This is a genomic window from Candidatus Accumulibacter contiguus (assembly GCF_012940005.1).
GTDB lineage: Bacteria > Pseudomonadota > Gammaproteobacteria > Burkholderiales > Rhodocyclaceae > Accumulibacter > Accumulibacter contiguus.
In genome coordinates, this window is record NZ_SPMX01000002.1 from 55,874 (window position 1) to 99,803 (window position 43,930).

The 43,930-nt window shown below is 62.0% G+C and carries 41 protein-coding genes and 4 pseudogenes (1 of these 45 only partly in view); 8 read left to right on the forward strand and 37 right to left on the reverse strand.

What is annotated here, in order from left to right; translation table 11 throughout:
- The 5 genes and pseudogenes from E4Q08_RS00590 to E4Q08_RS00610 all read right to left on the reverse strand — a co-directional run.
- Positions 1–1,331, reverse strand: partial view of a mechanosensitive ion channel family protein gene (locus E4Q08_RS00590; RefSeq protein WP_169068980.1) — the 5' portion only. It extends 73 nt beyond the left edge of the window; only the first 1,331 of its 1,404 coding nucleotides appear in the window; the start codon lies at positions 1,329–1,331; its stop codon lies off the left edge, out of view.
- Complete coding sequence (locus E4Q08_RS00595) at positions 1,328–2,599, reverse strand: RsmB/NOP family class I SAM-dependent RNA methyltransferase (protein WP_169068981.1); 1,272 nt, start codon at positions 2,597–2,599, stop codon at positions 1,328–1,330. The genes E4Q08_RS00590 and E4Q08_RS00595 overlap by 4 nt, the downstream gene beginning before the upstream one ends.
- Positions 2,596–3,633 (reverse strand): DUF3108 domain-containing protein, encoded by a 1,038-nt coding sequence (locus E4Q08_RS00600; protein WP_169068982.1) that lies wholly within the window; start codon positions 3,631–3,633, stop codon positions 2,596–2,598. Before E4Q08_RS00600 ends, E4Q08_RS00595 begins: the two co-directional genes overlap by 4 nt.
- 12 nt (positions 3,634–3,645) lie before the next feature.
- A pseudogene (gene purN / locus E4Q08_RS00605) lies at positions 3,646–4,300 on the reverse strand (phosphoribosylglycinamide formyltransferase).
- A complete protein-coding gene (locus E4Q08_RS00610) occupies positions 4,297–4,938 on the reverse strand; it encodes a DedA family protein (protein WP_034913519.1) in 642 nt (213 codons plus the stop codon). The pseudogene purN and the gene E4Q08_RS00610 overlap by 4 nt, the downstream one beginning before the upstream one ends.
- A 64-nt stretch (positions 4,939–5,002) precedes the next feature.
- Between E4Q08_RS00610 and mutL the strand changes: the two genes are divergently transcribed.
- The gene (gene mutL, locus E4Q08_RS00615; protein WP_169068983.1) at positions 5,003–6,817 is read left to right on the forward strand and encodes a DNA mismatch repair endonuclease MutL; all 1,815 of its coding nucleotides are present in this window, start codon (positions 5,003–5,005) and stop codon (positions 6,815–6,817) included.
- Entirely contained in the window at positions 6,814–7,770 is a 957-nt protein-coding gene (gene miaA, locus E4Q08_RS00620; RefSeq protein WP_169068984.1) for a tRNA (adenosine(37)-N6)-dimethylallyltransferase MiaA, read from the forward strand. The genes mutL and miaA overlap by 4 nt, the downstream gene beginning before the upstream one ends.
- Before the next feature lie 45 nt (positions 7,771–7,815).
- Here the strand turns inward: miaA and E4Q08_RS00625 are convergent, their stop codons facing one another.
- The 14 genes from E4Q08_RS00625 to E4Q08_RS00690 all read right to left on the reverse strand — a co-directional run bounded on the left by E4Q08_RS00625 (position 7,816) and on the right by E4Q08_RS00690 (position 18,751).
- Entirely contained in the window at positions 7,816–9,033 is a 1,218-nt protein-coding gene (locus E4Q08_RS00625; protein WP_169068985.1) for a glycosyltransferase, read from the reverse strand.
- A 190-nt stretch (positions 9,034–9,223) separates the two neighbouring features.
- Positions 9,224–10,126 carry a PEP-CTERM sorting domain-containing protein gene (locus E4Q08_RS00630; protein WP_034908857.1) on the reverse strand — a complete coding sequence of 301 codons (903 nt, stop codon included), beginning with the start codon at positions 10,124–10,126 and terminating at the stop codon, positions 9,224–9,226.
- A 285-nt stretch (positions 10,127–10,411) separates the two neighbouring features.
- On the reverse strand, positions 10,412–11,092 hold the full coding sequence (locus E4Q08_RS00635; RefSeq protein ID WP_034908859.1) for an SOS response-associated peptidase: 681 nt from the start codon (positions 11,090–11,092) through the stop codon (positions 10,412–10,414).
- 79 nt (positions 11,093–11,171) lie between these two features.
- On the reverse strand, positions 11,172–12,551 hold the full coding sequence (locus E4Q08_RS00640) for an ATP-binding protein (RefSeq protein WP_169068986.1): 1,380 nt from the start codon (positions 12,549–12,551) through the stop codon (positions 11,172–11,174).
- Entirely contained in the window at positions 12,551–13,213 is a 663-nt protein-coding gene (locus E4Q08_RS00645) for a response regulator transcription factor (RefSeq protein ID WP_034908860.1), read from the reverse strand. Before E4Q08_RS00645 ends, E4Q08_RS00640 begins: the two co-directional genes overlap by 1 nt.
- Positions 13,194–13,661 (reverse strand): hypothetical protein, encoded by a 468-nt coding sequence (locus E4Q08_RS00650; RefSeq protein WP_169068987.1) that lies wholly within the window; start codon positions 13,659–13,661, stop codon positions 13,194–13,196. Before E4Q08_RS00650 ends, E4Q08_RS00645 begins: the two co-directional genes overlap by 20 nt.
- A gap of 29 nt (positions 13,662–13,690) precedes the next feature.
- Entirely contained in the window at positions 13,691–14,314 is a 624-nt protein-coding gene (locus E4Q08_RS00655) for a Maf family protein (protein WP_169068988.1), read from the reverse strand.
- Positions 14,314–14,784, reverse strand: coding sequence for a 23S rRNA (pseudouridine(1915)-N(3))-methyltransferase RlmH (rlmH, locus tag E4Q08_RS00660; RefSeq protein ID WP_169068989.1), 471 nt, complete (start codon positions 14,782–14,784; stop codon positions 14,314–14,316). Before rlmH ends, E4Q08_RS00655 begins: the two co-directional genes overlap by 1 nt.
- A complete protein-coding gene (rsfS, locus tag E4Q08_RS00665; protein ID WP_169069003.1) occupies positions 14,781–15,158 on the reverse strand; it encodes a ribosome silencing factor in 378 nt (125 codons plus the stop codon). The genes rlmH and rsfS overlap by 4 nt, the downstream gene beginning before the upstream one ends.
- Positions 15,159–15,165: 7 nt before the next feature.
- Complete coding sequence (gene nadD, locus E4Q08_RS00670) at positions 15,166–15,840, reverse strand: nicotinate-nucleotide adenylyltransferase (protein WP_169068990.1); 675 nt, start codon at positions 15,838–15,840, stop codon at positions 15,166–15,168.
- Positions 15,833–16,609 carry a BPSS1780 family membrane protein gene (locus tag E4Q08_RS00675; RefSeq protein ID WP_169068991.1) on the reverse strand — a complete coding sequence of 259 codons (777 nt, stop codon included), beginning with the start codon at positions 16,607–16,609 and terminating at the stop codon, positions 15,833–15,835. Before E4Q08_RS00675 ends, nadD begins: the two co-directional genes overlap by 8 nt.
- A gap of 14 nt (positions 16,610–16,623) precedes the next feature.
- Complete coding sequence (locus E4Q08_RS00680) at positions 16,624–17,364, reverse strand: BPSS1780 family membrane protein (protein ID WP_034920254.1); 741 nt, start codon at positions 17,362–17,364, stop codon at positions 16,624–16,626.
- 12 nt (positions 17,365–17,376) lie between these two features.
- Entirely contained in the window at positions 17,377–18,357 is a 981-nt protein-coding gene (locus E4Q08_RS00685; RefSeq protein ID WP_169068992.1) for a homoserine kinase, read from the reverse strand.
- Between the two features lie 52 nt (positions 18,358–18,409).
- Positions 18,410–18,751 carry a DUF2782 domain-containing protein gene (locus E4Q08_RS00690; protein WP_034920250.1) on the reverse strand — a complete coding sequence of 114 codons (342 nt, stop codon included), beginning with the start codon at positions 18,749–18,751 and terminating at the stop codon, positions 18,410–18,412.
- Between the two features lie 224 nt (positions 18,752–18,975).
- Between E4Q08_RS00690 and polA the strand changes: the two genes are divergently transcribed.
- The 5 genes and pseudogenes from polA to E4Q08_RS00710 all read left to right on the forward strand — a co-directional run bounded on the left by polA (position 18,976) and on the right by E4Q08_RS00710 (position 25,737).
- Positions 18,976–21,735 (forward strand): DNA polymerase I, encoded by a 2,760-nt coding sequence (gene polA / locus E4Q08_RS00695; RefSeq protein WP_169068993.1) that lies wholly within the window; start codon positions 18,976–18,978, stop codon positions 21,733–21,735.
- A complete protein-coding gene (locus E4Q08_RS00700; RefSeq protein WP_248594607.1) occupies positions 21,732–22,271 on the forward strand; it encodes a DUF2242 domain-containing protein in 540 nt (179 codons plus the stop codon). Before polA ends, E4Q08_RS00700 begins: the two co-directional genes overlap by 4 nt.
- Before the next feature lie 26 nt (positions 22,272–22,297).
- Positions 22,298–22,624, forward strand: a pseudogene (locus E4Q08_RS25940) (PAS domain S-box protein); the annotation flags it as partial.
- Entirely contained in the window at positions 22,604–23,278 is a 675-nt protein-coding gene (locus tag E4Q08_RS25945; RefSeq protein WP_353739868.1) for a sensor histidine kinase, read from the forward strand. The pseudogene E4Q08_RS25940 and the gene E4Q08_RS25945, both read left to right, overlap by 21 nt.
- The gene (locus E4Q08_RS00710) at positions 23,275–25,737 is read left to right on the forward strand and encodes a two-component system response regulator (protein WP_248594608.1); all 2,463 of its coding nucleotides are present in this window, start codon (positions 23,275–23,277) and stop codon (positions 25,735–25,737) included. Before E4Q08_RS25945 ends, E4Q08_RS00710 begins: the two co-directional genes overlap by 4 nt.
- A 17-nt stretch (positions 25,738–25,754) precedes the next feature.
- On the opposite strand, the gene E4Q08_RS00715 is transcribed toward E4Q08_RS00710, so the two are convergent.
- The 18 genes and pseudogenes from E4Q08_RS00715 to E4Q08_RS00800 form a co-directional block, all read right to left on the reverse strand.
- Positions 25,755–27,383: a tetratricopeptide repeat protein gene (locus E4Q08_RS00715; protein ID WP_034914096.1), complete on the reverse strand. Its 1,629-nt coding sequence runs from the start codon at positions 27,381–27,383 to the stop codon at positions 25,755–25,757.
- Positions 27,384–27,603: 220 nt separating this feature from the next.
- Positions 27,604–28,230 (reverse strand): HAD-IB family hydrolase, encoded by a 627-nt coding sequence (locus tag E4Q08_RS00720; RefSeq protein WP_034914099.1) that lies wholly within the window; start codon positions 28,228–28,230, stop codon positions 27,604–27,606.
- A pseudogene (locus E4Q08_RS00725) lies at positions 28,227–29,754 on the reverse strand (helix-hairpin-helix domain-containing protein). Before E4Q08_RS00725 ends, E4Q08_RS00720 begins: the two are co-directional and overlap by 4 nt.
- A 9-nt stretch (positions 29,755–29,763) precedes the next feature.
- The gene (locus tag E4Q08_RS00730) at positions 29,764–31,290 is read right to left on the reverse strand and encodes a PP2C family serine/threonine-protein phosphatase (RefSeq protein ID WP_034914105.1); all 1,527 of its coding nucleotides are present in this window, start codon (positions 31,288–31,290) and stop codon (positions 29,764–29,766) included.
- Between the two features lie 5 nt (positions 31,291–31,295).
- A pseudogene (locus E4Q08_RS00735) lies at positions 31,296–32,349 on the reverse strand (TerY-C metal binding domain-containing protein).
- Positions 32,350–32,422: 73 nt separating this feature from the next.
- Positions 32,423–33,064, reverse strand: a complete 642-nt coding sequence (locus E4Q08_RS00740; protein ID WP_169068995.1) for a vWA domain-containing protein — start codon at positions 33,062–33,064, stop codon at positions 32,423–32,425.
- A gap of 7 nt (positions 33,065–33,071) precedes the next feature.
- Positions 33,072–33,713, reverse strand: a complete 642-nt coding sequence (locus tag E4Q08_RS00745; protein WP_034914113.1) for a TerD family protein — start codon at positions 33,711–33,713, stop codon at positions 33,072–33,074.
- A 10-nt stretch (positions 33,714–33,723) separates the two neighbouring features.
- On the reverse strand, positions 33,724–34,362 hold the full coding sequence (locus tag E4Q08_RS00750) for a vWA domain-containing protein (protein ID WP_034914114.1): 639 nt from the start codon (positions 34,360–34,362) through the stop codon (positions 33,724–33,726).
- Positions 34,363–34,390: 28 nt separating this feature from the next.
- On the reverse strand, positions 34,391–34,969 hold the full coding sequence (locus tag E4Q08_RS00755) for a TerD family protein (protein ID WP_034914117.1): 579 nt from the start codon (positions 34,967–34,969) through the stop codon (positions 34,391–34,393).
- A gap of 48 nt (positions 34,970–35,017) precedes the next feature.
- Positions 35,018–36,070: a DUF475 domain-containing protein gene (locus E4Q08_RS00760; protein ID WP_034914120.1), complete on the reverse strand. Its 1,053-nt coding sequence runs from the start codon at positions 36,068–36,070 to the stop codon at positions 35,018–35,020.
- Positions 36,071–36,116: 46 nt separating this feature from the next.
- Positions 36,117–36,872, reverse strand: coding sequence for a cell division protein ZapD (gene zapD, locus E4Q08_RS00765; RefSeq protein WP_034914123.1), 756 nt, complete (start codon positions 36,870–36,872; stop codon positions 36,117–36,119).
- A 60-nt stretch (positions 36,873–36,932) separates the two neighbouring features.
- Positions 36,933–37,556, reverse strand: a complete 624-nt coding sequence (gene coaE, locus E4Q08_RS00770) for a dephospho-CoA kinase (RefSeq protein WP_034914127.1) — start codon at positions 37,554–37,556, stop codon at positions 36,933–36,935.
- On the reverse strand, positions 37,553–38,245 hold the full coding sequence (locus E4Q08_RS00775) for an SPOR domain-containing protein (RefSeq protein ID WP_169068996.1): 693 nt from the start codon (positions 38,243–38,245) through the stop codon (positions 37,553–37,555). Before E4Q08_RS00775 ends, coaE begins: the two co-directional genes overlap by 4 nt.
- Complete coding sequence (locus tag E4Q08_RS00780; protein WP_034914145.1) at positions 38,242–39,606, reverse strand: TrpB-like pyridoxal phosphate-dependent enzyme; 1,365 nt, start codon at positions 39,604–39,606, stop codon at positions 38,242–38,244. The genes E4Q08_RS00775 and E4Q08_RS00780 overlap by 4 nt, the downstream gene beginning before the upstream one ends.
- A 57-nt stretch (positions 39,607–39,663) precedes the next feature.
- The gene (gene speD / locus E4Q08_RS00785) at positions 39,664–40,074 is read right to left on the reverse strand and encodes an adenosylmethionine decarboxylase (protein WP_034914130.1); all 411 of its coding nucleotides are present in this window, start codon (positions 40,072–40,074) and stop codon (positions 39,664–39,666) included.
- 82 nt (positions 40,075–40,156) lie between these two features.
- Positions 40,157–41,380 carry a multidrug effflux MFS transporter gene (locus E4Q08_RS00790; protein WP_034914132.1) on the reverse strand — a complete coding sequence of 408 codons (1,224 nt, stop codon included), beginning with the start codon at positions 41,378–41,380 and terminating at the stop codon, positions 40,157–40,159.
- A 3-nt stretch (positions 41,381–41,383) separates the two neighbouring features.
- Positions 41,384–42,883 (reverse strand): YifB family Mg chelatase-like AAA ATPase, encoded by a 1,500-nt coding sequence (locus E4Q08_RS00795; protein ID WP_169068997.1) that lies wholly within the window; start codon positions 42,881–42,883, stop codon positions 41,384–41,386.
- A 57-nt stretch (positions 42,884–42,940) separates the two neighbouring features.
- Complete coding sequence (locus E4Q08_RS00800; RefSeq protein WP_034909209.1) at positions 42,941–43,186, reverse strand: accessory factor UbiK family protein; 246 nt, start codon at positions 43,184–43,186, stop codon at positions 42,941–42,943.
- Positions 43,187–43,465: 279 nt separating this feature from the next.
- Between E4Q08_RS00800 and glnK the strand changes: the two genes are divergently transcribed.
- Entirely contained in the window at positions 43,466–43,804 is a 339-nt protein-coding gene (gene glnK, locus E4Q08_RS00805; RefSeq protein WP_034909210.1) for a P-II family nitrogen regulator, read from the forward strand.
- The last annotated feature ends 126 nt before the right edge of the window (positions 43,805–43,930 follow it).

Genomic DNA, 43,930 nt, shown 5'->3' on the forward strand with positions numbered 1-43,930 from the left:
GATTTTTTTTCGTCACGAGAAGCGCCAGGCACGCTCGCTGACGGCATACCACCAAGCAGGCGTACCTCGCGCTGCGGGAAGGGAATCTCGATGCCGTGCTCGCGGAACGAGTTCCAGATCATCAGGTTGATCGCCGAACGGACGCCACCGGTCCCCTCCTGCGGGTCGGCAATCCAGAAACCAAGCTCGAGATTGATGCCACTATCGGCAAACAGTGTCAGCAGCGCTTGCGGCGCAGGTTCGGCCAAGACGCGCGGCTGTGCCTGCGCTGCCTCGGTCAACAGGCGCATCGCCTGCTCGAGATCGGTGCCATAGGCCACCTGTACCGGTACCATCATCCGCAGTCGTGAATCGGTGAAGGACTCATTGCGCACGATGTTCGACACCAGGTACTCGTTGGGAATGATCACCTCGGTACCGGCCAGTGTGCGCAGGACCGTATAGCGGGAAGTGATCTGGGTGACGACTCCGGAGGTCGTCGCATCGAGACTGACCAGGTTACCGATGCGAATCGATCGGTCGAGCAGAATGATGAAGCCACTGACGTAATTGCTGGCGATTCTCTGCAGGCCGAGTCCGAGACCGACGGCAAATGCGCCACTGAACACCGACAGAGCAGTGATGTCGATGCCGACGATCGACAGGCTCAGCAACAAGGCCACCACCGACAGCACTGCCTTGACCAGGCGGCCCAGCACCACGCGCAGATTCGAGTCCAGCGTCTCGCTGGCGAGCAGGCGAGCCTCGATCTCGCCCGAGAGCCAGAGTGCGACCAGGACTGTGACGACGACGGTCAGCAGGCCGGTCAACAGGGTCCACAGGTCCAGCTTCTGCTTGCCGACGTGGAAACTCACCTGTTCGAGGATCTCGATCAGAGGTTCCGCTAGCCCGGTCAGATAGAGCGCCAGGCATAACCAGATGGCTGTGGCGATGAAGCGCTCGGAACTGGCCAGCCAGCCACTCGGCGAGAAAGCGTGGCGCAGAACATAGATCGCCGCCCGTACCAGCGCCATCGAGAGCAGCAATGGCACGGCCAGATCGAGCAGGCTGACCGGCCCGAGCTGCCAGTGCCTGAAACTCTGGCGGACAATCAACACCGACAGCAGCGCCAGCAGGGGAAACGCGACGCGCTTCAGGCTACCGGTACCGAAGGCGCGCAAGGCACCGTGCGCCGTACTCACGCGCGCGAACTCGTGCCGTCGGCCGTAGCGCGCGCCCCCCCAGGCGAGCAGCAAACTCGCACCCAACGCCAGCACCTGCCAGAGAAAAGCCGGATCCTGAAAATCCCGCCAGAGGTCGAACAGCAGGGCAAACATCTGCTTTTCGGTCATCGCCGCTCCATTACTGCAGCATAAAAGGCGTCGGTCCCGTGATGATGGGGAAACAAGCGCAGGCGCTCGCCGACGTCGATCGCGATCCCCTGCCTGGTCAGGACATCCTGTGCAGAACACAGAACAAAGTCCGGGTGCGCCGCCAGGAAGGCCTGGACCACCGCCTCGTTCTCGACTTCGAGCAGACTGCAGGTCGCGTAGACGAGGCGTCCACCCGCTTTGACCAGACTCCCGGCGGCCGCCAGAATCGCCGTCTGTTTGACCCCCAGCTCGGCAACACTTGCCGGCGTCTGCCGCCACTTCAAGTCCGGGTTGCGACGCAGGGTACCGAGGCCGGAGCATGGCGCGTCGACCAGCACCCGATCGAGTTTGCCGGCAAGGCGCCGGATCCTGATGTCACGTTCGGATTCGATCCGCAGCGGATGCACATTCGACAGGCCGGAACGTGCCAGGCGTGGTTTCAGCCTGGCCAAGCGCCGCTCGGCGACGTCGAAGGCGTAGAGCCGGCCCTGCGAACGCATCAGCGCTCCAAGCAACAAGGTCTTGCCACCCGCACCAGCACAGAAGTCGGCAACCATTTCGCCGCGCTTGGGCTGCAACAGGAAACCGAGCAGCTGGCTGCCCTCGTCCTGCACTTCGATGCTGCCATCGATAAATAACGGATGCTTCGACAGGGCTGGCTTGCCGAGCAGACGAATTCCCAGCGGCGAATAGCGACAGGCCTCGGCCGCCAGCCCGTCGGCCAGCAAGCTCGCCAGCACCTCCGACCGACCAGCCTTCAGGGGATTGACGCGCAGATCCAGCGGCGCCGGCTGATTGAGAGCGTTTGCCAGGCGATCGACTTCATCGGCTGCGTACTGCGCCATGAACTCGGCGTACAGCCAGTCGGGCAGATCGAGGCGAACCGCCGGCGGCAGTTCGTCGATCTTCACCGCCTTGGCCTGTGCCAGCCATTTGCTCTCGGATTCGCTCAGCACGCCCTCCAGCTGGCGCCGGTTCATTCCCTGCAGGCAGGCCAGGGCGGCGAGCAGCAGCCGCCGCGAGCTCAGTTCACCGGCACAACGCGCCGACAGCGAGCGCTTGCGACGCAGCACGGCGAACACCGATTCGGCGACGAAACCGCGGTCGGCATGGCCGAGTTCGCGATGCTGGCGAAAATAGTGGGAAACGATCAGGTCGGCTGGAAAAGCCGAGCGCAACAGTTCCGACAGCAGTGCTTCGGCGTGGCGAAAGAGGGCGGGAGTAAAACGCGCGGTGCTTGCGGTCATTGCGGTTCCTGGCTGATTTCAATGGCGGTCGCGACCTGCACGTAAAGATCGCCCTTGCGGTCAACATGCTGGATTTTCACCGGCAGCAGCGCACGCTGGTAGGCCAGCCAGAGTTCGGTCGTGGCCACGCCCGGCACGCGCAGGTGCAGGCAGCGAAAGGTTCCTGCCGGAACCACGACGTCCTCGTCGCCGACGACTTCGACTCGATAGTCTGCATATTTTTTCCCGGTCACGATCGGCAAGCTGCGGCTCGCGCCGAGGTCAGGCAACAAGCCCAACTGGTAGGGAAAGCTCAACAGGTCCTGCGTACCGGGGCGCAAGGCCTGCACCGGCCGATCGCCGATCCGCAACTGCAGCGCATCCCAGTCGAACTCGGCTCGCTGGTCGCTTGCGCGCCCCTTCTGGTGGGTCATCACCCGCTCGGGAAGCAATCCGGCAGCGGTCCACCGGCCGCGACTTTCGACTTCGAAATGCAGCGGCCGGAAAAACCCTACCAGTCCGTTGGTTTCGGTCACCGCCGTGATCCGGTATCTGCCGTCGACGACTTCCCAATCGTGGATCGAGAAACCGATCTGAAAACCCTGATCGCCGCGATCGACGCGGTAACGAATCCTGCCATGCGCCGGCAATTGCGACGCGACCGGCGCCGAATGGGCAAGCGGTGACGGGATTGCCGGCAACAGGTCCGGCATGGCCTCGAGTTCTTGACTTCCTTGTAGCACAGGCGCCGGGTCGGGCTCTTGCGCAGAGACGGGCGCCGGGGTCGCCGCTGGCGAATCACGAGCGCTCAGCACCGACCGGGGCGCGGCTGACGCCGTCGGCTTGCGCCGCGCCGGATGCCGATTCGCTGCCACAGGCTTCACTTCAGCCTTCGCCTCCGGCTGGAGGGACGGCAGAGGCGCTGGCGGCGTCTTCAGTTCAGCAATCAGCGTCGGCGGCTCGCTACCGGCCGACCAGTCGATCTCCGGAGCAAAGAGCAGCAGCGAGTGGACACCGAGCGAGGCAAGGAAGGCGATGATCAGAACGACAGGCATCGGCTCACCGAATTACCCCGCGACGAGCTGCGGAGCGATCAGCACCACGCCGCCAGCCTGCGGCGCATCCAGCGATACGCGTCCGTCACGCAGTCGCAGGCGGCCTTCGGCAAACCAGCGCACCGCCAGTGGGTAGACCTGATGTTCCTGCGCCAGGACGCGCGCGGCAAGCGTCGCCTCGTCGTCGTCGTCGAGTACCGGTACGGCTGCCTGCACGATGACCGGTCCATGATCCAGGTCGGGGGTCACGAAGTGTACGGTGCAGCCGTGAATCCGGACGCCTTCGGCCAGCGCGCGGCGGTGCGTGTGCAGGCCGGGAAATGCCGGCAACAGCGAAGGGTGAATGTTGATCAGGCGATTCTCGTAGCGACGCACGAAAGCCTTGCCGAGAATCCGCATGAACTCCTGCCAGCACCACGAGGTCTGGTGCGAAGCCGTCAATTGCCGCGGCGACCGCGACATCGAATTGTTCGCGCTCGGCAAACCCTCGATGGTCGATGACGCACGTTGGCACGCCGTGTGCTTCGGCGGTCTGCAGGCCCAGGGCATCGGGCCGGTTGGAGATGACGCCGACGATACGCGCCGGCATCGCTCCGGAAGCCGCAGCGTTCAGCAGCGAAGTGAGGTTGCTGCCACGCCCGGAGATCAGGATCACCAGGGTAATCATGCGCTAGCCTTGTGGTGTTGCAGCCAGCTGACGAACACCGGCAGCAGCGAAATCACGATGATCGCAACGATCACCAGCGTCAGATTCTGCTGAATCCACGGCAGGTTGCCGAAGAAGTAGCCCGCCAGAGTCAGCGAGCCGACCCAGCCGATCCCACCGATCAGATTGAAGAAAGTGAATTTTCCGTAGCTCATCGCGCCGATGCCCGCCACGAACGGTGCAAAGGTGCGAAACAGTGGCAGGAAACGCGAAATGACCAGGGTCTTGCCGCCGTGCTTCTCGTAAAAGGCGTGCGTCTTTTCGAGCGCCGATCGGTTGAAAAAACGCGATTGCTCCCAGTGGAAGACCTTTGGCCCGAGATAGCGGCCGATCTGGTAGTTGAGCATATTGCCAAGCAGCGCTGCGGCAATCAGCACCGCGAGCAGGACGCCGATCTGCATGCCACCCAGCGCTGCCAGCGCACCGGCGACGAAGAGCAGCGAATCACCGGGCAGGAAAGGCGTCACCACGAAGCCGGTCTCGCTGAAGATGATCACGAAAAGGATCGCATAGATCCACGACCCGTATTGCTGCACCAGTATCGCCAGGTGCTTGTCGAGGTGCAGGATGATATCGATAAAGCTGGTCAGGTATTCCATCGTCAGAAAGGAGGCTGGAGGCAAGGAGCGATTCTACCGGAAGCCGGGCCGGTATAATGAGCCGATGCCCGAAACCACCCGCATCCATCTCCTGCCCGATCTCTTGATCAGCCAGATCGCTGCCGGCGAGGTCGTCGATCGGCCGGCCTCGGTACTCAAGGAACTGCTGGAGAATGCCCTCGACGCCGGCAGCTCGACGATCCAGATCCAGCTCGAAGAAGGCGGCGTCAAACTGATCCGCGTCATTGACGACGGTGACGGCATTGCACGCGACGAACTGGCGCTGGCACTGGTCCGCCACGCGACCTCGAAGATCAGCTCGCTCGATGACCTCGAACGCGTCGGCACGCTCGGTTTCCGTGGCGAAGCGCTGGCCTCGGTGGCCGCCGTCGCGCGGGTCACCATCGCCAGTCGGCAGCAGGTCGGCAGCACCGCCGGACAGCATGCCTGGCGGCTCAGTGCGGAAGCGGGGGCAACGCCCGAACCAGCCTCCCTGCCCTTCGGAACCGTGGTCGAAATGCGCGATCTTTATTACAACACGCCGGCACGCCGAAAATTCCTCAAGTCCGACAACACCGAATTCGCCCATTGCGCCGAAGCCGTCAAGCGCATCGCGCTGGCCCATCCAGAAGTGGGGTTCACGCTCACGCACAATGGTCGTGTCAGTCTGCACCTGCCCAGGAGCGATGTGCGAACGCGTGCCGGCGCGATTCTTGGCGAGGATTTTCTCGCCGAGTCGCAGCGCCTTGACGCCGCTGCCGGGCCACTGCGCGTTCTTGGCTTCTGCGCGCTGCCGGCCTACTCGCGCGCCCGCGGCGACGCCCAGTACGTCTATGTCAATGGCCGTTTCGTTCGCGACAGGCTATTGAGCCATGCCCTGCGCGAGGCTTACCAGGACCTGCTGCACGGCAGCCGCTACCCGGCTTACTGTCTGTTTCTGGAAGTCGATCCGGCGACTGTCGATGTCAATGTCCACCCGCAGAAGACCGAGGTCCGCTTCCGCGACGCGCACTCGGTGCACCAGTTTGTCTTCCATGCCGTGCAGCGGCTGTTGTCGAGTCCGCTGGCAACCCCGCCAGCGCCGACTGCGCAGATGCCGGCAGCAGACGAGTCGTCATCGCGCTGGCCCGATCATCCGGCGAGCGCGACCCAGGCCGAGCGCCCGACCTTCACCGGCCAGACAGCGTACCAGGGTTCTCTCGGCGTTGGCGAACCTGCCAGCAACAGTACTTACCTGGCGTTCGCGCAGGCCGCGCAAGTCCCGGATTCACTGCCGCCAGCCGCCGAAGCCGAAGCAGCGCCGCTTGGTTATGCCCTCGCGCAACTGCACGGCATCTACATCCTGGCGGAGAACCGCCAGGGTCTGGTGGTCGTAGACATGCATGCGGCGCACGAACGCATCCTGTACGAGAAGCTCAAACACGCACTCGACGAGCAAGGACTGGCGACGCAGGCGCTGCTGATTCCCGCGGTGTTCAATGCCGAAGCGATCGACGTCGCCACCGCCGAAGAGCATGCCGCAGCACTGCGACAACTCGGTTTCGATCTCGCGCCGATGGGTCCCCGGCAGCTCGCGGTGCGTGGCGTTCCATTCCTGCTGCAGGCCGCCGACCCGGCCGCGCTGGCGCGTTCGCTCTTGAACGAACTGCGCGAGCATGGCGTCACGCAACTGCTGACCACAGCGCGCAACGAGTTTCTCGCCAGCATGGCCTGCCAGGGCGCAGTGCGCGCCCGGCGGTTGCTGTCGCTGGCGGAAATGAATGCTCTGCTGCGGCAGATGGAGGAAACCGAACGTTCCGGCCACTGCAACCATGGCCGTCCAACCTGGACGCAGTTGAGCATGACCGATCTCGACCGCCACTTCCTGCGCGGCCGATGAGCGAGGTCGCCGCACCTCCGGGAGTTCTGCCGCCGGCAATCCTGCTGATGGGACCGACCGCCAGCGGCAAGACCGCGGTGGCGCTCGAACTTTCGCGGCGCTTCCCCGTCGAGCTGATCAGCGTCGATTCAGCGCAGGTCTTTCGCAACATGGACATTGGCACCGCCAAACCCGACGCGGCAACCCTGGCCGAATTCCCACATCAACTGATCGACCTGATCAGCCCGCAGGAAGCCTACTCGGCGGCCCGCTTCCGTGCTGACGCACTGCGCGCAATGGCAGCGGTCACGGCGCGCGGCCGCGTGCCCTTGCTCGTCGGCGGCAGCATGCTCTACTTCAAGGCACTCGTCGACGGCCTGGTCGACTTGCCGGCAGCCGACCCGGCAACACGTGCGGCGATCGACCGGGATGCCGCTGCCCGGGGGTGGCCGGCGCTGCACGCCGAACTCGCCGAGGTCGATCCGGCAACGGCGGCGCGCCTGCAGCGCAGCGATGCACAACGCATCCAGCGCGCGCTCGAAGTCTTTCGCCTTTCCGGCCGCCCGCTGTCGGCGCTGATCATGAGCGAGGAGAAAGCGGCGCCGCCCTACCGCTTCGTTTCGGTCGGCCTGCTGCCCTCGGATCGTAGCGTCCTGCACCAGCGCATCGCCGACCGCTTCGCAGCGATGCTTGCCGCCGGGCTGGAGGCCGAAGTCGAGTGCTTGCGCAAAACATACCACTTACATCCTCATCTGCCGTCGATGCGCTGCGTCGGTTACCGGCAGGTGTGGGAAGTCCAGGACGGCCTCGCGCCCCGTCGCGAACTGCGCGAGCGTGGCATCTACGCCACCCGCCAGCTCGCCAAGCGACAGATCACCTGGATCGGCAACACGCTGCGGCCGCAGACCGTCGATTGCCTGAGCCCCGATCTGGCCGGTCAGGTCAGCCGGATCATCGGCAGCATCTTCGCCTGACCGCAAATATTCGGCCAGGCACTGCCTGCAGCGCTCAGTGCGGGATCAGGTCTCCGCTGCAAGATCTGCGTGCTTCAACAGCATTTCACAGCGATCGACTACCCGAGCTACAGCAGGCGTCTGATCGGTACTGGGCCACTGCCGAGAATAGGCTTCGGCACGCGCGGCGAGATGGCCATCCTCCAGCAAGCGTTTGATCAGCCGAGGCAACACCGCCGGGTTACCTTCAATGGGCAGCAAAACGCCGGCACCGAGGACTTCCACACGGTGACTGGTCATCGTCTGTTCCATCTGCATCGGTAGCAGCAGCAGCGGTTTGCCGTGATCGAGGGCGATGTCGGTCATCCCGCCAGCGTGGCAGATGATCGCCGTGCACTGCTTGACCACCTCACGCATCCGCAGAGGTATTGCACTGAACGTGACATGCTCGGATTCGTGGCGTTTGCGGACTTGCTCAGGCAGTCCCGCCGCGTAGATCAGATAGCGCGCCCGGCTCTTGGCGATGGCATTGAGCAGGGGTTCGAGATGCTTGTAGTCCGACTTCAGGTAGGCAAAGACGCGTGCTCCGTCGCCCAACGGCCAGAGCGGGTCGGCACCCATGTTCAGGCTGTTGATCGGGCCGAGATACTCGCCATCCTGGCGAACACCATAAACATCGAGCGGCGGCCGCGCACAGATGTAGGTCGCCTCCGCTTCGAACAGATCGGCCACCTGACGGATCAGCGGGGCGCCCAGTCTTTGCAGAACGGTGTTGCAGTTGCGCGTGCTCCGCTCGTCGGTTTCCGCGAGGCGCGCCTGCTCACCAGCGCCACTGGTCCACCAGCGGTAACGCGGCAAGGGACGCACGCGCGGCGGAACGGCAAAACTGTTGCCGAGAAGCAGGCGTGGGATGCCGAGACCGCGAGCGGCGAGCAAGGCGGTCGGCGCCATATCGAAAACCAGCAACTGCGGCTGCAGCAGTTCCCACAAGCCACGCCAGGCCATCGCCATCGCCAGCAGACCTTCGGGATGGAGAAAGCCGAATCGGTAGAGTGTCTCGGTGAAGTTGAGGTCTGGTGGCAAACCGAACACCGGGGTGAGCCACACCGGAGCCTGCAGGAACTCGATCCGATGCGGACCGAGCACCGCCTCGGCGCGCGAAATATCTCGCAGGACCAGCACCGGCCGATGCCCTCGCTCCCTGAGCTGCAGCGCAATCGGCAGGTAGCGCGCAACATGTCCAAGAGCTGCCCCCAGTTCCCAGTTCAGTACAATCGTGGCCATCCAGCAAGCGCTCTCCCCGGAAAACGCAACGGGCGCCAAGACGCCCGTCAGGTGCGACCAGACGCCACCAAGGCGCCGAGCAGAGACGCGGACTCGCGTCGGTCGGGTTAGCGTAGCCTAAGCCGACATTCTGAACCACGAATGCCGGCTTAGGCCATGTGCAGGCTAGCCGGACCTACGGGCTTGCCTCCTAAGCTCGCTGCCGGCGCCGCCTGAAACCGAGTGCCGCCAGACCCATGCCCAGCAAGCCGAGCGTGGCCGGTTCGGGCACCGCCGTCGCAGTAATGCCAATGCCGGGGATCGGCGTGTTATTCGATTGGTCGGGATCACCAAGGGACCCATGGGATGAGCCCGTACACTGGGTTTCGCCGACGCTGGCGGCGAAGGTGGCAACTTCGCCATAGCCACCATAGCCGCAATCGGTAGTTGTTCCATAATCGCCATGCGCGTAGCCAACCAGATCATAGACGATACTGGTTGACTGCCCCGAATTCAGGATGCCAAGATCGACGTTAACGTAAGTGCCGTTCCAGAAATAGCTGGAGCCGGATTGCGTGGCCCCATCCAGGATGGTTCCGCTCGTCGTCAGGGTACCATCACTTTTGATCTCGGCTTCGCTCTTGAACAAGGAGGTTGTACCGTCACGGGTAATGCTTGCTTTGTATCCTGCGGAACCCGTGCCACCGGCACCATTGTCGCTTGCCGACAAGCTCCCATAATAGATGAAGAAGCTGAAGGCGTAGTGCTGTGCGACACCGCTGTCATTGGTAATACCCCAGGAGCGAATGAAATGCCCGCTGCTGTCAAACTTGCCGCTGCCGTCACCGCTGGCGCGGTAAGGACCCACCGCGTTGCCAAAAGACGAACCGTTAGCAAAAAAGATGCCGCTGCTACTGTTAGCGTTAGCAGACGTGAAGCTTGAACTGGTATTCGGACCGTCTGTGCCGGGTGTGCCGCCGACAGCCATAGCCTGCGCGTCGGCACTCAGCCCGTCGACAACCGTCGCCCCGGCGGGCAGTGCGAGCAGCATACCTACGCTCGCCAGGAGAACCGCCAGCTGCTTTGGCGAAGCGAGACTAACATCCTTTTTCATGGTGACTCCTTCAGATGATCACTTTTTGACGAACCGTAAAGAGCAGCCGCCAATCCTCGCCCCAAACACGAAGCTGCATACCACTCTCTGCCGTCAACAAAAGCAATAATTGCGCCAATTTTTGGAACCGTAAAGATACTCCTTTAAATTCAAATAATTGGTTTAATTTCTTTTGGAAGCACGCGAGACTATTCGGCAGTGTCCAAGCCGGCGCTGTAAAAAAATCCGACAGTGGTAGCGCGCAGCAGGTCCGAGAGCTGCCCCCAGTTCTGAAAACCAGGTCCACTATACTTTTACGATCAAGGACTGCTTGCGAGACCCAGGCACCTCTGCCTTGAGGGCATCTGCGGGATATGGGTTCAGGAATTCCGAGCTGCACTGCGCATCGGCTCGCAGCCAGTCGTCGTAGCGATCCTCGTGCAGGATGACCACCATCCGCTTTTCATCCGTGGGCTTGTGGAACTGGCGCATCAGCGGATGGGATTCCGCATTGATGGTCAGCATCGTGAAACTGTGCATGGCCTTGCCCTGAGGTGATTGCCAACAGGACCACAGGCCGGCGACCCCCATGGGTTGGTCATCGGCACGGGCAATGCGCGTGGCTACTGCTTTGCCGGAACGCCAGTCTGGTTCATAGATGGCGTCGGCTGGCACGATGCAGTGATGCGACTTTTTCCACGCATCACGAAAACTGGGCTTCATTGCGACAGTCTCAGATCGGGCGTTGTAGGTTTGCCGGGCGATCCTGGTGTCGGTGGCCCAATGCGGGATCAGTCCAAAGGAACCCAGCAGTACTTCACGTTCGGGGAGCACTTCGTCGCCAAGGTCAACGAATTCTTGCCGACGAATGAACGGGCCCAGGTAGCCGGGCCACATATCCCACTTGCCACCTTCCGGGACGTCGTCCAGTCGAAAGTGGCTTTTCAATATTTGTCGGTCTTTGACGGATTCGAAATGGCTGCACATCGCGCCATAATATCAACACGACCGGGCATGAGGAAGTCGGCGGATGGACCGCCTACACAAGGCGCCATGGCGGATGAAACTACGGAACCCCAGCCGATCCGACCCAGCGCAGGCGCGCTTCGAAACCACCGCCGCTGAGGTTCTCGACCTCCAAGCACGCCGCGTGCAATTCGGCGATGCGCTGGACGATGGCCAACCCCAGTCCACTGCCTTCGGCATGGGCATCGCGACCGCGATAAAAGCGTTCGGCAAGCCGCGACAACTCCTCCGGCGCGACGCCCGGCCCGTCATCGGCGACGCCGAGCAGGATGTCGCCGTTCCGCCGCTGTACGAAAAGTGTGACCTGCGTTCCCGGCGGCGTGTAACGCAGGGCGTTATCGAGCAGATTGCGCAGCACGATTTCCAGCAGCTCTCCGTCACCCCGGACCAGCAAGGGCGTCGCACTGGCCTGCAGGTGAACCGACCCGGCGTCGGCGGTCACTGCTGTTTCGACCAGCAGCCTGCGCGCCAGCTCGCCGAGATCGACCTTGCCTGCACTGGGCAGTTCCGCGAGGGGATCGAGACGAGCCAGGCGCAGCAGTTGCTCGAGTACCCGCGCGGCACGGTCGGCTCCGCACACGATCTGCTGCAAGGCGTGCTGGCGATCGTCGGGATTCCTGCTCAACTGCGCCACCTGCGCCTGGACCTTGACCACCGCCAGCGGCGTACGCAACTCGTGCGCGGCATCGGCAGTGAAGCGCCTTTCCTTGTCCAGTGCGTCAGCAAGCCTGGCCAGGAGCCGGTTGAGGGCGGCAAGCAGCGGCTGCACTTCGCGTGGTGCAGTGCGCCTGGCCAGCGGTTTGAGGTTTTCCGGCGAACGTGCAGCCACATCGGCGGCCAGGTCGTCGAGCGGCTTCAGTCCACGCCGCACCGAAAAGTAGATCAGCAGCAGCAGTAGCGGTGAAATCAGGGCGATCGGCAGGACGGTCTTGCTGGCCACTTCAAGTGCCGCACGGTCGCGCAGATCGATCGACTGCGCGACCTGCACCCGATAGTCGTCAGAAGGCGCGGCAATGGTCAGCACCCGCCAGGGGTGGCCGTGATGGGCGATATTCTCGTAACCCGGCGCGGCTGCCAGAGAGCTTGCCGGTGCGTACTCCGAGCGCAGCAACAGCGACCCATCGGCACGCCCGATCTGGAACTCTAGAGGCGACTCGTAGGGACGGTCTTCACTGCTGCGCGCCAGTGCCAGACGTGTCGCCAGATCTGCCAGGTGGCTCTCGTTGTCGCGGATCAGCGCCAGCAACAAGCGGGCCGATTGCGCCAGATGTCCATCCATCAGTTCTTCGGCTTCGTGCCGGGCCTGACCGTAACTGAGGATGGCGATCAGACCCCAGACCAGGAAGGCGGTAGCAAAAACGGCGCGCAGCAGGCGCCAGCGCAGTGACTGGCCGGACATGCCGGGGGCAGTGCCCGGCATCAGCGAGTGTCGTCCAGACGGTAGCCGAGGCCGCGAACGGTGCGAATGAAGTCGGCACCAAGCTTCTTGCGCAGTTGGTGAATATATACTTCGACGGTGTTGCTGCCGGTTTCTTCGCCCCAGGCGTACAGACTTTCTTCGAGCTGGCTGCGCGAGCGAATGTGCTGCTTGTGGCTGAGCAGGTCATGCAGCAGTGCGTACTCGCGAGCCGACAGGGGGACTGGCTGGCCGTCGCGGGTCACACGTTTGCTGGCCGGATCGAGCATCACGCCGGCATGCTCCAGGATCGGCGTCGAAGTGCCGCCAGCACGGCGAATCAGCGCCCGCAGACGCGCCTGCAGTTCCAGAAGATCGAAGGGCTTGGTGAGGTAGTCATCGGCGCCGGCATCGAGCCCGGCGATCTTGTCGGCACTGCTGTCGCGGGCGGTGAGGATCAGTATCGGCAGGGGATTGCCACGCTGCCGCAGTTCCTTCAGTACCGACAGCCCGTCGCGCTTCGGCAGACCGAGATCGAGAACGCAGGCCTGATAGGCATGGTCGAGCAGCGCCAGGCGTGCAGCCTCTCCGTCATGCACCCAGTCGACCGCATAATCGGCCAGCTTGAGACCGGCACGGATGCCGTCTCCAAGCATGACATCATCTTCAACCAGCAGAATGCGCAATGACTCGTCTCTCTTTCCGAAGCCGTGGATCGTTTCGCATTCTCACGCCGGGCAAGCGCATGGAAATGCTTGCGTGCTGGACAAGCGTGGGAGCACACCGGTTCCTCAAAGCCAGCGCGCCAGAACCGAATACAGTTCGGCCTATCAGTCCTGCCGCGCTGGTGCCGATGACGAATCGCCGGGCCCGGAGCGGTGCTGCTGCTGGTACCGGCCTGGCTCGCCGATAGCTTCGGATCAGCAGATAGCGGAGCAGGGTCACCAGATGGTGCAGCACATACCAGCTCAGCAGCAGCGCAGGCGGCGCCAGCGACCAAAGGGCAAACAGGATCAGCGTCGAACCGATCATCGACATCGCCAGGGTATGTGGCGTCAGCTGGTAGACCATGGCGATCTGCTCGGCGAATATCCGCGTATCGATGTCGTCATGTTCACTGACGGGGTGAGCCATGGGCGGTGTTCCTGAGCGTTGTATCAACTTTACAGTCTATAGCCGAAACGCTTCAGCAATTGTGCCGTTTCACACAGCGGCAGACCCATCACGCCGCTGTAGCTGCCGGCAAGATACTCGATGAACATGCCGGCACGCCCCTGGATGCCGTAAGCGCCAGCCTTGTCCATTGGTTCACCGCTGGCGACATAGCGACGAATCTCGCCATCATCGAGTGGGCGAAAACGCACTTCGCTGATCGACAGGGCCAGTTCGATGCGATCTTCGAAGCCGATGGCTACTGCCGTCAGGACTCGATGCGTGTTGCCGGAAAGACGCTTCAGAATACGTTTGGCATCCTCTGCGTCATGCGGTTTGCCGATCAGTTCGCCGGCCAGTTCGACCGTGGTGTCCGCGGCCAGGACCGGTTGCGAAAAGAGCTTTCGCCAACGGACAACACTACAGCCGTGTTCCGCCTTGCTGCGAGCGATACGCTCGACGTAACTCGTCGGGTTCTCGCCAGGCAGCGGCGTTTCGTCCAGGGCGGGGTCGTCACGGGGTGAATTGCGCGGCACAAGGGTATCGAAACCGAGGCCGATTTGCGCCAGCAACTCGCGCCGACGTGGGCTGCGTGACGCCAGATGCACGCGCAAATACGGCATATCGACGGACATCAACCTTCCCTATGATAAGGATGCTTGCGGACGATGCTGATTGCGCGATACAGCTGCTCGCAGAGAATCAAGCGCGCCAGGGCATGCGGCAGGGTCAGACTCGACAGGCGGATTGCTTCGTCGGCCTGTCGTTTCAAGGCCTCGTCAATGCCATCGGCACCGCCGATGACGAAGGCTGTCGCCCCCCCGGAACGCATCCAGCGGGCGAGGCGATCGGCAAGCTGCAGCGTCGGCAGATCGACACCGCGCTCGTCAAGTACGACCATTCGCTGATAACCCTGCAGTGCCGTCAGCAGGCGGACTTTCTCGGCGGCGAGCAATTGTTCGCGACTTTTCGATCCCCGCGGTTCCGGTTTGACTTCGACGATCGACAAAGGCAATTCGCGCGGCATGCGTTTGACGTACTCGGCGCAACCCTGGGCCACCCATGCAGGCGGCTTGTGGCCGACCGCGAGGATGGCGAGTTTCATTCTTCGCCTGTAGCCGTGGCCTCTGCGGGAAGCCGCTGCACGCGTAGCGGCCCCTTGCCGCCCCACAGTTCTTCCAGCTTGTAATAGCTGCGAACCGCCGGCTGCATGACATGCACGATGATGTCTCCGAGGTCAACCAGCACCCACTCGCCAATTGCCTCGCCTTCGCAGGAAAGGACTTGCCCGCCGGCGGAACGGACCTTGTCCTGAACGTTTTGGGCCAGCGATTTGACCTGACGGTTGGAGTCGCCACAGGCGATGACCATGCGGTCAAAAAGTGCGGTCAGGCGACTGGTATCGATCACCTCGATATCACGGCCCTTGATGTCTTCGAGCGCGTCGACCACGAGTTTTTCCAGTTGGGGCAATGGTATGGGCAAATCAGTACTCCGGGTAAAGGTGTTTGGTAAGAATATAAGCGATCACTTTGTCAGGCAGCAAATAGCGGGGACTGCTGCCTTTCGCCAGCAGGCCGCGAATCCCGGTTGCCGAGATCGCCAACTGAGTCATCGTAAAAGTGACGATACGTCCGGCAGGTGACTCGGCCAGTGTCGCCGGGCTGGCCGAGAAGCGATCGCGATAGCAACTCGCCAGTTCCGCCGGCAGACAGGCGCTATCGATCGAAAAACCGGGACGCTGCGCAACAGCGAGGTGTGCCAGATCGAACAGTGACCGCCAGCGATGCCAGCCGGGCAAGCCGGCAAAGGCGTCGGCACCGATCAGCAGCACCAGCGGCTGTTGCCGACCACACTGATCGACCTGGCGCAGACGTTCGAGGGTCGGCACGGTGTAACTTGGCCGATCTGCTTCGACCTCGGCGGCATCGATCGTAAAGAGCGGGTTGTCGGCAATCGCCAGGCGCACCATTGCCAGCCGCTGCCGTGCAGTCACTTGCGGCGATGCGCGCAGAGCCGGCCGGCCGGCCGGAATCCAGCGCACGCCAGCGAGCTCGAGACTGTCGGCGGCCTCTTCGGCAAGACGCAGGTGGCCGAAATGAACCGGGTCGAAGGTGCCGCCGAAAATTCCCAGCGGCCGCTTGCCGGGGCGATCAGGCATCGTCTTCAAAGGTAACGAAAACGTCGCGGTAACTGATGTAAAAGCTGGCAAACAACGTTGGCGCGAGAACGAGAATCAGCAACACCGTCATCACGATCGCCAGCAGCGCTGCGCTGCCGGGTAGCAGGGTCGCCAGAATGCCGAGGATGAGCCCGGGCACCAGTGTCGCGACGACGATGATGGCCAGCGAATACACCAGAAAAGCGCGCCAGTTGCGCAGGCAGGCGACGAAACTGAAGAAAAGCGCCTTGGCCGGCGACAAGCCATGCCAGCCGGCGAGCACCGGGGCATACCAGTAGGCCATCATCAACGGGCACAGGAAGATCAGCGCGATCTGGGTGGCCAGCAGCAAGCTGCTATCGTTCACCACCTCTTCAGCGGGTTTCTGGCCGGCCAGCATCATCGCCATCAACGCACCGCCGTCGGCCAGCGCCGAAACGGCGAGAATCCCGATCGTTGCCGCCAGATAGATGGCACCCAGAATCAGCAAGCCGCGCAGATTACTGGCAAAACCCGAGAACAGGAGTTGCGGAGACAGGGGTGAGCCGTGATCGATCCTGCGGCAGGCATTCATCAGACTGACCGAAAAGGCGGGGATGCACAGCGTCGTCGCCACGGTGCCGAGCACCGGGATGATATTCACCAGAGCCATCAACACCCAATAGCTGACGACCAGCAAAGTCAGCATCAGGTGATTTTTGCGATAAATCCGGAAACCATCGGTCAGCCAGCGCCAGCCTTGCGCGGCGGGGAGAGTCAGTGCTTGCATGTCGTCAGGTCGCTTCAGGCGGCAATGAAAAGGTCACGATAGGAGGCGTATACCGAGCCGGCAAGCACTGGCCCGAGGACCAGGAAGCCGAGCCCGACGGGCAACGCAGCGAAGAAGCAGAGTACCAGGCTGATCAGGCCATAGACCAGAAAAACCGGGGTGTTCTTGAGACAGGCATGGAAGCTGGCCTTGAGCGCGTCGACCGGCTGCAGCTTGTTGAAGACCACCAGCGCCGGTGCAAACCAGATGGCCATCACGATCGGTACGCAGAGCAGCAGCGACAGCAGCGTGCCCAGCAAGAAGCCGCCGAAAGCGATGCCGACAGCGACCGGATTGCCCATCATCATGCCGGCAACACCACCGCCGACGAACAGGATAAGCAGCAGGAACACGCCGAGCATGGCCAGCATGTAGAGCACCCCGAGCATCAACAGGCCAGCGGTGTTGCTCTGGAAACCGGCGAAAAGGTCGCTGATTTCGAGCGCCTCGTCGCGCTCGACTTTCCTGCAGCCGAGCAGCATTCCGGCAATCAGCAGTGGCGTCAGCAAATAAACCGCGAGCTGACCAAACCAGGGGACGATCGCCAGGCCAAACAGGATGACGATCAGAATCACCGTGATCGCCATCCAGACCCCCGGATTGACGATGAAGATCGCCCAGCCCTGTCTGAGCCAGTCGAAGGCGTTGCCGACATCGACGTGGCGACTGGCACCGTTGAACATCGGCGCGGGGATAGGGAAGTTTTCCTTGAGCATGTGGGTGCAGACCTAAAGGTAGCTGATGCTGGCCGCCCTGGTGGCTGTGGCAAGACAGGCATGGCGACTGTCCAGCGCGCGCCGCGCCAGCAGGAGGCTGCGGTAGGTATCCGGATCGCGTTCGATGACCAGTTCTCCAGGACGTGGCAAATGGTGATCGTACAGGCGCGAAGCCCAGAAACGCAGTGCCGCTGCACGCAACAGCGTCGGCCAGGCGGCCTGTTCGCTGGCCAGTAACGGACGCCACCGGCCATAAGCGGCAAGCAGTGTGGTACTACGTTCGGCGTCCAGCCCGGCGGTCGCGGTGGCACACCAGTCGTTGACGGTCACCGCCAGATCGAACAGCAGGTCGTCAACGCCGGCGAAATAAAAGTCCAGCAAGCCGCTCACCTGCTCGCCGACAAAGAGAACATTGTCGCGAAACAGATCGGCGTGAATGATGCCGCGCGGCAGGCCGGTCGGCCGTGCGCTTTGCTGATACCGTACTTCGTCGCGCAGCAGCGCGGCATCGTCTTGATCCAGCCAGGGCTCGAGATGCATGGCAACGCACGCGCACCAGGCAATATCGCGTTGATGCGCCAACTGGACAGGGCAGGTTTGCGCGGCGAGGTGCAGCTTCGCAAGCATCTCGCCGATCGCCGCACATTGCGCCAGGGTCGGGCTGCTCTCGGCGCTCCCCGGCAGCCGGCTGACGATCACTGCCGGCTTGCCCTGAAGCTGGCCGACATACTCGTTACGGCGGTTGGCCACAGGTGCCGGACAGGGGATACCCTGTCCAGCCAGGTGCGCCAGCAGTTGCATGTGGAAGGGAAGCTGCTCGCCGGGCGCCTGCTCGAAAATGGTCAACACGTAGCGGCCAAGCGTCGTGTCGAGAAAGAAGTTCGAGTTCTGGACGCCTTCGGCAATCCCGGAGAGCTTTTCCAGGGTGCCCAGCTCGTAGTCCTCAAGCCAGGCTGCCGCCTGCTCGGTGCTCAGTGGGGTGAAAACCGACATGGCGCTCCAGCACGGGTTGACGGCAACAAGAACGGATGGGCAGGATCGGCAGTCAAAAAGTCCCGATCACCCAGGTGGGGACGCTGATTTCGGGAGACCCCATCGTCTCCCTGCTGAAGTTTCCGTCACCCTCCCGGTCCACCAGATAGTAGGGAACGCCGTGCGCCGGTGTCACCTTGATTTTGTAGAGTTTGCCTTTGATCCGGTGTTCCTCGACGGTATCGCCTTCGCGTTTGATGATCGTCACCTCGGGTTCCAGCGCCGCATCCAGAGGGGCCATCTCCGGCGGTGCTGGCGGGACTGCCGGCAGGGGTTGCAAATCCGCCCGGTTCTGGGCAAGGGCTGGCGCGGCAGCGAGCATCAGCAGGGCAGAGATGGCAAGAACGCGAGGCATGAGGAGTTTCCCTGGGTGATTAATCGATCAGTGAGCAGTTCACCAACCAGCAAGGAGGATTGTAGTACAGATTGCGAAGCAGCCTGCGCTTGCCGAGCCAGTGGCGACTGGGTCGGCTCACAGAACTCTGCGATAATGCCGTGAAATCGCCGACGGGCTGTAGCGACCGGTTCATGGTCATGCGCTCCGGTGACGAAGCCCTTGCATACCTTTATGGCCCGCCCATGCCCACCCTGCTACTGGTCGACGGATCGTCCTACCTCTATCGCGCTTTTCATGCCATGCCCGACCTGCGCACGACGCAGAACGAGCCGACGGGAGCGATCCATGGCGTGCTGAACATGCTGCGCCGCCTCGAAAACGACTACCAGGCGGCTGGAATCGACTACAAGGGCTGCGTCTTCGACGCCAAGGGCAAGACTTTTCGTGATGACTGGTACCCACAGTACAAGGCCAACCGCCCGCCAATGCCCGACGACATGATTCGCCAGATCGAACCCCTGCACGCGGCGATCGCGGCGCTCGGCTGGCCGCTGCTGATGTTCGACGGTGTCGAGGCCGACGACGTGATCGGGACGCTGGCAGTGCAGGCGGCGGCGCAAGGTGTGCAGGTGGTGGTATCGACCGGCGACAAGGACCTCGCGCAACTGGTCGGCCCACGCGTCAGGCTGGTCAACACCATGAGCAGCGAACTGCTCGACGAAGCCGGCGTGATCGGCAAGTTCGGCGTGCCGGCCGGACGCATCGTCGACTACCTGGCGCTGATCGGTGACACGGTCGATAATGTTCCCGGTGTCGACAAGGTCGGCAGCAAGACGGCGATCAAGTGGCTGGAGCAGTATGGCTCGCTCGACGGGATCATCGCTGCCGCGCCTGACATCGGCGGGGTCGTCGGGCAGAACCTGCGGCGCGCACTCGATTTCCTGCCGCTGGCACGCCGCCTGGTGACGGTACGCTGTGACCTCGACCTGGCGCTGGCGCCGACCGACCTCAAACCGCGGCCCATCGATCGCGAACGACTGGTCGAGATTTTCTCGCACTACGAGATGCGCAGCTGGCTCAAGGAAGTACAGGGCGATCGCGCCAGTCGCATGCCGACGGACGATGGCGCGCTGCCGGCCACCGCGCCGAGCACCCAGGCCGACCTGTTGGCCGACGCTGCGCACCGCGCGGCTTACCAAACGATCCTCGACTGGCCGGCTTTCGAGCGCTGGCTCGAGAAGATCGGGCACAGTCCCTTGACCGCGCTCGATACCGAAACCACCAGCCTCGACCCCTTTGCCGCCCGCCTCGTCGGCGTGTCACTGGCGGTCGGGCCCGGTGCAGCGGCCTACCTACCGCTCGCCCACCACTACCCCGGAGCACCAGCGCAACTGCCTCGCGACGAAGTGCTGGCGCGTCTCAAGCCCTGGCTCGAATCGCCACGACACGCGAAGATCGGCCAGCACCTCAAGTACGACCAGCATGTACTGGCCAACCACGGCATTCATCTCGCCGGTGTGGCACACGACACACTGCTGCAATCGTACGTCCTCGAATCCGGCAAGGACGGCGTTCGCGGCCACGATCTGGGTCAGCTCGCGACTCGTCACCTCGGCCTCGCGACGATCCCCTACGAAGTGCTCTGCGGCAAGGGAACGAAGCAGATCGGTTTCGACCAGGTGGCGATCGATCAGGCATCCGAGTACGCCGCCGAAGACGCCGACCTCTGCCTGCGCCTGCATGAACGGCTGTATCCGCAGATCGCCGCCGACGCCGGTCTGTTGCGGGTGTATCAAGACATCGAAATACCGGTACGCGACATCCTCTTTCGCATGGAACGGACCGGCGTACTGATCGATACCGAGTTGCTCAAGCAGCAGAGCCAGGAAATCGGCAAGCGCCTGCTCGAGATCGAAGCACGGGCGTACGCCGCCGCTGGCCAGCCGTTCAACCTCAACTCGCCGAAACAACTGGCCGAAATCCTGTTCGACAAGCTTGGTCTACCCGTGAAAAGGAAGACTGCCTCGGGAACGCCGTCGACCGACGAGGAGGTGCTCTCCGAACTCGCACTCGACTATCCATTACCGAAGATCCTGCTCGAATCGCGACAACTCGCGAAACTCAAGGGCACCTATACCGACAAGCTGCCGAAAATGGTCAATGCCGACAGCGGCCGCGTGCACACCAGCTACGCGCAGGCGGTCGCGGTCACTGGCCGGCTGGCATCGAGCGACCCCAACCTGCAGAACATCCCGGTGCGTACCGCCGAAGGACGGCGTATCCGCGCGGCCTTCATCGCGCCGCCGGGCAGTTGCATCGTCTCGGCCGACTATTCACAGGTCGAATTGCGCATCATGGCGCACCTCTCGGAAGACATGCGCCTGCTCGAAGCCTTTGCTCAGGGCGAAGACGTGCATCGTGCCACCGCCGCCGAGATTTTTGGCGTTGCGCCGGGCGATGTAGGTCCCGACCAGCGGCGCGTCGCCAAGGTCATCAACTTCGGGCTGATCTACGGCATGAGCGCTTTCGGCCTCGCTCGCCAACTCGACCTGACACGCGGTGCGGCGCAAGCGTACATCGAGCGCTATTTCGCGCGTTACCCCGGCGTCGCCGCTTACATGGAGAAAACACGCACGACGGCCAAGGCCCAGGGCTATGTCGAAACCGTTTTCGGGCGTCGCCTGTGGCTGTCCGAAATCCATTCCAGCCTGGCCGCGCGTCGCCAGGGCGCCGAACGCGCAGCGATCAACGCGCCGATGCAGGGATCGGCCGCCGACCTGATCAAATCGGCGATGATCGTCGTGCAGGGCTGGCTCGACGCCGAGCGTTTGCAGGCGCGGCTGCTGATGCAGGTGCATGACGAACTCGTCCTCGAAGTACCGGACGACGAGTTGCCCCGAGTCCGTGCCGAATTACCGCGCCTGATGACCGAATGGGCGAAGCTGCGCGTGCCGCTGCTGGTCGACGTCGGTGTAGGCGCGAACTGGGACGAGGCGCATTGACTCGGATCACCGCCGCGATGTTGCTGCTTCTGACCGGTCTGCTGTCCGCCTGCGGCAGCGCGCCGGACAAAATCGCGGTCTACCAGAACGAAGGTTTCGAGGCCAACGAGACCTTCTCGCGCTTGTTCGACGCCAGCGTCGAAGCGACCTGCGAAGCCGCGCGGCGGGCACTGCTCAGCCAGGGCTACCTGCCGACCACGGTGAAGTCCGATTTCATCAGCGCCAGCAAGAATTTCCAGCCCGCGGGCGAGGTGCATGTGCAGATCGCATTTCATGTCGTATGTGCCCCGGAAGGCCGTCTCGGCAAGCTCTCGACGGCGTACGTCAATGCCATCCAGGACCGTTACGCACTCAAGAAGAACCCGAACTCGACGACCGTCGGCGTCAGCGCGATCGGATCGGTATCGATCCCGCTGACGCCAAGCGAAGATTCGCTGGTCAAGGTGGCCAGCGAAACGATCCCCGCCGGACCGTTCTACGACCGCTTCTTCGCACTGATGCAGCGCAACCTCACCCAGCACGAGGACGAACAGTAGCCACGGGCACGGGAGAATGGGCGCCAACGGCGATGGTTATGGTGGATGGCAAAGGATGCATCGTGCTGATCAACGCCCAGGCCGAGCGTGTGTTTGGCTACCCCCGCGAAGAGTTGCTTGGACAAACGATCGAGAAGCTGCTGCCGGAGCACTTTGCGGGAAAGCATCCTGGATCCCGTGAAGGCTTCTTTTCCGACCCCCGACCACGACCGATGGGGATTGGACGCGACCTTTTCGCGCGTCGTTCCGACGGGACCGAGTTTCCCGTCGAGATCGGCCTGAACCCGATCGAAACCGAGGAAGGGATGATGGTGCTGGCCTCCGTGCTCGACATCACCGAGCGCCAGCGAGCGCAACAGAAACTGGAGAAAGCACTGCAGGAAAAGACGGTGTTGCTCAACGAGGTGCACCATCGGGTCAAGAACAACCTGCAGGTCATTGCCAGCATGCTCAACCTGCAGGCCACGCATGTCGGCGACCCACGCCTGCGCGCCATCCTCGCCGAGAGCCAGAGCCGTGTGCGCGCGATGGCGCTGACCCACCAGTTGCTCTACGAACGCAAGGATTACTCACGAATCGATCTCGGTGAATACCTCGACCGGCTGACGCAGTTGCTCGGCAGCTATCGCCAGGGCAATGGCAAGATCGTCCTGCGCCGCTTGCTGCCGGAGACCCCGCAGTACGTCAACTTCGAGCGCGCCATCCCCTGTGGCCTGGTGGTCAACGAACTGGTCAGCAATGCCTTTAAACATGCCTTCCCTGACGATCGTGCCGGGGAGATCCGCATCGAACTAGGCACCAAGGATGGCCAGGCCGAGCTTCTGGTCGCCGACAACGGCGTCGGTCTGGCGGCCGATTTCGATCTGACGAAGGTCAAGTCGCTCGGTCTGCAACTGGTACCCTTGCTGGTTGAACAATTGGGCGGCACTTTCACTGTAGAACCCGGGCCCGGGGCGCGCTTCTGCCTGCGCTTTCCGAGCGATGCCCCAAGGAGGGCAGCCTCATGATCAGTACTTCACTACCCATCAAGCTGATGCTTGTCGAGGATGAACGCGTTGTCGCTTTCGACCTCAAGAACCAGTTGCAATCCTTCGGCTACGTCGTCGGCGCAATGGTGGCGAGCGGCGAGCAGGCCCTGCAGCGCGTCGCCGAGGTGGCCCCCGACCTGGTGCTGATGGACATCCACCTCGAAGGCAAGATGGACGGCGTCGAGACGGCGACCGAAATCCAGTTGCGTCACCAGATTCCCGTGATCTATCTGACCGCTTACGCCGAGGATGACACCCTGCGCCGCGCCCTCGCCAGCCAACCTTTCGGCTATCTGGTCAAGCCCTGGGACGCGCGCGAATTGCACGCCACGATCCAGATGGCGCTCGCCCGGCGCGAGGTCGAGGTAGCCGTGGAAAGCAGCGAGCTGCGCCTCAAGCTGGCCATGGAGGCCGCTTCACTGGGCGTTTTCGAATGGCTGCCGCAGTTCAACCGGATGCGTGGCGACGGGCATCTCGGCGCGCTGTTCGGCGATCGACCGGTGCCGCTCGATGAAGCCTGGGATAATTTTCTTGTGCGAGTCGATGACGACGACCGCGACCGGGTCATCGCCAGCCTCTCGGAAGCACTGACCTGTGGCAGCGCGGTGCGCATCGAGTTCCGCACCGCGCGCACCAACGACGGCCCACATTTTCTCGAAGCCAACGTCAAGGCCTACCCCGGCACCAACGCCCAGCGACGCGTCCTCGGCGTCCTGCAGGATATCAGCGAACGCCGTCGCACCGAGGACCGCTTGCGGCAGTCCGGCGTGGTCTTTCATTCCGCCGCCGCGGCGATCGCCATCGTCGATGTCGAGCGCCGTGTCGCCGCAGTCAATGCCGCTTTCACGCGCATCACCGGCTACAGCGAGGCCGAGGCGATCGGTCTCGACCTCGATCTGCTGCTGCGCGTGCAACGCGGCAAACAGGTCGGCAGCGAGGGCTTTTTCGGGCAGCTCGCGCTTGCCGCCGACGGTTTCTGGGAAGGCCAGGTCTTCTGCCAGCGCCGCAATGGCGAATCGTTTCCAAGCTGGCAGAGCGTCAGCGTCGTACCGAGTGCGGCCGGGAAAGCCGACAATTTCGTGATCTCCTTTTCCGACGTCAGCGACATCCACCTCGCCAACGAGAAGCTCAAACATCTCGCGCATCACGATTCGCTGACCGGCCTGCCCAACCGCCTGCTCTTCAACGACCGCTTCGAGCAGGCGATCAAGCTGGCGCGCCGGCAGAAGAATCGCTGCCTGCTGCTGTTTCTCGACCTCGACAATTTCAAGGTATTGAACGACACCCTCGGCCATGACGTCGGCGACGAACTGCTGCGAGTCGTCGCTCGCCGTCTGCGCGACGCCTTACGTGGCAACGACACGGTGGCCCGGCTGGGCGGCGACGAGTTCGTGCTCGTTGCCGGCAGCGCCAGCCCGGACTACGGCGCCGAACTCGCGCGCAAGCTGCTCGATACCCTGCGCGCACCGGTCAGTCTGGTCGGTGAAGAGATCACCGTGTCGGTCAGTATCGGCATCGCGGTTTTCCCGGATGATGGCCGCGACGTTCCGCTGCTGATGCGCGCCGCCGACATTGCCATGTATTCGGCCAAGGCGGCCGGGCGTGACCGCTTTCGTTTCTATTCGCTGGACATGGCCGAACGCAGCAACGAACGCTTGCAGATCGAACAAGGCCTGCGCCGCGCCATCGAAATGGACGACCTGCAGCTCCACTATCAGCCGCAGGTCAGCCTCGCCGAGCGGCGCGTCATCGGCGTCGAGGCGCTGGTGCGCTGGCCACACCCGCAGCTTGGGATGATGCCGCCGGCACGCTTCATCCCGATCGCAGAAGAGAGCGGTGTCATCGACAGCCTCGGGCGCTGGGTGCTCGAGCGCGCCTGCCGTGAGGTGCTGGGACTGCACGACGACAACGGTCGGCAGTTGCGCCTGGCGGTCAATGTCTCGGCCCGTGAGTTCACCGGCGACGACTTCATTGCCACCGTTAGCGATACCCTGGTGCGCACCGGTTTTCCGGCAACGGCGCTAGAACTGGAGATCACCGAAAGCACGCTGCAGGTGATCGGGCGCAGCGTCGAAATCCTTCGCGAACTCAAGGCCCTCGGCATTGCCATCAGCATCGACGATTTCGGTACCGGCTACTCTTCGCTCAGCGTGCTGCGCGATCTGCCGATCGACCGCATCAAGATCGACCGCTCATTCATCCACGACGTGCCGGAAAACCCGCAAGGCATCGCCATCGTCGAGGCCATCGTCGCGCTCGCCGATTCCCTGCGCATGGACATCATCGCCGAGGGAATCGAGCGCCCCGAACAGGCAGCCAGCCTGCTACGCCTGGGCTGCAGTGGTGGGCAGGGTGATCTGTTCAGCCGCCCGATCGCGAATCCGGAGTTGGTGCGCCTGCTGGCCAGCGCCGCGATTGGCCACGAGCCAGGCGATTGAAATCGCCTTCGCGGTAGTCATGAAATGACGGGCAGCTTGAATTTGCGCTGAATCTTGGCCAACAGGGCAGCGATCGGACCCAGCCGGGGATGACGCTGGTCCTTGGCCAGCAGCATCTGGTGGTAGCGATGCGCATCGCGCAGCTTGTCGGCGTCCACCCCATTGGTATAGACATCGAGGAGCAGTGCGTAGGCCGCGTTGGCAACGATCTGCAGGTTGCCGGGCAGACGTTCCGCCGCCTCCCTGAGCATTGCTGCGGCGGTTCTGAAATCGCCGGACTGCCCCTTGCGGACCGCCTCGTCGTTGATCTGGATGACCTCGGCGTTGCTGTTGCTGACCAGATATTCCGCACGCTCGGCATTGCCGTGGGTTTTCATCATCTGGGTGATGCTGGCATGCAGGACGCTCTGGTCCGGGTTGTTCTGGACGACATCCTTGAGCATCTGCTCGGCCTCGTCCTGTCTGCCGTGCACCAGGCAGGCCTTGGCGACGGCCAGCTTCGCCGCTTCCGAAATGCCCTGTGCCCCCCCTTGCATGGCGCGCTCCAGCGCCTGCTGCGCCAGCTCCGGGTTGCCCGCCTTGTGCTGCGCGACCGCTTCCACCGCGGCCAGCAAGGTGGTATCGCCGACATTCCTGAAGCTGGTCTTGGCTTCCGTGATCAGCGCAATCGCCTTTTCGGTATCACCGAGTTCGGTCAGCGCGTTGCCGAGACTGGCGTAGTCGCCGAGGTCACGCAAGGGCGAATTGCGCGTCTTCTGCACAACGGTACGCAGTGCTTTCTCGACGCGGCCGAAGTCTGCTGCCTCCTCGGCAATGCCGGCGATCGCACGATGGCGAGCCAGTGCATTGGGGGACAACTCGCAGGCCTTGTCGAGAATCCGCAGAGCGTCGTCAGCCTCTCCGCATTCCCGGTGCAGGCGGCCCAGTGCATCGTAGGCTGCCAGGAAACGCGGCGTCTCGGCAAGCAGCTCATTGAGCGCAAGCTTCGCCTGCTCCGGCTGGCCACTGCCCTGATACGCCTTGGCCAGCCCCAGTTTCGCCCAGGGCATCGAGCGCATCTGCAGCGCGCGCCGGTAAAACTCGATGGCCTCGTCGAAGCGATTGGTCATGAGCAGCGCGTTGCCCTTGATGCGCATGGCGTCCAGCAGGTACTTGTCCCTGGCTGCGATGATTTCGTCGCAGGCCGCAATCATTTCCTGCCAGCGTCCTTGGTCCTGCAGTTTGTCGATGCGCGCCAGCCGCTGCTTCTTGTCCAGCAAGCGGTCGATACGCGATTTGAGGGCATCAGCGGTAAAGGGTTTCAGCAGGTAGTCATCCGGCAGACATTCGGCCGCGGTGATCACCGAAGTGTAGCCCTGTTCGGCGGTGATCATGAGGAACAATGTCGCCCGGCTGATGATCCCGCTCGATCGAATATATTCGAGAAACTGCTGTCCGTCGGTCGCGCCACCGAGGTAGTAGTCGCAGAGAATGATATCGAAGCGATTGCTGGTCTTGAGCAGGTCGAGCGCATCCCGAACGGTCGCCGCGACGCTGGTCTGCTCGACACCCAGACTGCTCACCTGGCTGCGGATCGAGCTACGCATCTCAGCCACGTCGTCGATGATCAGGATGCGTTTGTTTCGGTAAGGCGAGATGATGGCCATTGCTGTGTAGCGCCCTGGAGACTTCCTGGATGGTAAGCGGATTTCAGCGGTCCTGGCTGCTGGTGTGACTGACAGGTCTGTGGATTTCAGACCCACGTTCCACAAGTGTAACTTGTGATAGATGCGATGCAAGCAAGTCGGCTCGAAAATGCCGATCAGGGTCAGGAGGTCGGCGAGTCAAGTACATGGAGGTTTGTGAAGGCATCGGAAATGTAAGCTTTCAGACCAACTCTCCTCCTCGCTCGAACGCGCGATAGTGCGGATGATCCGCGACGGCCAGCATTTCTCGATCCCCGGCCGAATCGCCATAGGCGTGCAACTCGACGCCAGACAAATCGCCCAGCAATGACTCGAGGCGCCTGACCTTCTCGGCCCCGCGACAGTTGGGCCCTGCGAGTTTTCCGTCAAATACGAGATGGCGCCGTGCCAGCGTCGTGCACAGGAGGTCATCGAAGCCAAGTTTTTCGGCCACCGGGGTCAGATACAAATCCAGCGAAGCGCTGACCATGACGATCCTGTGCCCGCGCTCCCTGTGCCACTCGACGCGTCGCAAGGCTGCTGGACGAAAGAGAACTTCGATAGCGGCAGCGTGTGCCTTTCCGGCATCCCGCAGACGCTCGACGGACTCGCCGAGGAAAAGGGCCTCGACGATTTTTTCCTTGAAACGATCCCGATCCGAGAGGCACGCCGCAACCTTGAGCGCTTCCGGGGTCAGCCGCAAGAAGGCCAAACGGACGCGGGATCGCCCGAAGGTGCTTTCCAGGAACGGGACGAAGGTGTCCCTGGTGGTCATCGTGATGTCGAAATCGAAAGCTGCAACCACCGGCCGCCCACTGCCAGTCTTCATGGACAGTCCACCATCTGCACGACGACGAGCCTTCCCCCATCGCCTTTGGCAAGCAGCAACTGTTGACCGTCCTTGAGTTCCACTTTCCCGCCAATGGGCACGGGGGTCTTCGTCGAGACCTCAGTAAGGTCGGGCAGGCCCTCGTTCACGAGCCACCAGATGTCCTTGTGCAGGACGAAGTAGCCGACGCGCTTTTTCTGGGTATCGGTCAATTTCTCGTTCGGGGCAAGCAGCCTGTTGGCATGCCACAGGAAAAGTGACTGCCCCGTCCAGACCATCAGGCGATGATTGTCAGGACGGTACTGCCCCTCCCTGCGTGAGGAATACAGGTTGAGCACCGGCAACTTGCCTTGGTAGGGAGTGCCACAGAAGGGACAGCGAGGCTTCGTCGAATTGTCGAAAACATACCATTTCTGGGCGCAGTCAGGATTCCGGCAAGGCTGGATGAGGTCGACCGTTTTCACCAGGGCGGTTTCCCAATCATCGGCCGAAGGACGCTCTGCCGGGTCGTGCAGGCCCTCCACGAAGGCTTTGAGGAATAGCTTCGAGAGGTAGGGACCGGTGACGGTGTAGGGGATGATCGACGTGTCCGCCCATGGCAACTCGGTCGGTTTGGCGTCCGCCACCTTGATGCGGTTGCTCGTATCCGTAGGATGCTCGACAAAAAGGGATTTCTCGCCCATGGTGAGGGCCTCGTCGCGCTGCTCGTCGTCCACATCGTGCACCTTTCCCCCCCGCAGCGGATGGCGATAAAGCAGGTACATGTAGATGAGTACCGCCAAGGCGTGCTGGTCCGTTTCGCGGCGCGGGAGTTTGCGGTTCGGGTCGTCCCTGGCCAGATGGTTCGTCATCACCACTTCGGGAGCAATGAAGTCGGGAGTACCAACGACGTCGGGAGGATACTTCGGGGGTACCACGAGGCCGTCCACATCAATGACGCAGGCAAGACCTCTGGAGGGGTCGACCAGCACGTTCTTGTACGACAGGTCCGAATGGGCGAGCCCGGCCATGTGCATTCGACGAATCGCGCGTGCCAGAAGCAGGCACACCCTGAGATGATTGAGCCAGTCGCCGAGCTCGCGAGGGTCCATGAAGCGGTTTCTGAGGTTGGCCGCCGCAAACCACTTCCCCTCTTTATCCTTCCCCTTGATGCCGAGCATATCGTTGTTCTTGGAACCATGCTCGAAGAAAAAAATGTTTCGGGTAGGTAGGGGCGACGATCCCGATGCGCTCTCCATACAGGAGTACCCCTCTCGGCCAGCAGAAGAGATTCTTCCAGTAATCGCCACCCACGCCGCTGAAGATGCTCTCCCACTTGGCCGAGGCGATTTCCTTGAGACGATCCTTCTGTGCTTCGAAATCCGCTCGCGACTGGTAAAAACTGTTCTCTTTCTTGAAGAAAGCGACGACGTACGATTTGTCGGGCGACATATAGACGTCCTTCATCGCCCCGGAAGCAATGATTTCGTCGACGAATTCCACGTTCTGCCCGTCCAATGTCTTGCATCTGACAACCGTTGCCATCAACGGCCCCTAGGAAACACAGGCGTAGAGAACGGCAATTGTGCGGTCGTCATGATGTCCCGGAGCAAAGAAGTCGAGCCATTGTATTAAAGCCTTCTCGGGTTCCGGTGATGCCAGGAAAGGGCTCATCTCTTCCCATAGAGCATCCCATTTCCTTGCATCGATCAGACCGTTGTCGGTCTCGAATCGCGGATCGGAGATCCCGTCGGTCATGAGGAATACCGCGCACAGGTCCGTGTAGCGGCCGACACCCACGCGTTTACCGAAAGCATGGTCGGTCATGGCCGCGCGATCAAGAAAGCGAGTCTGGCCTGCAAAATCGCCACCGTCTGGCGTACCCATCAGGCGGACTTTCCCTTGCGGGCCATAGGCGGCGATCGCCCCGTCACCCAACCAAAAGCTTGCGAGAAAGGTCTCGCTTCCCTGACGCTTGCTTACCGCGGCGAGCAAGGTGGTTGCATAATCCTTGGCCGGCATGCCCTTGGCCTGTGCCTCTGCGTCTATCGCCTGGACGGCCAGGCTGCCCATCTTGTGAAAAAGGTAATGGAATTCGTCGCCGACCACCTTTCCGGCGACCGCCGGTTCTTCATCCCATTCGGAAATCGCGGTGTCCATCCTTGCTCCGAAGTCTCCCGAGAGACTGGAGACGAGATGTCTGCCCGCCACTTCTGCTGCCAGTTTCGAACCCCATCGGGAATTCTTCGCGCTGCCCGCTCCGTCGGCCACGATCAGAACGCTCCAACCCGAATCCGCGTCGTGGTGGACGAAAAAATCGTCGTCACGAAACGTACCGGCATGCTCGTGTGAACGTCCTCTCCGGCTGGCCGCAGCAATTCGGAAACCGTCGCCATCGACCGTCGTTCCATCCGTATTCGTCTTGAAATAGGGATCGTCGGCCGGTGGATCGACCTTCTTCCAAAGGCTGCGCGGATCTGGATTGACAATGAGAAGGCATTCTCCCGACACCCATGATGTGCGGTCGGCTGTCCATTGAAGGCTGATTTTGTAGTCTCCACCGACGACGGGCACCCCTCGTAACTCCACGTCGTCGTACACCTCCAGCCCCACCAGTTTGGAAGGCAGGCGCACATCCCGGACGCGCACGGGTGCGCCGGAGGAGTCGGTCCCTTCGATTTTCCCTGCGTAGGACTGTCCGGCCTTGGCGTTGGGGATGTGGAAGGAAGCTGTCGGTTGAGTGAGGATCCTGGTATCGGCGGGATCGACCGAGTCGCTTGCCGACACCTCCGGAGAAACCATCGACTCCAGCCGAGGGTTGGCCTGGCGCAGACGCGTGCCGCCTTTGAGTTTCTTGCCGGTGCGTTTCGTCCAGATCTGCATCATGGCAACGGCGAACGCAAAAGCCGCGTCGAACACCTCATCGCTCTGGATGAACTCTTCGAGCAAGGCGGGAGAGACCACACCGCTGTCGAAAAACGGCTGGTCGTTTGGCGCAAAAAGTCCTCGAACGAGGTTTTCGATCTGCGGCCTGAAGCTTTCGCGCTTGTCGCCGGCCATCTCTTGCGAGGGAATGTTCATTTTCCTCAACCCCTGCCGCGCTCGACGTCGAATCCTCCTTCTTCCCCGCTGCGCCCCGGAGCAAAAGCAACGGTCTTCTCGCACCATGGGCAGCGGGCGTTCCCCGGAGCGTTGATGCACATCAGCTTGCCGCAGTCGCAGACGGCAAAGGCCGTGGCGTTGCCGCAATACGGGCAACCCGGTGTACCGACCAGTTCCGACGTGTTGATCCTGATGTCGGTGGCACGTGCATCCGACCAGATGAAATACTCCTCGTCGAGAGGGTAGCAGCCAGCAATATCGAAGCGGGAGACCTGCACCTTGAAGTCGCGTGTTGCCACCTCCTGAGTCGCGCGGTCATACTTGATCAGGTAAGGTTTGCGTGTCTTCTGACAACGGCCCACGAGGGTTACGCACGCCTCGTCTGCCAGGGTCGACGGCGCTTCCTTGACGAGGCTGAGGATGCTCTCGTCGAGGTGCGGAATCGCCTGCGCCTCGGCTCCCTCACCGACGCTCCTGCTCTGTGCCACGACCGAGGCCGTCACCCAGTTCACAAACTTCCTGAAGTCGCCTTCGCCGGAATCCTCGAAGACGAGCACGTGTTCCGTCAGCCTGCACAACACCGAGAGATCGGCCGACTTGCCCAGGGCAACGGCGACCATGGTGGCCTTCCTGGCGTATTGGACGTTCCACTCGTCGATCGCGGCACTGGGGTCGTCGGTAGGGCGGCCGTCGGTGAATAGATAAACAATGGGTTTCCAGTCACCCTTGCGATCGGCAGTGGTTCGCAGAACGTTCTTGTCGATCTCGGCCATCAGGGCGCCAAGGGCCGCCCCCAGGTTCGTGCCGCCTCCCAAAGGCAGTTTCGGCGGATAAAAGGAGCAAACCTCCACGAGTGGGACAACGGTCCTGGCAATTCCGGCGAACGCGACAACCGAGAGGTATACCGACTCCAGTGCATGTGGATCCGCCCGCAGCGTTCGCACAATGGCCTGCAGGCCGTCCTCCATTTTTTTTCAGGTTTTCGCCAACCATGGACTCTGAGCAGTCCAAAACGAAAAATACGGGCAGTCTGCGCATATCGCTCCTTTGTTCGCTCGGTTACCGGGCCGCATTTCCGGCACGGCGGTCATGCTCCCATCGCCCCCCTTTTCTACAGCACCAGCTGGATCTCCGGCGGCGGTGGCGGAAGCGGGATTTGGCCGGACACGCCGGCGCTGCTGCTCCCGACCGACACGCTGATGGTCATCCATTTGAAAAAGCTCGAGAATGCCACCGCGTCCATCGTATCGAGCGTCACGACGCAATCGGTCAGTTCAAGGAGGTGTTGCCTCTTCGCCTTGGGTCCCGCCGCGCAGGCAACGATCGATCCGAAGTTGCGCTTCCGGACCTCCGGTACCGCCTGCCGAAAAGCGTGCAGGTCGGAAGGGCTGCCGTCCGTCATCAGGAACAGCAGGGGACGCCAGTCCCCCTTGGCGTCGGCGGTGGACTTTCGCACGTCGCGGTCCACGCACTCGAGCAGCAGTTCGAGGGCCGCCCCCATGAAGGTCGCTCCGGAGTCGGGCGCGGGTACGTCTCGCAGACGCACCTGATCGAGCGGCGTGAGCGGGAGATACTCGCGCGCCTCCAGGTCAAACGTGATTACGGAAAGATGCACACTCTCCAGGGCATAGGGGTCCTGACGTAAGGCACTCAGCATTGCCTGAAGGCCGACGTTTACCGAGTGTATGGGTTCCCCCCGCATCGACCCCGAAGTATCCAGGAGGATGTAGACGGGCAATCTTCTGGCGCTCATCCAGGCCTCACACGTATTGCTTGAGGAAGCCCACGAAACTGTCCGACGGCGACGGGGTGCCTATGGCGTTGAACTTCCAGCCATCGGTCTCCCTCGTCAGTTCGGCGAAAAGCATCGAACGGCACTCCGCGTATTGCGCCCCTCCGGAAAGGTCGAAGCGAGTCATTTCGCGTCCCTTGCCGTCGACCGCCCGGATGAAGGCGTTCCGTACCTTGCCGAAACTCTGGCCGTTCTCGGTACCCTTGTAGATCTGAACGATGAAGACCAGTTTTGCGTATTTCTCGGGAAGGTCATTGAGTTTGACAATGATCTGCTCGTCGTCGCCATCTCCGTCCCCGGTGCGGTTGTCGCCCGTTAGCCAAATCTGGCCGGAGTGATGCCGCAGATTGTTGTAGAAGATCACGTCCCCATTCTTCAGCGAGGGCTTGCCATTCTCGATCGCACCCAGGTCATGGACCTTGCCATCGCTACCGCACAGGAAAGCCGCGACATCCAAATCGTAGTCCGGTGCTTTCTTGCTGAACAGCCCGCCGAGAAACCCTGTTTTCTCCTCCTGAATGTCCCAGCCGAGACCGATCGTTACCATCGACAAATCGTTGTCGCTTTTCCGAAGGCTTACGCCTTGTCCTTTCTTGAGACTGATGGCCATGGCGTCTTCCTCAAAGAACCACGTTCACTTCGGGAGGCGGAGGCGGTAGGTCGCCCAGCCCGGAAACTTCTTTCTGTCCGGCGTCGACCTTCTGGCTGCCGGTAGACACGCTGGCGGACACCCACTTGAAGAACGCCTTGATGGTGTTGGAGTCGGCCGTATCCAGTTGAACGACGACCTCAGTGATCTGTTTGAGAACCGTGGTGTCGGCTCTCGACCCAGCCGCACAGGCGACGATCATACCGGTACGGACCTTCTTGATCTTGTCCAGACCTTTTTTCCAGTCGTCCGTCGGGGAGCCGTCCGTCATGAGGAAAACCAGAGGCTTCCAGTCGCCTTTGGCGTCAGCAGTGGTCTTGGCCACCTCGGTCTCGACCCGGTCGGCCAGGAGGCTGAGAGCCGAACCCAGGGCGGTAGTACCGCTTGCGGTGAGCGACGGGGTCTGGAACGTCGCCAACTCCGTCAGCGGAACCGCCTGAGTGGCGGCACTATCGAAAGTGATCACCGAGAGAAAAGCCGTTTCAAGGGCATAGGGGTCCTGACGCAAGGTCGAGACCAGGATCTGGACGCCGTTCTTCACGGCCTCGATGGGCTCACCGCTCATCGACCCGGAGGTGTCGAGCAGCAGATAGACGGGCAATCTTCTCATTGTGAGTGTGTCCTCTTGTCGATGGTGTTCAGGCCACTGCGACGCCGAACTGCGCGCACATTGCATCGAGGCCGCCGGCGAACCCCTGACCGACGGCCTTGAACTTCCACTCTTCTCCGTATCGGTAGACCTCCCCGAAAATCATCGCCGTCTCGGTGCTGTAATCCTCGGAGAGGTCAAAACGGGCAATTTCCACGTCATCGTCGAGATTGACGATGCGCATAAAGGCGTCCGCAACCTGTCCGAAGTTCTGTTTCCGGGCAACGGCGTCGTGGATGGTCACGCAGACAAGCACACGTTTGACGTACTCAGGCACCTTGTCGAGGCTGATTTTCAGCGTTTCATCGTCGCCATCCCCCGCTCCGGTCCGGTTATCCCCGGCGTGCTCCACCGAACCGCAGGCCGAGACCAGTTGGTTGTAGAAAATGAAATCGTTGTCGCTTCGGACCTTGCCGCTCTGCCCGAGAAGGAAGGCGCTGGCGTCCAGATCGAAATCGGCCCCATCGGTGGAGCGAGCCTTCCAGCCTAGGCCGACGAGAATGCGCCTGAGATTCGGCACGTTCTTCGACAGCGAAACATTTCCCCCCTTGCTCAACGAAACAGCCATTGCCTTTCCTTTTCTGTTGGACTGAGTGTATTGGTTTGCGCCGACCTGTCAATCGGCAGCCCCCAGAGATTCCGCGGCGATCTTCCTGCGATGGACAATCGAAGAAGCGAGCGAAGCAACAATGAAACCGACACCGATGAGACCGGTGACGACTTCGGAAACATGCCAAACGATGCTTCCGAACATGATCAGGGCCAGTGCACCGATTGCGTAATGGGCACCGTGTTCGAGGAATACATACTCATCCAGTGTACCCTTCTCGACCAGATAGACCGTGAGGGAACGAACGAACATCGCGCCGATGGCAAGCCCCAGCATGATGATAAGTACATCACGCGTTACGGCAAACGCGCCAATCACGCCATCAAACGAGAATGAGGCATCCAGGACTTCAAGGTATAGAAAGCCCATGACGCCGGAACGTTTGGCAATTTGCCCCACGGCACCGGACTCCTCTTCTTCCTCGAAGAAGCCGCCAAGGCTATCTACCACAACGTAAAGAAAGACACCGGCGACACCGGCAAGCAGGATGGTCAGGCGCGTTGCGCCATCGATCGGAAGAAATGCCTGCGCAGCCAGCAGAAGGCCTAGAGCACAAGCAATCCCGACCGACTCCAGCTTGCCCAGCTTGGAAAGGAGTTCCTCGACCTTCCCGAGCCAGTGGAGTTCCTTGCCCTCATCAAACAGGAAAGACAGGAATACCAGCAGGAGGAACATCCCACCAAATGCCGCAATCCCGGCATGCGCCCCTGTCAGATGTTTGGCATATTCCTCCGGAGTATGGAGGGCCATCTGTCCGACTTCCCACATGCCATGCCCGGTGGCAACGGCAACCACGGCGATCGGGAAAAACAGACGCATCCCGAACACCGCAATCAGAATACCTACGGTCAGGAAGATCTGCCTCCACTGGTGGTCCATCTCCTTGAGGACGGACGCATTCACCACGGCGTTGTCGAAGGAGAGACTGACCTCCATGATTCCAAGCAGAAGAGCCAGCGTCATTGCGGCGAAACCTCCCTCCGCTGACTTGCTACCCCAGGCAAACGCCAAGCCAAGACACAGGAGCGTGACCAGTATCGAATAACGAAAGTATCGCATACCCTCTCCCAGGGAATTTACCCAAACCAGAACGTCAGGAAAGCGGCTACAGATTGCAGAAAAGCATGTCGAACTCGACGTCGTTATCGCAGTGACGCGGCCGATGATCGCTGTCCGGACGAGTGAAGCGGATGTTCAGCGCGTACTTGTTGGCGCTGATTTCCGGGATGTAGGGGTCGTGTAGTTTGAGCGAAATGCGGACCATCTGCGAACTGCTGCCGCCGAGCATCAACTGGAAGGCGCCGCCCATGGCTACATGGTGCTCGGGGTGACCGCTGGCGCGCAACAAGCGCAGCACGATGGTCAGCGCGTCACGCAGCGGCAGCATCGGTTGCAGCCAGGCAAGCAGGGCGTCGCGTCGCAGCCCGGGGTCCTGATGCCGCCAGTAATGGTAGGAAGGGAGATCGAATTCGCAGACGCCACCGGGAATGCTGGCACGACTCTTGATGCTCATCAGCCAGTCGTTGTCGCGAAGATGCTGGCCGATCTTGCCGGCCATCCCGAGCAGCGCCGCAGAAGACTGCTCGATCTCGTAGAGGGCGCCGGCAAGTGCATCTTCAGAGATGTCCGGATTGTTGCGAAAACTCAACAGGCTCTGGCGCTGGCGTTCGAGTTCCTGAATCAGATCCATTTTCAGGTCGGCACGCCCGGCCACATCAAGGATCTCGAACAGGGTCATGAGGACAACATGGTGCTCCTGCGAGCCATCCCGTTGCAGGAAGCTGTTCGCCTTGTGGAATAAATCCTCCAGTCGCAACAGCGTGCGGATGCGTTCATTGAAAGGATATTCGTATGTGATCACACAGCCGCCAGCGTGGGGAACGGGAATTTTCGATAATTCTGAAGCATATGCAGCAAAACCTCAACGCCCAACATGCGCTTTGGCGCGTGCCAGTTCAAGATAATGCTGGTGCAGTACATCCACTTGCGGCCACAAGGCGTCGAGGTCGCCATCATTTTGCACCAGATCGTCGGCCGCCGCCCGCCGCTCGAGCCGCGAGGCCTGCGTGGCCATGATCGCCCGGACAGCCTCGGCGGCAATGCCGCTACGTGCCATGACGCGAGAAATCTGCACGGCCTCGTCACAGTCGACGACCAGCACCCGATCAGCGCGCTCGCGGTAGCCGCCCGTTTCGACCAGCAAGGGAACGACCAGCAGCACATAGGGCGCTTGCGTGGCAGCCGCACAGCGCGCCTTGCTCTGCTCCCGGATCAAGGGATGCAGGATCGCTTCGAGTCTTGCCTTCGCGGAGCGATCGGAGAACACCAGGCTGCGCATGGCGACACGATCCAGCGCACCATCGGCACGCAATACGCTGTCGCCGAAAGCGAGGGCAATCGCCGCCATGGCAGCGCCCTGCGGAGCCGTCAGCGCATGCGCAATGGCATCGGTATCCACCAGGGCCGCCCCGCGCTCGACAAAGAGTTCTGCGACCGTGCTCTTGCCACTGCCGATGCCGCCGGTCAAACCGACAATGAAGCTCATGGGGCGGCCTCGGCCTTGACTCTGCAGGCCACCGGGCTGGCCTTCGGCAAGCGTGCGACAATCGCCTGACGCAGCGCTTCCGCCTGTGCTTCAGGACCCCGGATTTCAAGGATGTGGAACGGTGGTCGGCCCTTGCGCTCGGCCATTCTGGCAGATTTGACCCCTTTCGCCTGCAGGGTTGCCAGCCCTGCGTTCGCCGCTTCCTCGGTGCGGTAGGTGCCCAGCGAAATCGCCAACTGGTTGGGGCCGCTGGCCTGGACAACGAAATAATCCTGGATGCCCAACTGTTGCAATTCGGCCGTTTTCTTGCTCACTTCTTCCTTGTTGGCCAATGGCGGGACAAACACCCAGTAGCCACTGTTCTCCGCCACCGTGCGGCGCGTCGCCTTGAAGTCGGCAAATTGTTCGCCCAACAGTCGCTCGATCTGGTCAGCCTCGGCGCTTGCCAGTTCGCTCCACAACTGACAGCTTGCCGCATCCTTGCTCTCGGGCACTGCTTCTGCTTCCCTGCTCGCTGGGCGCGGCGGCTCGCCTCGCGCAAGCACCCTGACCTGATCGGCTAGCAATTGCTGCTCGAGGCGCCGCGCGTCGGGACTGGCAGGCGTGCCAAGGTAGCCTCGTGCCCAGACGAAAAACAGCAGATTGGCGAGGATCAGAAGAAAAACGGCGAGCCGCATCGAGACGATCATCCGACCTTCGGCAGATGTTCGAGCGAAGTCTGAATGGCCGCGGCCGGGTACTCGAAATCCTCGAGCTCACCCGCGAAATACCGGTCATAGGCCGCCATGTCGAAGTGGCCGTGACCTGTGAGGTTGAAAAAAATCGTTTTCGCCTCGCCGTTCTGCTTGCAGCACAGCGCCTCGTCGATGGCCGCCCGGATCGCGTGGTTGGACTCGGGCGCGGGAATGATGCCCTCGGCGCGAGCAAATATCACGCCGGCCTCAAAGGTCGCCAACTGTGACACGGCGACGGCCTCGATCAGGCCCTCGTGATAGAGCTGTGAAACGAGCGGGGAATCGCCGTGGTAGCGCAGGCCACCGGCGTGGATGCCCGGTGGCATGAAATCATGACCGAGCGTGTACATCTTCATCAGCGGCGTGAAGCCTGAGGCATCGCCGAAATCGTAGGCATAAATGCCCTTGGTCAGCGTCGGACAGGAACTCGGTTCAACGGCAACCAGTCGCGTCGGTCTGCCCTTGTGTCCGCCGGCAGCGTTGTCGGCGATGAACGGAAAAGCCACACCGGCAAACGACGAACCGCCGCCACAGGGTGCAAAAATGACATCCGGCCAGTCGCCCGCCATCGCGAACTGCTTCTTCGCTTCCTGACCAATGACCGTCTGATGCAGCGCGACGTGATTGAGGACCGAGCCGAGCGTGTAACTGGTATCGGCCCGGGAAGCGGCTTCCTCGACGGCTTCGGAAATGGCGATGCCCAGCGAACCCTGGTTCTCCGGATCCTGCTCCAGGAGGTCGCGACCGGTCTGGGTCATCATCGACGGGCTGGCAAACACCTCGGCGCCCCAGGTCTGCATCATCGAACGTCGGAAGGGCTTCTGCTGGTAGCTGACGTTGACCATGTAGACACGCACCTCGAGGCCGAACATCTGACCGGCAAAAGCCATCGAACAACCCCATTGCCCGGCACCGGTTTCGGTCGTGATGCGCTTGATGCCTGCCTGCTGGTTGTAATAAGCCTGCGGCACGGCAGTGTTGGGCTTGTGTGAACCGGCAGGCGAGACACCTTCGAATTTGTAGTAAATCCTGGCCGGCGTTCCGAGCGCCTCCTCAAGCCGCCGCGCACGAATCAATGGTGACGGACGCCACAGCCGATAGACTTCGCGCACCGCATCCGGAATCGGGATCCAGCGCTCGGCCGACATCTCCTGTTCGAGGATCGCCATCGGAAAAATCATCCCCATCTGCTCCGGGGACACCGGCTGGCAATCCGGACCCAGCGGCGGCAGCGGCGGATTGGGCAGGTCGGCGACGACGTTGTACCAGTGGGTAGGGATCTCGGACTGTTCAAGAGTATAACGAAGTGATTCCACGCGGCCTCCGTACATTTTTTTTATCGAAGTTCCCAAGTATACCCTTGGATACCTCCATTAATCATTTTCGCCAACCTTGCCGAAAGCCCTGACATGCTCCGGAATGCCACGTTCCAGCTCGCGTCGACGCACGCGCGCGGGCGCAAAGGCGCCGATCAGGCGTTGGCAGGCGATGCGCGCGGCAGCGCTGTTGTCCTGGCTGAAATTGCAGACATACAGATCCAGGGTGACTGCCTGTATTTCCGGCCAGGTATGCACGGCAAGATGCGACTCGGCGAGCACCACGACACCCGTCGCGCCGAATGGATCCAGCGCACTGCCGAATTGGTGAAAGGCCACTCCGACGGGTGTCAGCCCCGGCGTGGCGCAAACGGCCAGGCAGAGTTCTCGCAACGCGCCGGCGTCCGCAAGCAACTGCGGAGCGCAGCGGCACTCGTAGAGTTCAGCGAGCAGGTGCAGGCCATGCATGGCAAACCCCCTGGTTCCGGGAGGCAGAGCAGCAAGCGGGCATGCTCGTTTCTCGGTGTCTGATCCCGTTTACCCGCGAGACTTACGGCAAACACACGAGTCGAAGCTCGGGCGACCTTTGCCGTTGCTGGAGCACGGTGGCGAAAGCGCCGAGCAACAGCAAACCGCCCATACCAAGCGCCAGGGTCAGCGTCGACCCCCACAGTAGCGGCGCGATCAGTCCGGCAGCCAGCGTGTTGAAACCGGACTGCAGGAAAGTCTGGCAGGAAGCGGCCAGGCCCCGCTGTTCCGGGAACAGGTCAAGCGCCCGCAGAGTCAGGCAGGGCATTGCCAGGGACATGCCGAGAGTGAATCCGAAGAGTGGCAACACGCTCCATGGCAGCGCCGGTGGCAGCACCAGATTGAGTGCGATGTTGAGCGCTGCCGCAGCACTCATCACCAGATAGCCGACAGCAATCGTGCATGCCGGCGAGAGCTTGCCGGCGAGCCTGCCGGAAAGCCACGAGCCGATCATCAGGCCACCCATGGCCGGGCCGAACAGCCACAGGAAACCGGTTGCCGCAACACCCAGATGCTGCATCAGAAAAACCGGCGCCGACAGCACGTAGATGAAAAAAGCGGCGAAATTGAACGCCAGCGCAAAGCAGGTCAGCAGGAAAGTGGGGGAAGTCAGCACTTTCCAGTAGCTGCGGGCCAGGTAGCCGGCGTTCAAGGACTGGCGCTGGTGGCGAGGCAGGGTTTCCGGCAGCAGGAACCAGCAGGCCAGCCACAGACCGACGCTGCTCAGCACCAGGAAGGCAAACACCGAGCGCCAGCCAAACCATGACTGCAACCAGCCGCCGAGCACCGGCGCGATCGCCGGAGCGAGAGCGAACATCATCGTGACCTGCGATATCAGCCGCTGTGCGGCCTCCCCATCGTAGAGATCGCGGACGATCGCCCGACAAATGACGATGCCGGCACCAGCAGTCATCCCCTGCAGGGCGCGCAGCAGCCAGAGGTGTTCGATGCGTGTGGCGAACATGCAGCCTGCCGAGGCCAGCGCAAAGAGCGCGACGGTCGTCAGGATCACCCGGCGGCGACCGAGCGCATCGGAGATGGCACCATGCCACAGGGTCATCAGCGCGAAAGGCAGCAGATACGCGCTCAGCGTCTGCTGAACCTGCAAGGGCGTGGCACCCAGCGATGTGCCGATGTCGTGGAACGATGGCAGGTAGGTATCGATCGAGAAGGGGCCGAGCGCCGCCAGCGCTGCCAGCAGACAGATCAGACTGCGCGGCGCAGCCGCGGGGTTTCCTTGTGGCATGGATCAATCCTTCGTGAAGCGACGGTACTGTACGGCTTCAGCAACATGCTGTGCCTCGATGGCGTCGCTCCCTCTGATATCGGCAATCGTCCGTGCCACCTTGAGTAGACGATGAAAGGCGCGTGCCGAAAGATCGAAGCGACTGATCGCCTGTTTCAGAAGCGCCGCCGCTGCCGCTGCGGGCTGGCAGTATTGGTCGATTTCCCTGATGCTCAGGCGCGCGTTGGCTTTTCCCTGCCGCCGGAGCTGCCTTCCGCGAGCCTGCGTGACACGCGCACGCACGCTCGCCGACGCTTCGCCGTCCGGCGCCTGCTGCAGGACTTCCGCAGGCACCGCCGGTACTTCGATCTGCAGATCGATGCGGTCGAGCAGCGGGCCGGAGAGCTTGCTGCGATAACGCAGCACCTGGTCCGGCGTACACCGGCAACGGCCGCGCGGATCCCCGTAATATCCGCAAGGACAGGGATTCATCGCCGCGACGAGCTGGAACTGCGCCGGAAATTCGGCTTGCCGGGCAGCGCGCGAGATATGGATACGCCCCGAGTCGAGCGGTTCGCGCAGCGCTTCGAGTACCCGCCGATCGAACTCGGGGATCTCGTCGAGAAAAAGTACGCCCTGATGCGCCAGCGAGATCTCTCCGGGATGCGGGACGCTGCCGCCGCCGACCAGCGCGGCGGTGGAAGCCGTATGGTGTGGCGCCCGAAAGGGATGGCGGCGAAAGAGTTCGGGGCGAAATTGCCCGGCCAGCGACAGCACCGCAGCCGATTCGAGCGCGGCAGCCAGCGTCATCGGCGGCAGCAAACCGGGGAGCCGGCTGGCAAGCATCGACTTGCCGGTACCCGGCGGACCGGCGAAGAGGAGCGAATGTTCCCCTGCAGCGGCGATTTCAAGGCCACGCTTGGCCTGTGCCTGGCCACGCACGTCAGCAAGATCAGGATAGTCGATGCGCGCATCGAGAGCCACATCGGCGACGAGACATTCAGCCAGCACCGCCTGCCCGGTGAGGTGCGCGCAAACCTCGAGCAGGGTATTGGCGGTGAGCACCTGCACCTGGTCGGCCAGGGCTGCCTCGCGGGCGCTGCTGGCCGGGAGCACGAAGCTGCGCCCCATGCTGCCGGCAGCCAGAACCATCGCCAGCGCCCCGCGGATCGGCCGCAACTCGCCGGAGAGTGACAGTTCGCCGGCGAATTCATGACCGGCCAGCTTGGTGGCCGGGATCTGGCCCGAGGCAGCGAGGATGCCAAGGGCTATCGGCAGATCGAAGCGGCCTGATTCCTTCGGCAGATCGGCCGGAGCGAGGTTTACCGTGATCCGCTTGCGGGGAAATTCGAAGCCCGCGTTTTGCAGTGCCGCCCGCACCCGATCGCGTGCTTCCTTGACTTCGGTATCGGGCAGCCCGACCACGGTAACGCTTGGCAGACCACCCGCCAGATGTACCTCGACCGCAACTTCCGGGGCCGCAAGGCCATCGAGTCCGCGGCTATGCACAATGGCGAGAGGCATCTCGATCAGCCAGTCGGCCGGCGACCACAGGCGGCGCTGTGCGCCAGCGTCGGCCGCTCAGGCCGGCTGGTCCGGCGGGTTCTCCAGCCGATCGAGACGCGCTTCGAGCGCCTTCAGTTTTTCTCTGGTGCGCTGGAGAACCTGCGTCTGGATGTCGAACTCCTCACGACTGACCAGGTCAAGCTTGGCCAGTCCGCTGGAGAGCAATGCACGCGCGTTTTTCTCGATATCGGCGGCCGGACTCGCGGCAATGAGAGCGCTCAAACGAGCGCCGAGATCTTCAAGGAATTTCGGGTCGAGCATGGTGATCACCGAATGGCGCAAGTGGTTACAGGGAGATTCGAGTGTAGCACAAGCGAACTGCACGGCAGATGTTGCACCAAAAAGGGGCATTACACCCGGAAGCTGCGCTATCGCAGTGCGGCATCCATTGCCTGGCGCTACCAGTAAGAAACACTGCTCTGATTTATCAAAACAAATAATTATGGCACGGAATCTGCTTTGATTTGTCCAGCATTTCCTTAAACCGTCATTATTTCAACCGGGGAAGCATCTTCAGCCACCCCTGATATGGAGAGCATCATGAAAATGGTAACTGCCATCATCAAGCCCTTCAAGCTCGATGAAGTACGAGAAGCGCTGTCGGCGATTGGCGTGCAGGGAATCACCGTCACCGAAGTCAAAGGTTTCGGGCGCCAGAAGGGCCACACAGAGCTGTATCGTGGCGCAGAGTACGTCGTCGACTTCCTGCCCAAGGTCAAGGTCGAAGCTGCGATCAGCGACAGTCTCCTCGACCAGGTGATCGAGGCCATCGAAAAATCTGCCAGCACCGGCAAGATCGGCGACGGCAAGATCTTCATTTCGGCCATTGAACAAGTCATCCGCATTCGCACCGGCGAGACCGGTGAAGAAGCACTGTGAGGAGCAAATCATGAGATGCACATTCGCCATCCTCGCCCTGCTCGGCGCCGTCAGCATCGGCGCTCCGGCCTGGGCGGAAGACAAACCTGCCGCGGCCGCGGCAGCGGCCAGCGCCGAACCTGTGGC

Bases quoted from the DNA above. Each gene is read 5' to 3' on its own strand.
- E4Q08_RS00685 (WP_169068992.1), bottom strand. From the start codon at position 18,357: ATGTCGGTTTTCACCCCACTGAGCACCGAGCAGGCGGCAGCCTGGCTT.
- E4Q08_RS00750 (WP_034914114.1), bottom strand. From the start codon at position 34,362: ATGAGAAGATTGCCCGTCTATCTGCTGCTCGACACCTCCGGGTCGATG.
- E4Q08_RS00640 (WP_169068986.1), bottom strand. From the start codon at position 12,551: ATGCCGGGCACTGCCCCCGGCATGTCCGGCCAGTCACTGCGCTGGCGC.
- mutL (WP_169068983.1), top strand. From the start codon at position 5,003: ATGCCCGAAACCACCCGCATCCATCTCCTGCCCGATCTCTTGATCAGC.
- E4Q08_RS00690 (WP_034920250.1), bottom strand. From the start codon at position 18,751: ATGCCTCGCGTTCTTGCCATCTCTGCCCTGCTGATGCTCGCTGCCGCG.
- speD (WP_034914130.1), bottom strand. From the start codon at position 40,074: ATGCATGGCCTGCACCTGCTCGCTGAACTCTACGAGTGCCGCTGCGCT.
- E4Q08_RS00610 (WP_034913519.1), bottom strand. From the start codon at position 4,938: ATGGAATACCTGACCAGCTTTATCGATATCATCCTGCACCTCGACAAG.
- E4Q08_RS00710 (WP_248594608.1), top strand. From the start codon at position 23,275: ATGATCAGTACTTCACTACCCATCAAGCTGATGCTTGTCGAGGATGAA.
- miaA (WP_169068984.1), top strand. From the start codon at position 6,814: ATGAGCGAGGTCGCCGCACCTCCGGGAGTTCTGCCGCCGGCAATCCTG.
- E4Q08_RS00720 (WP_034914099.1), bottom strand. From the start codon at position 28,230: ATGAAGACTGGCAGTGGGCGGCCGGTGGTTGCAGCTTTCGATTTCGAC.
- coaE (WP_034914127.1), bottom strand. From the start codon at position 37,556: ATGAGCTTCATTGTCGGTTTGACCGGCGGCATCGGCAGTGGCAAGAGC.
- E4Q08_RS00745 (WP_034914113.1), bottom strand. From the start codon at position 33,713: ATGGCCATCAGTCTCAAGAAAGGACAAGGCGTAAGCCTTCGGAAAAGC.
- E4Q08_RS00800 (WP_034909209.1), bottom strand. From the start codon at position 43,186: ATGCTCGACCCGAAATTCCTTGAAGATCTCGGCGCTCGTTTGAGCGCT.
- E4Q08_RS00795 (WP_169068997.1), bottom strand. From the start codon at position 42,883: ATGCCTCTCGCCATTGTGCATAGCCGCGGACTCGATGGCCTTGCGGCC.
- E4Q08_RS00600 (WP_169068982.1), bottom strand. From the start codon at position 3,633: ATGCCTGTCGTTCTGATCATCGCCTTCCTTGCCTCGCTCGGTGTCCAC.
- E4Q08_RS00755 (WP_034914117.1), bottom strand. From the start codon at position 34,969: ATGGCTGTTTCGTTGAGCAAGGGGGGAAATGTTTCGCTGTCGAAGAAC.
- E4Q08_RS00740 (WP_169068995.1), bottom strand. From the start codon at position 33,064: ATGAGCGCCAGAAGATTGCCCGTCTACATCCTCCTGGATACTTCGGGG.
- glnK (WP_034909210.1), top strand. From the start codon at position 43,466: ATGAAAATGGTAACTGCCATCATCAAGCCCTTCAAGCTCGATGAAGTA.
- E4Q08_RS00715 (WP_034914096.1), bottom strand. From the start codon at position 27,383: ATGGCCATCATCTCGCCTTACCGAAACAAACGCATCCTGATCATCGAC.
- E4Q08_RS00595 (WP_169068981.1), bottom strand. From the start codon at position 2,599: ATGACCGCAAGCACCGCGCGTTTTACTCCCGCCCTCTTTCGCCACGCC.
- E4Q08_RS00760 (WP_034914120.1), bottom strand. From the start codon at position 36,070: ATGCGATACTTTCGTTATTCGATACTGGTCACGCTCCTGTGTCTTGGC.
- E4Q08_RS00775 (WP_169068996.1), bottom strand. From the start codon at position 38,245: ATGATCGTCTCGATGCGGCTCGCCGTTTTTCTTCTGATCCTCGCCAAT.
- rlmH (WP_169068989.1), bottom strand. From the start codon at position 14,784: ATGAAACTCGCCATCCTCGCGGTCGGCCACAAGCCGCCTGCATGGGTG.
- E4Q08_RS00680 (WP_034920254.1), bottom strand. From the start codon at position 17,364: ATGCTCAAGGAAAACTTCCCTATCCCCGCGCCGATGTTCAACGGTGCC.
- E4Q08_RS00730 (WP_034914105.1), bottom strand. From the start codon at position 31,290: ATGAACATTCCCTCGCAAGAGATGGCCGGCGACAAGCGCGAAAGCTTC.
- E4Q08_RS00635 (WP_034908859.1), bottom strand. From the start codon at position 11,092: ATGTGCAGCCATTTCGAATCCGTCAAAGACCGACAAATATTGAAAAGC.
- E4Q08_RS00630 (WP_034908857.1), bottom strand. From the start codon at position 10,126: ATGAAAAAGGATGTTAGTCTCGCTTCGCCAAAGCAGCTGGCGGTTCTC.
- E4Q08_RS00790 (WP_034914132.1), bottom strand. From the start codon at position 41,380: ATGCCACAAGGAAACCCCGCGGCTGCGCCGCGCAGTCTGATCTGTCTG.
- E4Q08_RS00650 (WP_169068987.1), bottom strand. From the start codon at position 13,661: ATGGCTCACCCCGTCAGTGAACATGACGACATCGATACGCGGATATTC.
- E4Q08_RS00675 (WP_169068991.1), bottom strand. From the start codon at position 16,609: ATGCAAGCACTGACTCTCCCCGCCGCGCAAGGCTGGCGCTGGCTGACC.
- nadD (WP_169068990.1), bottom strand. From the start codon at position 15,840: ATGCCTGATCGCCCCGGCAAGCGGCCGCTGGGAATTTTCGGCGGCACC.
- E4Q08_RS00655 (WP_169068988.1), bottom strand. From the start codon at position 14,314: ATGTCCGTCGATATGCCGTATTTGCGCGTGCATCTGGCGTCACGCAGC.
- polA (WP_169068993.1), top strand. From the start codon at position 18,976: ATGCCCACCCTGCTACTGGTCGACGGATCGTCCTACCTCTATCGCGCT.
- E4Q08_RS00625 (WP_169068985.1), bottom strand. From the start codon at position 9,033: ATGGCCACGATTGTACTGAACTGGGAACTGGGGGCAGCTCTTGGACAT.